A 57671-nucleotide genomic window follows, 5' to 3' on the forward strand; every position below is an offset into this window, starting at 1 on the left:
ATTTCAATTCGGTGTTCGGTGCCGGCGAACAAATCTACCTGCGGGTCAGCGGGCTGCCCAATACCGGGAACGAAGGTCTCCTGGAGGATCATCCGCGCAACCGCTCGCTCGCGGCGGGCATAACCGTTCCTATCGGCAACAATGGCCTGATGCTCACCGGTGAATTCGCCGATGCGCGCACCACACCGCGCCGCATCACCGGCTTTCCGGGCACCGGCAGCCAGTTCAACCGTGTCGCCGCGACGCTTTCCTATCCCTTTGTGCGCACGCGCGCACTTTCGCTGAGCGCCGATCTGGCGTTTGAGGCGACAAAGGAACAGGTGGACATCGTCTATCCGATCGACCTTCCCCTTTCGGAAGACCGATTGCGAATAGTTCGACTGCAGGGCCGCGCGACCTGGTTTCCCTCATCAGGCGGATATGTCGACGGCTCGGTGCGGCTGTCGCAGGGTATAGACGCGCTTGGTGCGCGTTCGGCGGCGGATGCAACGCCGCTGCTACCGCTTTCGCGCGCGGGCGCCGATAGTGATTTCACTACGGTCAATGCCCGTGTCGAGGTGCAAGGTACGCTGGCAGGTCCGCTGCGCGCGGCGATGATGGCGTCGGGGCAGACGAGCTTCGGCAATCCGGTGGTAAATGGCGAGCAGTTCGGCGTCGCACGGGTCGACGCGATTTCGGCGCTGCCGTCCGGGACCATTCAGGGCGATAGCGGCTATGCGGTGCGCGGCGAGCTTCGCCTGTCCCTGCCGCTTCCCGACACGGCCCCGGTTTCTCTGGTCCCCTATGTGTACGGAGCGCGGGCAGGTTTGCGCCTCTACGCCCCCACCTTCTTCGAACAACGCGATACCGCGATCAACGCATGGGGAGCCGGTGTCCGTGCGACGCTGCTGCCCGGTGGCAACCACCCTTATCTGACCGGGCGCGCGGAATATGGTCGCGCCAATGTGGCTGGCCGTGGCGATGACGATCGCCTGACTTTCAGCGTGATGCTGAGTTTCTGAGAGGCACTATGATGATCAAGGCTCCTGTCAAAATGGCGCGCACGCTGCGGATTTCGTTGCTTCTCGGTTCGGCGCTGGTTCCGTTCGCCGTGCAGGCGCAGTCGCTGCCGGCAGGCGGTACTGTTGTACGCGGCTCGGCGGAGATCAGCGCGTCCGGCAACGCGATGACGATTACGCAGAACAGCGATCGCGCGATCATCAACTGGCAGGATTTTTCGATCGCGCGTGACGGCTCGGTCGACGTCCGGGCGCCCGATGCGAATTCGGTGCTGCTCAATCGCGTGACGGGCGACGCCACCAGCGTGATTGCCGGGCGGCTCAGCGCCAATGGCCAGGTCTATCTGGTCAATCCCAACGGCATCTTCATCACCGAAACCGGTTCCGTGAATGTCGGCGGCTTCGTTGCCTCGACCCTCGACATTGGGGACGATGCTTTCATGCAGGGCGGCGCGCTCTCGTTCGCGGGAACGGGCGGCTCTGTGGTCAATGCCGGCGAGATTTCGATCGTGCGCGGCGGCTATGCGGCGCTGATGGGCGGCAAAGTCGATAATCGCGGCCTGATTCTGGCGCCGTTCGGCAAGGTGGCAATGGCCGGTGGCGATCGCGCGACGCTCGATTTCGGAGCCGACGGGTTTCTTCAGGTCGCGCTCAGCGAAGGCGCCAGCGCGTCGCTGACCAATTCGGGCAGCATTTCGGCGCGGGGCGGCGCCGTCATCCTGTCCGGCGGCCAGGCGCGCGCAGCAGCTCGGAATACCGTCAACCTGGACGGTGCCGACGCCGCCACCAGCGTGTCGCGCAGTGGCAGCAGCGTGGTACTGGGCGGCACTATTTCAGCGACTGATGGCGGTCGCGTCACGGTTACGGGCAGCGATATCGTTCTGGAATCGGCGAATATCGATGTCTCGGGCGCCGCAGGGGGCGGCGCAGTGCGCATCGGCGGCGACTGGCATGGCGAGGGTACCCTGTCCCACGCCGCGACCGTTTCCGTCGATGCCACAACCATGATCCGCGCCGATGCGACCGAAAGCGGCAATGGCGGCGACGTGGTATTGTGGTCGGACCAGCGTACCGATTTCGCCGGCACGATCAGCGCGCGCGGCGCGGGCGGCGGCAATGGCGGCGAGGCCGAAGTCTCGTCCAAGGGCGTGCTCGATTATCGCGGCGCGACCGATCTGCGCGGCGCCGCGTTCGGCACGCTGCTGCTGGATCCGCGCAACATCACCATCTCGACTGGTGCGGACAGCGGCGCGGCCGGCTTCACCGCCAGCGCCGACGACAGCGTGATCAACGCCACGACGCTGATGAATGCGCTGAAGACCGCGAACATCACCGTTTCGACGGGCGCGACGGGAACCCAGGCGGGCAACATCACGGTTGCGGCGCCGATCACCTGGTCGACCAATGCGCGGCTTACGCTGCAGGCGGCGGGCAATATCGACATCAACGGTGCGATCACCGCCCATGCCGGGACGCTGGACATCAAGGCGGGCGGCACCAGCGGCGGTAGCGGTGCGATCGATGTCGCGCGTTTCGTCAATTCAACCGGCGACTGGCGCCAGGTCGGCCCGGGCATCGCGAGCTTCCATGCGGCCGATTTCCGTATCAACGGCGGCAGCTTCATGCGCGCGCTGGGTGGAGACGGGAGCGCCGCGACACCATATCGGCTGACCGACATTTACGGATTTCAGGGCATTGCGGGCTTCGCCAGCGGGAATTTCACGCTTGCCAACAATATCGACGCCAGCGGAACTGCGACCTGGAACAGCGGAAGCGGGTTCAAGAGAATCGATTATGGCGAAGATGACAATTACGACGCCATAGCGTTTTCCGGATCGATCGAGGGGGCCGGCCATTCGATCACCGGTCTGCGCCAGACTGGTGGAAATGTCGGTATTTTCTACCTTTTCGGTGGATCGCTCAAGAATCTAGTCATCAGTGGATACGACATCGACGGAACCGACAGTAGCGGTGGCGCTTTCGCAAAGACGGTGCTGGGCGCGGATATCAGCAACGTCCACCTCGACGGATCGCTGCACGTCCAATATTATGCCGGTGGCTTCGCGCGCACGATTCAGAACTCGCGTCTCGACGGCGTGTCGGTCATGGGAGATGTCCGGACCAACAGCAGCTGGGGGGCCGGATTTAGCTTCGACATCATCGATAGCCAGATTTCGAACTTCTATGTGAACACCCATATCACGTCCACCTGGGCCTATGGATTGTCGGCTTCCGTTGATGACGACTATCGCGCCACCGGGACATCGGTACTGAGCAACGGCTATGTCACCGGATCGACGGCGTCGTCGTGGCGGTACGTCATCTCTCGTAATCGTGGCACGGTGGAGCCCACCGTCTATTACAACAAGACGGCGTACGGCTCGGGGCCGGGCACCGGGCTGACCATCGCCCAATTGCGCGATCCCGCGAATCTGGTCGGCTTCGATTTCAACAACACATGGTATCAAGCATATGACATGCTGCCGATCCTGCGCGGCGAAGCGGCGCCGGTTGCGGCCGATGGCGTGTACGAAATTTCGACGCTGAAGCAGCTGCAGCTGATCAATGCTGCCCCGTCGAACGACTATCGACTGATCGCCGATATCGACATGAGCCCCACCGACGGCAGCGACCCGAACAGCATCTGGGGTCCGGGCGGCTGGGTCCCGCTGAGCCATGAAGCAGGTTTCGATGGCGGGCTGCACATGCTTTCGAACCTGACGATCGACCGGGCGACTGCGCCCGATCAGGCCCTGTTCTCGCGTGCAACGGGCGCGATCAGCAACTTGCGGCTCGAAAACGTCAGCGTGACGGGCGAGAATTACAGCTCCGCACTGATTGGAACCCTCGACTCCGGCGGAACCGCATCCAACATCTGGGTTTCCGGTTCGGTGACCAGCGTCGGAGGCGTTGCAGCCGCCGGTTCGGGCGGCATGTTCGCGCGGCTGCGTGGCTCGGCGGACAACGTCCACTTCTCCGGAACGATTACCGCGTCAAAGTTCACCGGCGGAATCGCCGGCGACTTAAGCGGTTCGCTGTCGCATGCGTCGTTCGATGGCACCATCACGCTCACGGATAACAACGCTTATGCCGGCGGCCTCGTCGGCGACGCGCGTGGGACGATCAGCGACAGTTTCGCCACCGGGCGAATCGACGCGCCGGGAACCAACAATATCGGTGGTCTTGTCGCCATCTTGAGTGGAACGCTGAACCGGAACTGGGCAGCGATGACGATCAACGCCGGGTCGATCAACGTCGGCGCGCTGGTCGGCTATTCGGGCGTCGATGTCGGCACCAACTATTGGGATAGCGATGTCGCCGGCGTGGCCAACGGCATCGGCTATCTCCAATCGGGCCGCCGCAACGACACCGTTGCCCTGACGACGGCGCAGGCGCGCAGCGCGTCGAGCTATGCCGGGTTCGATTTCACCGACACCTGGTATCAGTCGGGCGACCTGCGCCCGATCCTGCGCAGCGAATTGGTTACACAGAATGGCGTCGGCCAGATTTTCAACGTTCGCCAGCTCCAGCTGATGGATGCGAACTGGACCGGATCCTACGCCCTGATCGCCGATATCGATGCCTCGGCGACGCAGGGGCTCGACGCGACGGGTGTCTGGTCCGCCGGCGGGTTCATCGGCATCGGCGACAACACGAGCAGCCTCGGCTTCGAGGGCGAGCTGGACGGTCGCGGGCACGCGATCACCGGGTTCAGCCAGGGTGCGACGAACGCACGCACCGGTGACTATCAGGGCATGTTCGCTCTCGTGTCGGGCCTTATCCACGACGTTTCGCTGAGCGGTACGAACAACAGCACGGCGCGCTATACCGGTGGCCTCGTCGCGCTCCTCTTCAAGAACGCCACGACCACCGGCACGGTGCGCAACGTCACGTCGAACATGGATGTGACGGCGACGATCGGCTGGGCGGGCGGCATCGCGGGAATGGCGTCGGGGACGATCGAGAGCAGCAGCTCGGCCGGCGACGTGACAGGCGCAAGCGCCGGTGGCATCGTCGGATATCTCCAGACCGGGATCATCCGTACCAGCGCGGTTTCGGGCACCATCAGTTCAAACGGGAACACCGGCGGTTCGGTGGGCGGTCTCGTCGGCTATTTCAACAATGGCGAAGTCCGCGACGTCTATTTCGAGGGGACGGTGCAGAACACGGCGGGTCGCGGCGGCATGCTGTTCGGAACGCTGTTCGGCAGCTCGGCGCCGATTTCGGGCGTGTTCCTGAACGGCACGATCAACCCCTCTGCGCGCAATGGCATCGTAGCGAACAATACCGTCTTCGCCAGCAGCCCGATCCTGTACAATAGCGACAAGATCGACGCGTCGCTGGTGGCGTCGAACACGACGACGGCGGCGACGGGCTATACGACCGCGCAGCTTCAGGATCTGTCGACCTACCAGACCGTTTTTGCGGGCTTCGATTTCCAGAACGTCTGGGTTGCACCCAATCAGTCGGGACAGGGCGGCGATTCGACCGCGCATTTCGCGCAGCTACGATCGCTGAACGATGTCGTGGTGATCGGCGCGGACGGTCTGTTCCGCACCTATGGCAACAATAACGGCACGTTTGTCACCGATTATTCCGGCCTTGGTGCCGACACCTATGTGCTGAACGCGGGGAGTGTCACGTCCGGCGCGGACACGACGTCGAACGTCGGCAGCTATGGCGCGACGATTTCCGGCACGACAACGACCGGCACGCCGCGCAAGCTGTATGTGGCCGATACCCTCACTGTTACCCCGCGGGTGCTCAACGTCACTGCCGATGCGCTCAGCCGTCTGTACGGCGAAGCCAACCCGGCGCTCACCTATACGGTCGGCGGCGATGGCCTCGTCAATGGCGATACCCTCTCCGGTGCACTCGCCACCTCGGCCACCACCAGCAGCAATGTCGGTGCCTATGCCATCACCCAGGGCAACCTGGCAGCCGGCAGCAACTATACGTTCGCATTCACCGGGGCGAACCTCACCGTCACCCCGCGCGCGCTCAACGTCACTGCCGACGCGCTGAGCCGGCTGTACGGCGACGCCAACCCGGCGCTGACCTATACGGTCGGCGGCGACGGGCTGATCAACGGCGATACGCTGAGCGGATCGCTGGCAACCAGCGCCACCGCGACCAGCAATGTCGGTGCCTATGCCATCACCCAGGGCAACCTGGCAGCCGGCAGCAACTATACGCTGGCGTTCACTGGCGCGAACCTCACTGTTACCCCGCGTGCGCTCAACGTCACCGCCGACGCGCTGAGCCGGCTGTACGGCGAAGCCAACCCGGCACTGACCTATACGGTCGGCGGCGACGGGCTGATCAATGGTGATACGCTGAGCGGCGCGCTGGCGACCAGCGCCACCGCGACCAGCAATGTCGGTGCCTATGCCATCACCCAGGGCAACCTGGCAGCCGGCAGCAACTATACGCTGGCGTTCACTGGCGCGAACCTCACCGTCACGCCGCGTGCGCTCAACGTCACTGCCGATGCACTCAGCCGCCTCTATGGCGAAGCCAACCCGGCGCTGACCTATAGCGTCACCGGCGACGGGCTGGTCAACGGTGATACGCTCAGCGGATCGCTCGCCACCTCGGCGACCACCAGCAGCAATGTCGGTGCCTATGCCATCACCCAGGGCAACCTGGCCGCCGGCAGCAACTATACGCTCGCGTTCACCGGGGCGAACCTCACCGTCACGCCGCGCGCACTCAACGTCACTGCGGACGCGCTCAGCCGGCTCTATGGCGAAGCCAACCCGGCGCTGACCTACACGGTCGGCGGCGACGGGCTGATCAACGGCGATACGCTGAGCGGATCGCTGGCGACCAACGCCACCACCAGCAGCAATGTCGGTGCCTATGCCATCACCCAGGGCGACCTGGCAGCCGGCAGCAACTATACGCTCGCGTTCAATGGCGCGAACCTCACCGTCACGCCGCGTGCCCTCAACGTCACTGCGGACGCGCTGAGCCGCCTCTATGGCGAAGCCAACCCCGCCCTCACCTATAGCGTCACCGGCGACGGGCTGATCAACGGCGATACGCTCAGCGGATCGCTCGCCACCTCGGCCACCACCAGCAGCAATGTCGGCGCCTACGCCATCACCCAGGGCAACCTGGCGGCCGGCAGCAACTATACGCTGGCGTTCACTGGCGCGAACCTCACCGTCACCCCGCGCGCGCTCAACGTCACTGCCGATGCGCTGAGCCGGTTGTACGGCGAAGCCAACCCGGCACTGACCTATACGGTCGGCGGCGATGGGCTGGTCAACGGCGATACGCTCAGCGGATCGCTGGCGACCAACGCCACCACCAGCAGCAATGTCGGTGCCTATGCCATCACCCAGGGCGACCTGGCGGCCGGCAGCAACTATACGCTGGCGTTCACCGGGGCGAACCTCACCGTCACGCCGCGCGCCCTCAACGTCACTGCGGACGCGCTGAGCCGGTTGTACGGCGAGGCCAACCCGGCGCTCACCTATAGCGTCACCGGCGACGGGCTGATCAATAGCGATACGCTCTCCGGTGCGCTCGCCACCAACGCCACCGCGACGAGCAATGTCGGGGCCTATGCCATCACCCAGGGCGACCTGGCAGCTGGCAGCAATTACACGCTGGCGTTCACCGGGGCGAACCTGACCGTCACCCCGCGCGCGCTCAACGTGACTGCCGATGCACTCAGCCGGCTGTACGGCGAAGCCAACCCGGCGCTCACCTACACGGTCGGTGGCGACGGGCTCGTCAACGGCGATACGCTCAGCGGATCGCTGGCGACCAGCGCCACCGCGACCAGCAATGTCGGCGCCTATGCCATCACCCAGGGCGACCTGGCGGCCGGCAGCAACTATACGCTGGCGTTCACCGGGGCGAACCTCACCGTCACGCCGCGCGCCCTCAACGTCACTGCGGACGCGCTTAGCCGGTTGTACGGCGAAGCCAACCCGGCGCTCACCTACAGCGTCACCGGCGACGGGCTGATCAACGGCGATACGCTGAGCGGCGCGCTCGCCACCAACGCCACCGCGACCAGCAATGTCGGTGCCTATGCCATCACCCAGGGCGACCTGGCAGCCGGCAGCAACTATACGCTCACGTTCACCGGGGCGAACCTCACCGTCACGCCGCGCGCCCTCAACGTCACTGCGGACGCGCTGAGCCGGTTGTACGGCGAGGCCAACCCCGCCCTCACCTATAGCGTCACCGGCGACGGGCTGATCAACGGCGATACGCTGAGCGGTGCACTGGCGACCAACGCCACCGCGACCAGCAATGTCGGGGCCTATGCCATCACCCAGGGCAACCTGGCAGCCGGCAGCAACTATACGCTGGCGTTCACCGGGGCCGATCTGACCGTTACCCCACGCGCACTCAACGTCACCGCCGATGCGCTCAGCCGCCTCTATGGCGACGCCAACCCGGCACTGACCTATACGGTCGGTGGCGACGGGCTGGTCAATGGCGATACGCTGAGCGGTGCACTGGCGACCAACGCCACCGCGACCAGCAATGTCGGGGCCTATGCCATCACCCAGGGCAACCTGGCGGCCGGCAGCAACTATACGCTGGCGTTCACCGGGGCGAACCTCACCGTCACGCCGCGCGCGCTCAACGTCACCGCCGATGCGCTCAGCCGGCTGTACGGCGAAGCCAACCCCGCCCTCACCTACAGCGTCAATGGTGACGGGCTGATCAACGGCGATACGCTCAGCGGTGCACTGGCGACCAACGCCACCGCGACCAGCAATGTCGGCGCCTATGCCATCACTCAGGGCAATCTGGCGGCTGGCAGCAACTATACGCTCGCGTTCACTGGCGCGAACCTCACCGTCACGCCGCGTGCGCTCAACGTCACTGCCGATGCGCTCAGCCGCCTCTATGGCGAGGCCAACCCGGCGCTGACCTACAGTGTCGGCGGCGACGGCCTCGTCAACGGCGATACGCTCAGCGGATCGCTGGCGACCAACGCCACCACCAGCAGCAATGTCGGGGCCTACGCCATCACCCAGGGCGACCTGGCAGCTGGCAGCAATTACACGCTGGCGTTCACCGGGGCGAACCTGACCGTCACGCCGCGCGCGCTCAACGTGACTGCCGATGCACTCAGCCGGCTGTACGGCGAAGCCAACCCGGCGCTCACCTATACGGTCGGCGGCGACGGGCTCGTCAATGGCGATACGCTCTCCGGTGCACTCTCGACCGATGCGGAAAGGGGAAGTGCGCCTGGGGACTATCTCATAAATGAGGGGTCGCTCTACGCCGGGCCCAACTATTCAGTAACCTTCGAGCAGGGCATCCTGACGATCCGACCCACGGCTTCGGCATTTCGTCTGTATCCCCCCAGCGCATTGTTCCGGGATTTTCTGCAATATCGACTGGAATATCCGGATATGCCGGAAGCCCGTTCTGCCGACTTCAGGAGCTTGGAAGCCGTGGGCTGCCTCGCCACTTTCAACGACGAATCGCCCGAGAAGGCGTCGGGATGGCGGTGCGAATGAGCTCCGAGAGTTGTTTTAAGACACTCAGGCGCCTGCAGCGGGGCCAGCCGGCAGAAACATCGTCTAGGACATGCGAGAATATCCAACGATTTTAATGGTATCCATGACGGTATAGACGACGTCGACTCCCCTAGGGGCCACCAGCGATTTGGCGGCTTGCCTGTAAATCTGCGGTCGGATCGCCGCTACATCGTTCCGCCATCGCTGGGATCAGTGGAAATCCCGCGATTTTGGCAGAATGCGGACGTTGCGTGGGTGCTGGGGGTGTAGGAATTCGTCGGCGCGGGAGAGGAGCGGGTCGGGATTGTGCGTCTCCGACAGGCGCGTGAGTTCGGCGGTGCGATCATGGATGCGTTGCGCCATCACGTGAATGACGCCCTCGGGGCTTTTTTGCACCTCGCCTTCGACCAGCATCAGCCGGGCGGCCATGACTTCGCGTCGAAACCGCTCGAACAGCCGCGCCCATATGACGATATTGGCGATGCCCCCTTCATCCTCCAGCGTCACGAAGATCGCATTGCCCTTGCCGGGCCGCTGGCGCACCAGAACCACGCCCGCCACTGTCACCCGGCACCCGTTGCGTGCCTGTATCAGCGATGCGTTGGGCAGCGCGCCTTCGCCATCGAACAGCGGTCGCAGGAACGTCATCGGATGCGCCTTCAGCGACAGGCGGATCGTCTGATAATCGGCGGCCACCTGTTCGCTGAGCGTCATGGCCGACAGGTTCGCAGCGGGTTCCGCACCCAGTTCGCAGGCATCGGCAGCCGCGAAGAGCGGCAGGTCCCCCACCGGCATGCGTCGCGCCTCCCACAGCCCCTCGCGCCGGTCGAGCGCGATCGAGCCCAGTGCATCGGCATCGGCAAGCAGGCTGAGCGCTCGTTGCGGCAGATGTGCCTTGCGGCCCAGTTGCTCGACCCCCGCATGCGGACGCGTGCGGGCGATCGCATCGGCCCAGTCCTGCCTGAAACCGGAAATCTGGCGCATGCCCAGCCGAAGCGCGAGCCCGGCGCCCGCCATAGGTTCCAGGCTGTTGTCCCATTCGCTGTGATTGATGTCGACCGGGCGCACCTCAACCCCATGATCGCGTGCATCGCGGACGATTTGCGCGGGCGCGTAAAATCCCATCGGCTGTGCATTGAGCAATGCTGCCGCAAAGATCGCCGGATAGCGGCACTTGATATATGCCGACACCCAGACCAGCCGGGCAAAGGCCAGCGCATGGCTTTCGGGAAAGCCATAGCTGCCGAACCCCTCGATCTGCTTGAAACAGCGTTCGGCGAAATCCCGTTCATATCCGCGACGCACCATGCCGCCGACCATCTTTTCGCGAAACTGATCGATCGTGCCGAGATTGCGGAACGTGGCCATGGCACGCCGCAGCTTGTTCGCTTCGGCAGGCGAGAATTCGGCGGCGACGATCGCGAGTTTCATCGCCTGTTCCTGAAACAGCGGCACGCCGTTGGTCTTGCCCAGCAGGCTGCGTAGTTCGTCGGGGTCGTGCGGTGGTTTGGGCGAAGGATATTCGACCTTTTCGGTCCCTTGTCGCCTGCGCAGATAGGGATGGACCATATCGCCCTGGATCGGCCCAGGTCGCACGATCGCCACCTGGATGACGAGGTCGTAAAATTCGCGGGGCCTGAGCCGCGGCAGCATGTTCATCTGCGCCCTGCTCTCGACCTGGAACACGCCGATGCTGTCGCCGTGCTGAAGCATAGCAAACACGTCCGGCGCATCGCCGGGGACATTGTCGAGCGTATATTGCCTGCCGATATGCGTATCGATCATCGCAAACGCCTTGCGGATGCAGGTCAGCATGCCGAGCGCCAGCACATCGACCTTCATCAGCCCCAGCGCGTCGATATCGTCCTTGTCCCATTCGATGAAGGTCCGGTCCTTCATCGCCGCATTGTGGATCGGCACGGTTTCGTCCAGCCGGTCCTGCGTCAGCACGAACCCGCCGACATGCTGTGACAAATGGCGCGGGAAACGCAGGATTTCCTGCGTAAAGCGATTGACGCGCGCGATCGCCGGATTGTCGGGGTCCAGACCACCCTCGACACAGCGTTGACGGTCATAGGTCGCGGCATGGCTGCCCCATACCGTACTCGCCAGCCGGGCCGTGATATCCTCGCTCAGCCCAAGCGCCTTGCCCACTTCGCGCACGGCGCTGCGCGGGCGATAATGGATGACGGTGGCGGCAATACCGGCACGGTGGCGGCCATAGCGTTTATACACATATTGCATCACTTCCTCGCGCCGCTCATGCTCGAAATCGACGTCGATATCGGGCGGCTCGCGGCGTTCGGGTGAGATGAAGCGCGAAAAGAGCAGATTATGCTCGGCCGGATCGACCGCCGTGATGCCGAGCACGAAACAGACCGCCGAATTGGCCGCGCTGCCGCGTCCCTGACACAATATGCCCTGGCTCTGCGCAAACCGGACGATGTCGTGAACGGTCAGGAAATAGGGCGCGTATCGCGCAGCGGCGATGATCTCCAGTTCCTCGTGCAGCAACGCTTCGAGTTTCGCAGGCACGCCATCGGGCCAGCGTTCCTGTGCGCGCATCCATACCAGATCGGTCAGCCAGCCCTGCGGGGTATAGCCGGGCGGCACCGGTTCGTGCGGATATTCATATTTCAGATCGTCGAGCGTGAAGGCGATGCGACCGAGAAACTCCGGGATTTCCGCCAGCGTTTGCGGCGCGGCGGCGAACAGGCGCGCCATTTCCCCGGGCGATTTCAAGTGACGCTCGGCATTGACGGCAAGCTTGCGCCCGGCGGCCTGCACCGTCGTCTTCAGGCGGATCGCGGTCAGGATGTCGTGCAGCGGGCGCGCTTGCGGCGTTGCATAAAGCGCATCGTTGAGCGCGATCAGCGGTATCCCGGCCCGATCCGCCTGTTCGCGCAGCGCCGCCAGCTTTCGGGCGTCCCGGCCGTTTCGCAACATCGTTGCGCCCAGCCACAACCGTCCGGAAAAAGTTCGGGACAGATCGTGCAGCGACGCGTCCGTCACCGGCGGGATCAGGATCAGCAGCAAATCCTCATGAAAGCGGATCAGATCCGCCACATGCAGGATGCAATCGCCCTTTTTCGCGCGCAGATTGCCGGTGGTGAGCAGCCGCGTCAGCCGCCCCCAGCCGCGCCGCGTCATCGGATAGGCCAGCATGTCCGGCGTGCCATCGGCAAAGGCCAGTCGCGCGCCGACCACCAGCTTGAAATCGGGAACCGCATAGCCTGCTTCGGCTGCGTCCTCGCGCGCCTGGCGAAGCGCGACATGGGCACGGACGACCCCGGCAACGGTGTTGCGATCGGCTATGCCGATACCGCAATGCCCCAGCGCGATCGCAGTCGCCACCATCTCTTCCGCCGCGCTTGCCCCGCGCAGAAAAGAGAAATTGGTCGCCGCCGCCAGTTCCGCATAGCCGCTCATGCGAACAACCCGTGCAGATACCAGCCGGGATCGTCCTTCTCCCGCCCGTACAGGCCATGGCGGAACAGCCAGAAACGATGACCGCTTTCGTCCTCGACACGATAATAATCGCGCGTCGGCCCTTCGCCTTGAGGATGTTTCCACCAGGGATAGGCGATCCGCTCAGGCCCTTCGTGACGGACCACGCGATAGTGGCGCCCCTGCCAGGTGAAACGTCGCGGCGGCCCATCCGGCACTTCGGCAAGCGCAATGATGCGTTGCGGCGGATCGTAGAGGAACAGCGGGCGCAGCGGCGGTTCGCCCGGTTCGGGCTGCGACCAGCTTGCCCCGGTTGATTCCGGGGGCACCAGCGTGGCGGCATATTCCGGAAGATGCGCATCGCGCGGGGCGAACCGGCATATGCTTTCCGCACCGAAACGCACGCTCAGCCGGTCGAGCAGCGGCGCGAGATCGGCGGTACCGGCGCGCGCCGGGACAAGCTCGGCCTGCTGCACCTCCAGCCGCTCCACCTGCGACACGCCCAGCCGCATCATGTCATAGCCGAAGCCGGGATCGAGCGGATCGGCCAGCGATTCGATCCGCTCTTCGAACAGCCGCACGATCGCCGCCGGATCGCGCAACGGACGGCCGCTATTGACCGAAAGGCGCGCGACATGGCCGTCGGTGCGGAACAGCGCAATTTCGAACCGCCGCCCGCCTTCGCCGCGGCGCGCAAGCAGGACTTCGGCTTGCTGCGCCAGTTCCCGAATGACATCGCACAGCGGAGCAAGCGTCGCCAACGGCTCGGCAAAACGCCGGTCGACCAGCACCGGCGGCGGCGCATGGTGCGGCGTGATCCGCCGGTCCTCTTCCTCCAGCAGCCGCGCAAGCCGCACCGGCAACTCCGGTCCGAACCGCGCCGCCAGCGGCGCACGGGGGCGGCTGGCAAGATCGCCGATACTGCGCATCCCCGCCCGATTGAGCGCGCGATGCACCTCCTCGCCCAGATCCAGCGCGGCCACCGGCAAGGCTTCCACTTCGGCAACACTGAATCGGGCAAGCGCCAGCGCGGCATCGGGCGTGGTCGCATTGGCCAGTCTGGCGTGCAGGCGCATGCGGCCCAGTCGCGCGTGAAGATCCCGGGCGACGCGCGTTTCCGTCGCGCCCAGCGCTTCGAAACAACCGGTCAGATCGAGCAGCAGCGCCGATTCCCCGGCTGGCGCGACCATCGGCGTATAGCGTTCGCACCCTTCCACCAGCCGTATCAGCAACGCCTTGTCCGCGCCGGGATCGTGCGGAAAGGCGGCCAGATCGGGGACGCGCGCGCGCGCATCCGCAAGCGCCATGCCCGGCGACAGGCCAAGAGCCGCAGCAGCAGCCGACAACGCCACGATCCGCATGGCGCCGCGCTGCTTTTCCGTAATGGCGAAGGGCGCGTCAGGCGGCGCGAGATGCGCGCCGATCCGCCGATCCGCCGGCAGGAACGGCAGATGCACCGCCAGATAGCGGCGTTCGGAAACAAGCTTGCTCACGGTCCCATTCCAGTTGCACGTGAAGCCCCTCCTGCCCGCCGCGCTGGCGCAACAGAGTCAGGTCGAAAACCGGATGGCCCGGCGCATTGGCGGGCAAGGGCGTGGAAGCTGCGCTGGCCACCTGCCACCGGCTATGGGCGGCGCTGGGCGCTGGCACCGCATCGCCGAAGAGAATCAACACCATCGTGCCGCTGCGTTCGGCCGCCAGGGCAAGGCGGCGCGAGGTTGTAAGGTCGATCCGGGAAAAACGCTTTCCCAGTTCCAGGATCACTGTGCCCAAACCGCCATGGCGAATGCTGTCGACCGCAGCCTTCAACAAATCCGTCCTGTCGCCGAGCCGGGCAAGGATGAAGCGGTCGGGATCGATACCCATATCGATCAGTCCGGGAGGGAATGGATGGTGCTTCTTCGACGAGCGGGCGTCGGGGCGCAGCCACATCACCGGATCACCGCCGCCGGCACATTCGACCAGCAACAGGCTGAAAGCCGCCGCCGATGCGCGGTCCTCTGCCGATGCAGCATAGAATTCATGCACGCCATCGCGGCGCAAACCGCCATGCAGCCAGCGATCCATATGAGGAATGCCAAAGCGCAACACCCCGCCGGCAACAGGCAGGGATGCCGGTTTCAGGGAACCGATCGAAGCAGCCGAATCGAACACGATGTTCCCATTATGTTCCATATTCGGCAATATGCAAGCCATGGCTTGCGCGCCGCCAGGCTATGGCGAAGCACGGCAAACATTTTCGAAGAACGGTTCGCGGCGGCTGCGGGCACCGGTGCTTATGATGTCAGGCGGATCGCGTGCGCTTGCGCCTTATAGGCAGGACGCCGGAACCGACCGGCGCCCTCCCCTTCCTCATTCGAATTCGAGGATCGCAGCGTCCACGGCCAGACTGTCTCCCGGCGCGAAGTTGGCGGACTTCACCACGGCGGTCTTTTCGGCGCGGAGGATGTTTTCCATCTTCATCGCCTCGACCACCGCCAGCGGTTGCCCCGCCTCCACCTTGTCCCCGACGCCGACATGCAGCGCAGTCAGCAAGCCGGGCATCGGGCACAGCAGGAACTTGCTCATGTCCGGCGGGATTTTTTCGATCATGTGCTTGGCCAGTTCGGCGATCCGCGGGCTGAACACCTTGGCGACATGGCTGGCGCCGTGCGCGGTGAGTTTCCAGCCTGCACGAACGGGCTTTACTGCAACGGTGAGCGGTTCGCCGTCGATCGTCGCGGCGAAGAACGGCTCGCCTGGCCGCCAGTCGCCGACAACTTCCATGGCCTGCCCCCCGCCGAAATCGACCAGCAGGCCGCTGTCGCCGCCCGCGACCGAAAGCGCGAATTTCTCGCCGTCCATCGTGACGACCCGCTCGGGCGACAGATTGATCGATCCCGCCGCCAACTGACCCGATATCGTCGCGGCGCGCTGGGCCTGTGCCAGATCGACGACCATTGCCACCGCAGCCAGCTTGCGCAGCATTTCGGGCGACGTCGCCGCGCCGTGGAAACCGTCGGGATATTCCTCGGCAATGAAGCCGGTGGTCAACGCGCCTTCGCGGAAACGCGGATGCTGCATGATCGCGGAGACGAAATCGATATTGTTGCCGACGCCTTCCAACCGGAACCGGTCAAGCGCCGCGATCTGCAGGTCCGCCGCTTCATCGCGCGTCGGCGCCCAGGTCACCAGCTTGGCGATCATCGGGTCATAGAACATCGACACTTCGCCGCCTTCGGCCACGCCATCGTCGACGCGGGTATAGCCGGGTGCGTCGGGCGTCAGCGTGAAAGGCTGGCTGTAATCGGTGCCAGTCGCTTCGGGCGGAGCATAGCGCACCAGACGCCCGGTCGAGGGCAGGAAATTGCGATACGGATCCTCGGCATAGACGCGATTTTCGATCGCCCAGCCGTTCAGCTTCACATCGTCCTGCGCGAACGCCAGCTTCTCGCCCGCCGCGACCCGGATCATCTGTTCGACCAGATCGAGCCCGGTGATGCATTCGGTAACCGGATGCTCGACCTGAAGCCGGGTGTTCATTTCGAGGAAGTAGAAGCTTTCGCCCGTCGTATCGGCGCCCGATACGATCAGTTCGACCGTGCCGGCACTGAAATATCCGACCGCCTTGGACAGCGCGACTGCCTGTTCACCCATGCGCTTGCGCATTTCGGGGCTGACGAAAGGCGACGGCGCTTCCTCGACCACTTTCTGGTGGCGGCGCTGGATCGAGCATTCGCGCTCGCCCAGATACAGGACATTGCCGTGCTGATCGCCGAGCACCTGAATTTCGATATGGCGCGGGCTTTCGATGAACTTTTCGATGAACACGCGATCGTCGCCAAAGCTGGCAAGCCCTTCGCGCTTGGTCGCTTCAAAGCCCTCGCGGACGTCCTGTTCGGACCAGGCGAGCCGCATCCCCTTGCCGCCGCCGCCGGCCGAAGCCTTCATCATCACCGGATAGCCGATATCGTTCGAAATCTCGACGGCATGTTCGGTATCGCGGATTTCGCCGACAAAGCCTGGCACGACATTGACGCCCGCTTCTTTGGCGAGCTTCTTTGACTCAATCTTGTCGCCCATTGCGGCGATGGCCTTGGGCGGCGGTCCGACAAAGGCGATGCCGGCGTCGGCGCACGCCCTGGCAAAGCTCTCACGCTCGGACAGGAAACCATAGCCGGGATGGATGCAGTCGGCACCGGTCGCCTTTGCCGCTTCAAGGATCTTGTCGGCGAGCAGATAGCTTTCGCTGGCGGGCGGCGGGCCGAGATGCACTGCCTCATCGGCCATCAGCACATGCGGGCTGCGCGCATCGGCGTCCGAATAAACGGCGACCGTAGCGATCCCCATCCGCTTGGCGGTCCGCATCACGCGGCATGCGATTTCGCCGCGATTGGCGATCAGGATTTTCTTGAACATCAATCGATTCCGATCATCTTACGTTTTTGTGGCGTCAGCTCTGCGTCGGGCATATTTTTGCGAAACCACGAAAAAAGGCATGACCTTGCCTCGGCGGAGCTATTCGAGGAAATAAGAAGAAGCACCTGCTCGTCGTCGAGCGGATCGGATCGGACAGCCGGAATCGCACAGTCTCTGGCAGCTTTAATAGCGTCATCCATTTGCGCTGCCGTGCCGACTGCAACAGCCTCATCGGCTCGGCGATCTAGATTACAGGCCGTCAGAGCTAACACCAGCGCGGATGATGCCACCCACCAGAAGCGCCCGGAAATCATCAGGACTCCCAGCCGTAGTAAAGTTGCCCGGAAGCCGCTCGAACCGCGCAGCGTGTGGCTATTACAAGGGACGCCGGGAAGATCACTCCGCCGCCTCCATTTGCGGCGCACAACCACAACCCGCGCGCATCGGCTCTTCACCCTTGAGCGGCGTGATGCCCAGCTTGGTGAACAGCGCGCCGTCGGCGTCGTCGCCGGCATTGGCGGCGGTCAGCAGCTTGTCGCCGGTGAAGATCGAATTGGCGCCGGCCAGGAAGCAGAGCGCCTGCGTCGCTTCGCTCATGCTCTCGCGACCGGCGGACAGCCGCACCATCGACATCGGCATGGTGATGCGCGCGACCGCGACGGTGCGGACGAACTCGATATCGTCGATCTTGGCAAGCGGCGTATCGGCGAGCATGTCGCCCAGCACCGTGCCCTTGACCGGCACCAGCGCATTGACCGGCACGCTTTCCGGGTGGCGTTCGAGCGTCGCCAGCGCATGGATGAAGCCGACGCGGTCGCTGCGGCTCTCGCCCATCCCGACAATCCCGCCCGAGCAGATATTGATCCCGGCATTGCGGACATTGCTGAGCGTATCGAGCCGCTCCTCGAATGTCCGCGTGGTAATCACCTCGGCATAACGTTCGGGCGAAGTGTCGATATTGTGGTTGTAATAATCGAGCCCCGCTTCCTTGAGCTGCGCCGCCTGATCGGGCGACAACATGCCCAGCGTCATGCAGGTTTCCATGCCCATCGCGCGGACGCCCTTCACGATCTCGACGATCGCGGGCATGTCGCGCTCCTTGGGATTGCGCCACGCCGCGCCCATGCAGAAACGCTGCGATCCGGCATCCTTCGCCTGCGCCGCCGATTGCAGCACCGCGCGGACGTCCATCAGCTTGGTCGCCTTGACGCCGCTGTCGGCGCTCGCCGATTGCGAGCAATAGCCGCAATCTTCCGGGCAGCCGCCGGTCTTGATCGACAAGAGCGTGCAGAGCTGCACCTGATCGGGCGCATGGTGCGCGCGGTGCACGGTCTGCGCGCGGAACAGCAGCTCGCCGAACGGCAGATCGAACAGGTCGGCGATTTCTTCGCGGGTCCAGTCGGTACGCATAGTGGCAACACCATTCCTAGCTTCGTCATGCTGAACTTGTTTCAGCATCCACTGCTCCATTCACTATTCCCGCGCTCGTTGCACGGTGGACCCTGAAACAAGTTCAGGGTGACGGCCGTAAGAGGCGCCGTCACTCCGCGGCCTCATCCATCGGCGGCATATTGTGGCCGAGCAGGCGGAGGACCTGCTCCGCCGCTTCGACCAGATTGGTGCCGGGACCGAAAATCGCCTGCACGCCCGCGTCGCGGAGATATTGGTAATCCTTGGGCGGAATCACGCCGCCGGCCACTACCTTGATATCGCTGCGGCCCGCATCCTCGAGCAGCTTGATCAGTTCGGGGATCAGCGTCTTGTGCCCCGCCGCAAGGCTCGACGCGCCGATGACGTCGACATCGCGTTCGAGCGCGAGTTCGAGCGCCTCCTGCGGTGTCTGGAACAGCGGCCCGGCAGTGACGTCGAAGCCCAGATCGCCGAACGCCGAGGATACCAGATTGGCGCCGCGATCATGCCCGTCCTGCCCCATTTTGGCGACGAACATGCGCGGCTTGCGGCCCATCCGGCGTTCGGTGGCCGCAACGCCTTCCTGCAGCGCCTCCCATTTGCGATCGTCCTTGTACGCACCGCCATAAATGCCCTTCACCGGCTGCGGCATCGTGTCATAGCGGCCAAACACATCCTCCATCGCCGAGCTGATTTCGCCCAGCGTCGCGCGTTCGCGCGCGGCGTCGACGGCGAGCGCGAGCAGGTTGCCGTCACCCTTCGCCCCCTCGCGCAACGCATCGAGCGCGGCACGACATTTCGCCTCGTCGCGGTTCGCCTTCATCTTCTGAATGCGGGCGATCTGCGACTGGCGGACGGCGTGGTTGTCGACATCGAGAATTTCGATCTCTTCATCCTGCGCCGGGCGGTATTTGTTGACGCCGACGATCGTGTCCTCGCCGCGATCGACGCGCGCGGCGCGGGCTGCGGAGGCTTCCTCGATCATCTTCTTGGGCCAGCCCGCCGCAACGGCCTTGGCCATGCCGCCTTCGGCTTCGACGCGGTCGATGATTTCCTGCGCCTTTTCGACCAGTTCCTGGGTCAGCGCCTCGACATAATAGCTGCCGCCGAGCGGATCGACGACATTGGTCATGCCGGTTTCTTCCTGCAGGATGATCTGCGTGTTGCGGGCGATGCGCGCGGAGAAATCGGTGGGCAGCGCGATCGCTTCGTCGAGCGCGTTGGTGTGGAGCGACTGGGTGCCGCCCAGCATCGCCGCCATCGCCTCGATCGTGGTGCGGATGACGTTGTTGTAGACGTCCTGTTCGGTCAGCGACACGCCCGAAGTCTGGCAATGGGTACGCAGCATCTTCGACCGGTCGCTCTGCGCGCCCAGCTTGGTCATCGCATTGTACCAGAGCGTGCGCGCGGCGCGCAGCTTCGACACTTCCATGAAGAAGTTCATGCCGATCGCGAAAAAGAAGCTCAGCCGCCCGGCGAACTTGTCGATATCCAGCCCCGATGCGACGCCATATTTCACATATTCGATGCCGTCGGCGATGGTGAAGGCAAGCTCCTGAACCTGCGTCGCCCCGGCTTCCTGCATATGATAGCCGGAAATCGAAATACTGTTGAATTTCGGCATGTTATTCGCGGTATATGCGAAAATGTCCGAAATGATCCGCATGCTCGGCTGCGGCGGATAAATGTACGTATTGCGGACCATGAACTCCTTCAGAATGTCGTTCTGAATGGTTCCGGTCAGTTGATCGGGCGATACGCCCTGTTCCTCGGCCGCGACGATGTAGAAAGCGAGGCACGGGATCACCGCGCCGTTCATCGTCATCGACACCGACATCTGGTCGAGCGGGATCTGATCGAAAAGGATCTTCATATCCTCGACGCTGTCGATCGCGACGCCTGCCTTACCCACATCCCCCGTCACGCGCGGGTGATCGCTGTCATAGCCGCGATGGGTGGCGAGATCGAAGGCGACCGAAAGCCCCTTCTGCCCCGCCGCGAGGTTGCGGCGATAGAAGGCGTTCGATTCTTCGGCGGTCGAAAAACCCGCGTACTGACGGATCGTCCAGGGGCGCCCGGCATACATCGACGCCTTCACCCCGCGCGTGAACGGCGCGAAACCCGGCAGGCCGGGGTCCCAGCCCGCATTATCCTGGGCGGTATAGAGCGGCGCGACATCGATCCCCTCCGGCGTGTGCCAGGTCAGGTCACGTCCCTTCACTTCCTTGTCGGCCAGCGCCTTCCAATCGTCGCGCGTGGGTTTGTCGGTCATCCTGCAATCCATCCGTTCGTGTCGAGCGCAGTCGAGACACTTCGCGCTGCGCGTGCCGCACGTCCCTCGACTTCGCTCGGGACGAACGGGCGTCGGTTCAATGCGCTTCTTTGGGCGTTTCCATGATTTCGGTCAGCTGCCCGCCCATATCCTTGGGGTGAACGAAGAAGATCAGCGTGCCGTGCGCGCCGATGCGCGGTTCGCCCAGGACGCGCTTGCCCTTGCTTTCGAACCACGATTTGGCTTCGTGAATGTCGGGCACTTCGTAGCAGATATGATGCTGCCCCCCGAGCGGATTGTTCGCGATCCATTTGCCGACCGCGCTGTCGGGATCGGTGGGTTCGAGCAGCTCGATCTGCGTCCCCGCCGTGCCGTTCTCGCCGGGCGTGTTGACGAAGCAGACGCGCACCTTCTGGCTTTCGAGCACGAACGGCTCGGTAATGTCGCTCGCGCCCATGACATCGCGATAATGCGCGATCGAAGCGTCGAGATCGGGCGTCGCGACGCCGATATGATTGAGACGGCCTAGTTTCATTTCAAACCACTCCCGAAATGCGGAGCACAAAATCTATCCCGAAGAGGAGAAAGCCCGCCGTTCCACCGATCACGCCCGTCCACCACAACCATCGGTATGACGTCTCGCCGATACCGATACCCATGCGTACGGTTCGCTCCTTCCGAAACAGGAGGCTGAGCGCCATCCCGCCACACATCAAGGCGAGATAGAGAGGCGGGAAGAAAGCGGTCATATTCTACAGCGGAATATTGTCATGCTTCTTCCACGGGTTCTCGAGCTGCTTGTTGCGCAGCTTGCGGAGGCCGAGCGCGATGCGGCGGCGCGTGGAGTGCGGCATGATCACTTCGTCGATGAAGCCCTTGCTCGCCGCCACGAAGGGGTTGGCGAAGCGGTCTTCATATTCCTTCGTCTTTTCGGCGATTTCCTCTGGCGTACGCCCACGGAAAATGATCTCGACCGCGCCCTTGGCACCCATCACTGCGATTTCGGCAGTCGGCCAGGCATAGTTCAAGTCACCGCGCAGATGCTTTGAGGCCATCACGTCATAGGCGCCGCCATAGGCCTTGCGCGTGATGACGGTGATCTTGGGCACGGTCGCTTCGGCATAGGCGAAGAGCAACTTCGCGCCATGCTTGATGATGCCGTTATGCTCCTGCCCGACGCCCGGCAGAAAGCCCGGCACGTCGACAAAGGTGACGATCGGAATGTCGAACGCGTCGCAGAAACGCACGAACCGCGCGGCTTTCTTCGACGAATTGATGTCGAGCACGCCCGCCAGCACCATCGGCTGATTGGCGACGATGCCGACCGTGCGTCCCTCGATCCGGCCAAAGCCGATGATGATATTGCCGGCATGGGCGGGCTGAACCTCAAAGAAATCGCCATCGTCCAGCGTCTTCGAAATCAGCTCATGCATGTCGTATGGCTGATTGGCGTTGGGCGGGATCAGCGTGTCGAGGCTCTGTTCGGCGCGATCCCAGGGATCGGTGCATTCCCGCTCGGGCACTTCCTCGCGGTTCGACGCGGGCAGGAAGTCGATGAAATCGCGCGCGGCGAGCAGCGTTTCGATATCATTTTCGAACGCGACATCGGCGACCGAGCTTTTGGTGGTGTGCGTCACCGCGCCGCCCAGCTCTTCCTGCGTCACCACTTCGTTGGTGACCGTCTTCACCACGTCCGGGCCGGTGACGAACATATAACTCGAATCCTTCACCATGAAGATGAAGTCGGTCATGGCGGGTGAATAGACCGCGCCGCCCGCGCAGGGGCCCATGATCAGGCTGAGCTGCGGGATCACGCCGCTGGCGAGGACATTGCGCTGAAACACTTCGGCATAGCCGGCAAGGCTGGCGACGCCTTCCTGAATGCGTGCGCCCCCCGAGTCATTGAGGCCGATCAGCGGCGCGCCGACCTTCATCGCCATGTCCATGATCTTGCAGATCTTCTGCGCATGGCGCTCGGACAACGAGCCGCCGAATACCGTGAAATCCTGGCTGAACACGAAGACGAGACGGCCATTGATCGTCCCCGATCCGGTCACCACCCCGTCGCCGGGCACCACCTGATCGGGCATGCCGAAATCGACGCAATTATGCTCGACATACATGTCGAGCTCCTCGAACGAACCGGGGTCGAGCAGCACGTCGAGCCGCTCGCGCGCCGTCAGCTTGCCCCTGCCATGCTGGCCCGCGACGCGCTTTTCGCCGCCGCCTGCCCGCGCTGCCTCGCGCCGTGCTTCGAGCTTTTCGAGGATTTCCAGCATCTCGCCTCCTGAATTGGAACGCCTTCCCTTTCAATCCTCTGCCTGCGATGCAACTGCAATGTTGCAAACTTGCTGTTAGCAGGTTTGCAAATATACTCCGTGCCCATGAAACCTGCCCGCCAGCGGCTGTTTGCCGGATATAAGCTGCGCGACCTGCGCACGCGCCACAGCATCGGCCAGGCGGTGCTGGCCGAACGGCTGGGCATTTCGGTCAGCTACCTCTCGCAGATCGAGAATAACGACCGTCCGATCACGCCGCCGGTGCTGCTGGCGATCGCGCGCGAATTTCCGTTCGAGAATATCGAAAGCGACGACCAGCTGCCGGTGCTCCGCGCCGCAGTCGAGGCCGCGACCGATGTCAGCGTGCCGCGCGACCGGATCGATGAAGATGCGATGCAGCGCGCGATGGAGCAGCAACCCCTGCTCGCCCGACGGCTGATCGCAGTGCATGAAGCCTATCGCCGCAGCCAGGAACAGCTACGCGTGCTCGACGACCGCGTCGAAAGCGGCGCCGCCGAAGGGTCGCAGCTACCCTGGGAAGAAGTGCGCGACTGGTTTCAGGCCGAGGGCAATTATATCGACGCGCTCGACCGTTCGGCCGAAGTGCTGCGCGAAACGCTCGCCGACAATGAACCGATCGACCGTGCGATCGAGGACCGGTTGCGGCTGTGGCACGCCGTAGGGATCGAGCGCGACGATAGCGACGGCACCGGCCTCAGCCGGTTCGACAAGGACAAGCGCGTCTTTCACCTCAACAACGGCCTGCCGCCCGAAAGCCGCGCATTTCAGCTCGCCAATCTGCTCGTGCGGCTCGAATTGCCCAACGAAATGCAGCTGGTGGCGAAGGATGCCGAACTGGCGACCGATGCCGCGCGCGAGTTGCTGAGCGTCGGGCTGGCAAATTACGCCGCCGGCGCGCTGCTGATGCCCTATGGCGCGTTCCGCAATCAGGCACAGGCGGTGCGGCACGATATCGACCGGTTGCGCCAGCGTTTCGGCGTCAGTTTCGAACAGGCGTGCCACCGTCTCTCGACTCTGCAGCGGCCGGGCGATGTCGGCTTGCCGGTGTTCTTCTGCCGCGTCGACATGGCGGGCAACATCACCAAGCGCCATTCGGCGACGCGGCTGCAATTTGCGCGCTTCGGCGGCGCCTGCCCGCTCTGGGTCGTGCACGAAGCGGTGGCGATCCCCGACCGCGTCCTGGTTCAACGCGCCGAAATGCCCGACGGCACGCGCTATGTGGTGATGGCCAAAGGGCTGGTGAAGCCGTCGGGCCGTTTCGCCCGCGCACCGCGCCGCTATGCGGTCGCGCTGGGGTGCGAGGAAATCCACGCCGACGATTTCGTCTATTCCGATGCGCTCAGCGCCAGCGGTGCGGCGACGCCGATCGGCACCTCCTGCCGCATCTGTCCGCGCACCGATTGCGACCAGCGCGCCTTCCCGCCCGCTGCATCGATCATCGAAATCGACCCGGACGTGCGCGACGTCGTCCCCTATGTTTTTCGCTAGACCCGGGCCTTTGCGAGAGACAAAATAAGGGCCGGTAATCGCACCGGGGACTTTCCATGCCGTTCGTCAGCATCACGCGCCTGCGCGTCCGTTCCTGGCGGTTCATGCCGGGCTTCTATCTGCATGCCATGGCCACCACGCGCCAGGCCGCGACGGCCTTGGGTTTTCGCGCGGGGCGGCTGCTTCCCGATCGCCACCGGACTTTCTGGACCGCGACCCTGTGGGACGATCGCGAGGCGATGAGGGCTTATATCGCATCCGGGTCGCATCTGAAGGTGATGCCCAAGCTGATGCACTGGTGCGACGAAGCAAGCATTGCCCATTGGGAACAGGAGCATACGGCGCTGCCCGGCTGGCAAGAGGCCGACACGCGGATGCGTCGCGAGGGGCGTCCGTCCAAGCTATCGTGCCCCACCGCCGCGCACGCCGACATGACCTATGCCCCGCCCCGGTCGGGCGACGGCGTTCCGATCAACCCAAAGGGCTGAGCGACCCAGACCATAGCCGATTGCGGCGCCCCCGATCTGCGTGGCATATTGCAACCAATAAACGCAGGAGAAATGCCATGGCCACCGCAGCGATTGCCCGCCCGCAAGTCAGCGACGCCGAATGGGAAGCGCGGCAGCAACTCGCCGCCTGTTATCGCGTGTTCGCGATGCTCGGCTGGGACGAAATGATCTACAACCACATCACCGTAAAGGTGCCGGGTGAGGATAATGCGTTCCTGATCAATCCCTATGGCCTGCATTTCAGCGAAGTCTGCGCGTCGAATCTGGTCAAGATCGACATTGACGGCAACAAGCTGACCGACAATCCCTATCCGGTGAACCCGGCGGGCTTTACGCAGCACAGCGTCTTTCACCGCCATTTGCCCGACGCGCATTGCGTGATGCACACGCACACCACCGCGGGCATGGCAGTCAGCGCGCTGGAGGGCGGGCTTCAACCGATCAATTTCTATGCCTGCAATTTCATAGGTCAGGTCGCCTATCACGATTTCGAGGGCGTGACCGTGCGCGCGGAGGAAGGCCAGCGGCTGATCGAAAATCTGGGCGACAAGCGCGCGATGTTCCTGCGCAACCACGGCATCCTGGTGATGGGCAAGACGCTGCCCGCCGCGTTCCTGATGCACTGGGGGCTGCAGCGTGCGTGCGAGATCCAGATGGCGACGCTGTCGATGGGCCAGCCGGTGCATGTGCCCGACGAAGTGCTCGCCGTGCATCAGCGCGACATTTCGAAGGTTCAGATTCCCGGCGGCCCCGGCAAGGCCGATTTCGACGCGATGGTGCGGCTGGTCGACCGGATCGACACCAGCTGGCGCAACTGAGGCGCCGGCTGGAGCAGGCTATCCGAAGCGATAGCCCGAAACGATCCAGCCGAGCACCTCGCCACGATAATCGACCGCAGCGGGCGAATCGCCCCCTGCCCCGAGCGCGATCATCAGCGGCAGCAGATGTTCCTCGCGCGGATGCGAGAAATGCGCGTGCGGCAGCATATCCCATGCGGTCACCCGATCGGCGCGGCGCGCGGGATCGGGATCGGTGACCGCATCGGTCAGGGCGCGATCCCATTCGTCGGCAATCGCCGTCACCTGCGGACCGCGCGCGCGCAGATTGTGAAAGCTCATGCCCGAACCGACGATCAGCACGCCTTCATCGCGCAACGGTGCAAGCGCGCGGCCGATCGCGATATGATCGGCAGGGTCAAGATCCTTGCGCAGCGACATTTGCGCGAGCGGAATATCGGCGTCGGGCACGGCGACCTTCATTGGAACGAAGACGCCATGATCCCAGCCGCGCTCGCTTTCCTGACCAACCGCGAATCCGGCTGCCTCGACAAGCGACTTTGCGCGCAAGGCGACATCGGGAGCACCCGGCGCGTCCCAGCGCAGACGATAGGTGTGCTCGGGGAAACCGTAATAATCATAGAGGAGCGGCTGACCGTTGCCGGTGTGGACAGTGACCAGATTCTCTTCCCAATGTCCGGATATAAGCAGGATCGCCCTTGGCCTTTCGGCAAGGCTGGCAATCAGGCCGGCCAGATAATCCTGCATCGGGCGCCACATCGGGTCGGGCGGGCCGCCATCGGGATCCATGAAAAAGCAGGGACCGCCGCCATGCGGCACGAAAAGCGTGGGCATCTTCATCGCTTATAATTCAGGTGCGCGGCCCCACTGCGCAATCCCGGTTTCGAAAAGCAAAGCTTTGCGGCTAGAAACACCCGCATGACTCGCTTCACGGTCAATTCCAAGCCCATCGAATATAAGATGGACCCCGAAACGCCGCTGCTCTGGGCGCTGCGCGACGCATCGAACCTGACCGGCACCAAATATGGATGCGGCACCGGCGAATGCGGCGCGTGCACGGTGATCGTCGATGGTGCCGCGCGACCGGCCTGTCAGATGTCGATCGCTTCGCTGGAAGGCACGTTCGTCACGACGATCGAAGGCCTTTCGGAGGATCGCAGCCATCCGGTCCAGCAGGCGCTGATCGCGGCGAACGTTCCGCAATGCGGCTATTGCATACCCGGCATCGTCATGGCCGCTGCGGCGCTGCTGGCGGGCAATCGATCGCCGTCCGAGGATGACATCCGCAGCGCCGTTCCCAATATCTGCCGTTGTGGAATTTATCCCCGGCTGGTCGAGGCGATCAACGAAGCCGGGCGAATCGCGCGCGGGGAATCCAGCGGCATAAGCGGACGGAGCGATGGTCCGCCCGCACCCGGCTTTGACTCTGGTGGTTAGCTTTCGGCTTGATTGCCGAGTAATTCAGGCTCTGCTCATCTGGCAATTGGTACCAAAGCCTTACTTGAGCCGGCGATGTGTGCCGGATCGGCGGAGGAACTCATGAAAAAGACTTTAGTGGCGGCATTGATTGCCGCAACGGCACTGGTTCCGGTCTCGGCCTATGCACAGCGCGGCGATCGCGATCACAGCGCCCGACAGGAACGCCATGACAGCCAGCGATCGCAACGCGCTCAGCGTGCGCCTCAGCGGCCGGACCGCGTCCAGCGGCAGCGCCTGCCGGAAAACCGTCCGCAGCCGCAGCAGACCGCGCCGCAGCGTCAGCAATATCGCCAGCAGGCGAACGACAACCGCCAGGATCGTCGCCAGCGCCAGCAGGACAATCGCGAACGCTATACGCGTCAGGCGCAGCAGGACCGCAGCGGCGACCGTCGGGATTATCGCCGCGATCGCCAGGACAACCGCCAGGAATATCGTCGCGACCGCCAGGATAACCGTCAGGACTATCGCCGCGACCGACAGGATGATCGCACACGCTATACCCGCGAGGCACAGCGTCGCGACAATCAGCGCCGCTATAACGACTGGCGGGACGATGCGCGGTATCGCCATGGCTGGGACGACCGTCGCAACTGGTCGCGCGACTGGCGTCGGAACCATCAGTATAACTGGCGCAACTATCGCAATTCGCACCGCAACGTCTATCGCCTGCCGCGATATTACGCGCCGCGCAATTATAATTACGGCTATCGGCGCTTCTCGATCGGCCTGACCATCGGTTCGATGCTGTTCGCGCCGAACTATTGGATCAACGACCCGATCTATTATCGCCTGCCGCCAGCCTATGGCCCCTATCGCTGGGTGCGCTATTATAATGATGCGCTGCTGATCGACATTCGCAACGGCATGATCGTCGACGTCGAATACGACATCTTCTGGTAAGCGGCTTTCAACCCCGGGCGCAGCGATGTGCCCGGGGTTATCGCTTGCATTCGACGCCCGACGAGGCAATTTGCACCGCGTGGTTCAAGCTTTCCGAAAGACCGGCCGACCAGCATCGGCCCGCGCCCGTATCAGCCGCGACGTCACCAAGCGGCTCGATTCCACGCCCGGCCTGCGCCGCGCGAAAACGGATCAGGCGCAGCTTTATTTCTACCCCGACTATCTGACCGACGACGAATGCGCGATGCTGATCGATCGGATCGACGCCAACCGCCGCCCGTCGACACTGCTTTCGCGGCATGAGGATCCCGAATTCCGGACAAGCGAAAGCTGCGATCTGGACCGTTGGGATCCCCAGGTACGCATGATCGACGAACGGCTCGCCCATCTGCTCGGCATCCCGCCCGAAAATGGCGAGACGATGCAAGGACAGCGTTATGCGCCCGGCCAGCAATTCCGCGCGCATTGCGATTATTTCCATGAAGGCGAGCCATATTGGCCCGCGATGCAGAAACAGGGCGGGCAGCGCACCTGGACGGCGATGATCTTCCTCAACAATGTCGAGGAAGGCGGCGCGACATGGTTCCCGCGCGCGGGCCTGCGCATCGCGCCGAAAAAGGGCATGCTCGTCACCTGGAACAACATGCTGCGCGACGGATCGCCGAATTACGATACGCTGCACGAAGGCATGGCGGTGATCGAAGGCACCAAATATATCATCACCAAATGGTTTCGCGAATCCGCCTGGATCCGCACCGACTTCAAGACATATTGATCGGCGCGCCGTTCCCCTGATCGCGATGGGGCGCTAGACCGGCGGCGATGTCTCCCGTTCTCAATATCCAGCGTTCGATTCTGGGCCAGCCATGGCATTGGCGCGGTCTGGCCACCGATGCCCGCGATCCCGGCTTCGCGCCCGACGATCTCGTCACCCAGTTGCTGCTGACTCGCGGATGCCCGCGCGAGGATATCGAGCGGCATCGTACGCCCAGCATCCGCGCGTTCATGCCCGACCCTTCGATCTTTCGCGATATGGATCGTGCCGCAACGCGGCTTGCCGATGCAGTGGAAGCCGCCGAATCGGTAGCCGTTTTCGGGGATTATGACGTCGATGGCGCCACCTCTGCCGCGCTGCTGATCCGCCTGCTGCGCGATCTGGGGCTCACCGCCCGCCCCTATATCCCCGACCGGCTGATGGAAGGCTATGGCCCGTCGGGCGAAGCGCTCGTGCGGCTGCACGGCGAAGGCGCGAGCCTGATCGTTACGGTCGATTGCGGGGCACAGGCATTCGAAGCGCTGCAAATGGCGCGTGACGCCGGTGTCGACGTGATCGTGGTCGATCATCACAAATGCGCCTCGCAACTCCCCCTCGCGCTTGCGCTGGTCAATCCCAACCGGCTGGACGAAGACGAAGGCGCGGCGCACGGCCATCTTGCCGCGGTCGGCATGGCGTGGCTGCTCGGCGCGGCGCTGGTCCGCGAATTGCGCACGCGCGGCTGGTTCAAGAGCCGGCCCGAGCCGCGCCTGCTCGACCTGCTCGATATCGTCGCGCTCGGCACCGTCGCCGATGTCGCGTCGCTGCGCGGCCTGAACCGCGCCTTTGTCGCCCAGGGACTCAAGGTGATGGCGCAGCGGCGCAATATCGGCCTCAACGCGCTGATCGAGGCATCGCGGCTCACGCGCGCGCCCCTGTGCAGCGATCTGGGTTTCGCGCTGGGCCCGCGCATCAATGCGGGCGGGCGCGTCGGCAAATCCGATCTCGGCGTCCGGCTGCTCACCACCGAAGATCCCGAGGAAGCCCGCACCATCGCGCGCGAGCTTGATGAACTCAACGAGGCGCGCCGCGCGATCGAAGCCGAAGTACAGGCCGCGGCGGAGGCGCTGTCGGAAACCAAGGGCAATCGCGCCGTCGCCGTCGTCGCCGCGCGCGGATGGCACCCCGGCGTGATCGGCATCGTCGCCGGGCGCATCAAGGAAAAGCTTGGCCGCCCCGCCATCGTCATCGCCATCGACGAACATGGCCTGGGCAAGGGATCGGGCCGTTCCATTGCGGGGGTCGATCTGGGCGCGGCCATTTTGTCGGCAAAGGAAAGCGGCTTGCTGATGGCGGGCGGCGGCCATGCGATGGCGGCTGGCGTCACACTGGCCGAATCATCGATCGACGCATTCGAGGCGTTTCTCGAGGAGCAGCTTGCCGATCGCGTGGCAAAGGCGCGCGGCGAGCGTGCCTTGCTGCTCGACGCCGTCCTCGCCCCCGGTGGGATCAATCCCGATCTGGTCAACGCGATGGAGGAAGGCGGTCCCTATGGCATGGGCTGGCCCGCCCCGCGCATCGCCGCCGGCCCGGTGAGGATCGTCAAGGCCGATATCGTCGGCAATGGTCATGTTCGTGCAATCGTTTCGGGCGATGATGGGCGCTCGATCAAGTGCGTCGCCTTTCGTCAGGCCGACAGCGAACTGGGTCAGGCGCTGCTGTCGGCGCCGCCCTATCGCAAGCTGTGGGTGGCGGGGCGCGCGAAGATCGACGACTGGGGTGCCCGCCCCGCCGCCGAACTACATGTGGAGGACGCCGCATGGGCCGATTGAGAATGCCGTTGTCGCTCGCCGAAATCGCCAATGTCACTTTCTATCGCCGCGACGACCCCGAAGCCGAACTCGTCTGTTGCGAGGTCGAGATTCGCGGGCGGCGCTATTTCTTTCACGAACGCTCGCAAATCTGGTCGCGGCTGATTCGCCAGCTCGAAACCCTGCCCGGTTTTCGCCGGGACTGGCGTGCGCTGGTAGAAAAAGCGCGCGGAGCGGGCCGCCGGATGGTCGCATTTGAACGCAGCGCTTGACCGGAGCGAATCTATTCCCTAACCGGCCGGTCCACGCTTCGGCATGGCCCCTTCGTCTAGCGGTTAGGACGCGGCCCTTTCACGGCTGAAACACGGGTTCGATTCCCGTAGGGGTCACCAACCTTTCAAAATGGTTCGGTGAAGCGAAGCGCAATCCGCCAGCTATTGTCTCGCGTCCGTTGGCGCGCTTGCCCGCCCTCCGCGCGCGCATCCGCGGCGCAGCGGGATCGATGCCGCCGCACCGCTCATCCCGCAATTATGCGGTTTCTACCTGCGTGTTTGGCGGCATAGAGGCAGATATCGGCGCGTTTGAACAAACTTTCCCAGGTCTCGCCCGGCCTGCGCTCGGCCACGCCGAAGCTGGCGGTAACGCTTTCGGATTCGGATAGCAGCGGGAAATCATGGCTGGCCACGGCCAGTCGCAATCGTTCGGCGCATTGCGTCGCCTTTTTCAGATCGGCATCGGATAACAGGATAAGGAATTCCTCGCCGCCGAACCGGCCGATCAGATCCTTTTGTCTGGCGGCGTCACGCAGGATCGATCCGATCGCCTTCAACACCGCATCGCCGACGTCATGGCCATGGCTATCGTTGATGCGCTTGAAATGGTCGACATCGCACAGCACCACCGATGTCGGTCCCTCGGGCTTCTTCATCCGGGCAGCGACAGCCTCTTCCAGCCCGTGCCGATTCAAGGTCCCGGTCAGCGCATCGATCGTTCGGTCGTGGCGCGCATCGTCGAGAAGGTCGGAAAAGGCGGCGGCAAAGATCGCCAGGGCGAGACTGACGCCAAGCACCGCCAGCGAAAGCTGCAACGTCTGCCAGAAGATCGAATTGGCGAAAGCCCTTTCTCCGACGGGGGCCGAAAAGCCGATCGTCAGGAGCGTTCTGGGGAAAAAGTGCAACGCGAAGACCAGCAACACCCAGAACAGGATGCGATCCACCGGCCGGGTGCGCGGGACAGTCCACAGCCGCAGCGCAGCGGCGAGCAGGACAAGGCCATAGCCGAAATTCTGAATGTACACGCGGGCCAGAAGATTGCGGTCCACGTAAAAGAAATAGGCCGTCAGCATCAGGAATATGGCGAGCATGACCGGGAACAGCGCCCAGGGATATGCCCGGTCCGAGCGCAACAGGATGCCCTGCGCGGCGAGCAGCACTGCCGCCGTATACAGCGCGCCGGACAACATGGCGTTCAAACCGGTCGAATTCGGCCAGTACAGGATCTGGCAAACCGCACCGAGCGTGAACAGCAGGCATGTCAGCGCCATGAGCAGGAGATAGGGCCGCCGCCGGTCGATGGCCCATGCTCCCGCGAACGCCGCACCGAATACCAGCATGATGCCGGGTCCGATCAACGACAATGTCAGCCTGACGACCACGCCTTCCATTTTTGCGTCATCCTGTTCTGAAGCGATCTTTCCGGGCATCCGTCGGGCACATGCCGGTCCGCAGGTGCCGTCTGTCAGCGATCGCGTACAACCGCCTCACCGAAGGTCAAATTCAATCGTTGAACCAAGCCTTTCGCGCGATCGGTTTGTCCCTCTATGGCCTCCAAAAGCTAAGCGTTTCCTGCAGCGCTGCCGCACGGAGCCGGCGATATCCCGGATCGAATTTCGAACGCGCGGCGTTCGTTTCCCGAATACGCTCTATCGCGACCAACTAGTATCATTTGACACTAGTTTTGCAGTGGCGATATGATGCGGCCATGCAGGAGAGTGTCATGACCCGCCCCGAAAATCCCCTTGGCCTGAACGGCTTCGAATTTGTCGAATTCACGTCGCCCGATCCCGAGGCGATGGCGCGCCAGTTCGAACAGATGGGCTTCGTCCCCAGCCACCGCCATCCGACCAAGGACGTCACCCGCTATAAGCAGGGTCGCATCAACCTGATGCTCAATCGCGACAGCGAAGGCCGCGTCGCCGAATTCCGCAAGGCGCATGGCGCATCGGCAAGCGCGATGGCGTTCCGCGTCAACGACCCGCAACAGGCACTGAAATGGGCGCTGGAACATGGCGCCGAAGCGACCGAGGAAGACGATACCGTCATCCAGGGGATCGGTGGTTCCTATCTTTATTTCATCCAGGACGGCAGCGACCTTTATGCCGATTGGGAAGAGATCCCCGGCTGGCAGCAGGCGGAAAAGGAAAACAATGTCGGGCTCGATCTGCTCGACCACCTGACGCACAATGTCCGTCGCGGCCAGATGCGGGTGTGGAGCGAATTCTACCGCACGCTGTTCGGGTTCGAGGAACAGAAATATTTCGACATCAAGGGCAAGGCGACCGGCCTGTTCAGCCAGGCGATGATCGCCCCGGACAATGCGATCCGCATTCCCCTGAACGAAAGTCAGGACGAAAATTCCCAGATCGAGGAATTCCTCCGCGAATATCAGGGCGAAGGCATTCAGCACCTCGCGCTGACCACCGACAATATCTATGACACGGTTGAGAAGCTGCGCGAGCGCGGCGTCAATCTGCAGGATACGATCGAGACCTATTATGAGCTGGTCGACAAGCGCGTCGGTCCGCATGACGAGGATCTCGCCCGACTGCGCAAGAACCGTATCCTGATCGACGGCAACAAGGAGGAAGGCATCCTCCTGCAGATTTTCACCGAAAACATGTTCGGCCCGATTTTCTTTGAGATCATTCAGCGCAAGGGCAATGAAGGGTTCGGAAACGGGAACTTTCAGGCGCTTTTCGAGTCGATTGAGCTCGACCAGATTCGCCGCGGCGTGATCAAGGTGGACTCCTGATCGACGAGTTGGAGAGGAAGGCCGGGGGAGCACGCCAGTTGCGTTCGCGTCGCTCACCCCGGCCGCAATATCGTCGAGACAGCGGAGGCGGCCGTGACTGACTATTTCCCCGGATTCGGCAATCATGTGGCAACGGAGGCGGTTGCCGGCGCCCTGCCCCATGGTCGCAATTCACCACAGCGCCCGGCATTCGGCCTCTATGCCGAACAGCTGTCGGGCACGGCGTTCACGGCGCCGCGTGCGGAAAATCGCCGCAGCTGGCTCTATCGCATGCGGCCCAGCGCCGAACATCCGCCGTTCACGCGCTACAGCGGCGCGCCGCTGTTCGGCGCGGATATTCCGGATACGCCGCTGACACCCAATCGCCTGCGCTGGTCGCCGATATCGGCGTCTGAAGGTGCGACGGACCTGATCGATTCGATGGTGACGATGCTCGCCAATTGCGATCCGGCGACGCTCGAAGGGGTGACGGTGCATCTATATGCCGCGAACCGCGACATGGATCGCCGCGCGTTCGTCAATGCCGATGGCGAGCTGTTGTTCATCCCGCAACAGGGCCGAGTGACATTGCTGACCGAGCTTGGCCGGATCGACGTGGCGCCGGGCCAGATCGCGCTGGTCCCTCGCGGCGTACGCTTTCGCGCGCTGCTGCCCGACGGATCGGCGCGCGGTTATGTCACCGAAAATCACGGCAGCCTCTTCCGCCTGCCCGACCTCGGCCCGATCGGTGCCAATGGCCTGGCCAATCCGCGCGATTTCGAAACGCCCGCCGCCTGGTTCGAGGATCGCGACGAACCCTTCGAACTCATCCAGAAATATCTGGGTACGCTGTGGACGACGACGCTCGACCACAGCCCGCTCGACGTGGTCGCCTGGCACGGCAATCTGGCGCCGTGGCGCTACGATCTTGCGCGCTTCAATACGATCGGCACGGTCAGTTACGACCATCCCGATCCGTCGATTTTCACTGTGCTGACCTCGCCCAGCGACGTGCCCGGGCGCGCCAATGCCGATTTCGTGATCTTTCCGCCGCGATGGATGGTCGCCGAAGACACATTCCGTCCCCCCTGGTTCCACCGCAACGTGATGTCGGAAGCGATGGGCCTGATCCACGGCGCCTATGATGCCAAGGCGGACGGGTTCGTGCCGGGCGGCCTCAGCCTCCACAATCTGATGGCGGGACACGGGCCGGACAAGCCGAGCTGGGAAGCGGCGAGCAATGCCGAACTCGCCCCGCACAAGATCGAAGACACCATGGCGTTCATGGTCGAAACCTGCTGGCCCTATCGACCGACCCGCCATGCCCTCGACACCGCGCAACCCGATTATGACAAGGCATGGGCGGATTTCCCCAAGGCGCAATTGCCTTGAGCACCCGCATCGCCGCCCCGCCATTGCGAACGATCGCCGGTCCCGCGTGAGCGAGCGCCTGACCGCCACGCCGTCGGGCGTCGATCTGGGCCCGCTGGAAATCGTTCCCGACGGTGGCGCGCGCAATTACGTGCTCGAAATGAAGGCTGGCCGCTTTCACGGCTTCGTTGTCCGCAAGGGCGATACGGTGCACGGCTATGTCGACCGGTGCCCGCATATGGGCCTGCCGCTGGCGCAGGAGCTGGACCACTATCTGACGCAGGACCGCAAATTGATCGCCTGTTCCTGGCATGGCGCGCTGTTTCGCATCGCCGATGGCCAATGCGTCGGCGGGCCGTGCAGCGGCACCCACCTCCAGCCATGGCCGGTAACGGTGCGCGACGGCAATATCGTCACTGCCTGAACCGTTCAGGCGACTTTGCCGCGCTTTTCGACAGGATTGGAAAACACCATTTCGCGGTCGATCCGGCCATAGCGCAGCGTCAGCAGATCGCGGACATAGTTCTGATTGACGCGCCATGGATCGCGATGCCCCTGGCGCGGAAACTGCCCCAGCCCGCGCTTGATATAGCCCGACGAAAAATCGAGCAGCGGCGTTTCCTCGACAGGCGCATCGACGCGGGGCGTCACTTGCCGCATGCCCCGCGCCTTCATCGCGTTGAGCAGCCGGCAGACATAGGCGCAGCTGAGATCGACCTTCAGCGTCCAGGACGCATTGGTATAGCCGAACGATGAGGCGAGGTTCGGCACATCCGAATACATCAGCCCCTTATAGGCAACCGATTGCGACAGATCGATCGGTTCGCCGTCGCGGCTGAGCGCCATCCCGCTCGCCAGCTGCATTTCCAGCCCCGTCGCCGTGACCACCAGATCGGCCGGCAGTTCCTCGCCCGATGTCAGGCGTATTCCCTCGCGCGTAAAGCAGTCGATCGTGCCGGTGGCGACGCTCGCCCTGCCCTGTCGGATCGCCGTAAACAGATCGGCGTCGGATACCAGACACAACCGCTCGTCCCAGGGATTGTAGCGCGGCGTGAAATGCGTGGCGGTGTCGTATTCGGGGCCGAGTTCGTCCTGCACCATGGCGATCAGCCGCTGCTTGACCTTTTCCGGCCGCCGCCGCGCGAGATTGAAGAAGAATTGCTGGAGCAGCACATTTTTCCAGCGAACCAGCCCGGAAGCGGCGCTGGCGGGTAGCAGCCGATGGAGCCGGTTCGAAACCGCGTCGCGTGACGGTCGCGCGACCATATAGCTGGGCGAACGCTGGAGCATCGTCACATGCGCGGCCTTTTCGGCCAGCGCCGGGACAAGCGTGACTGCCGTCGCGCCGCTGCCGATCACGATGACACGCTTGCCGGTCCAGTCGATATCTTCGGTCCAGAATTGCGGATGGACGATGCGCCCGGCGAAATCCTCACGCCCCGCAAAGTCCGGCATATAGCCCCGGTCGTATCGATAATAGCCGGTGCACAGGAACAGGAAGCGGCAGCAATATTGGCGCTCCCCGCCATCGCTGCGCGTCACCGTCACGCGCCACACCGCCTCCTGCGTCGACCAGTCGGCGCGCGTCACGCGCTCGCCCGTGCGGATATGTTTATCGATCCCGAATTTGCGCGCGGTATCGTTCAGATATTGCAGGATCGATTCGCCATCCGCGATCGCCTTTTCCCCGCGCCATGGATGGAACGCATAGCCCAGCGTGTGCATGTCGCTGTCCGAACGCACGCCGGGATAGCGGAACAAGTCCCAGGTACCGCCAGGTGAATCGCGCGCTTCGAGGATCGCATAGCTGCGGTCCGGGCATTTATCCTGAAGGTGATAGCCGGCACCGATCCCGGAGATACCCGCTCCCACCACCAGAACGTCGAAAAATTCGCCCATCGGCCACCCTCCGGCGGCCTGTATCTCATTCCGGCCAGGTTGCCGCAACGCGCTTAGTAATCCTTCGAATAGCGCAGGCTGACGCTCGACCCGCCGAACGATCCGGTCTGCGAAAGGACGCTCAGCGCCCGCGTCAGAGCGATTTCCAGCTGCGTGGCGGTAAAGCCGCGCGCATCGGTGATGATTTCGACATAGATGTCGTTGGTGATGTACTGGCCCGCAGCGAGCGCCGTTCCGCGCCCGCTTGCCTCATCGCTGCTCAGGATGCGCAGCCGGTCGATCCCCGCCGCCTGGCGCAGTTCGCCCAGCGGGTTGAGCCCGCCGCCGGTCGAGCGCAGCGAATTGAGCGCAGCCGCAAGCTGGATCGCTTCGGTTGCCGACAGGTCGGTCACGGAACTGCCGAACAACAGTCGCGAGAGCACTTCGTCCTGCGGCAGCGCTGGCGAGGAGCTGAAACTGATATCGGGCTTCTGCGCATTGCCGGAGATGAGAATCGACGCAGTCACATCCTCGGCAGTCGTGCTTGCCGTAATATTGAGGCTGGGATTGGCGAGCTCTGCCCCTTCGAAGCTCACCGTGCTGCGACGGCTGAGCTCGAACCGGCGCCCTGCGAAGGAATATTGGCCTTCGACGACCTGCGCCGACCCACCGATCCGGGGATTGGCTGCAGTGCCGCCGATCGTGATCCGGGCGGACCATTCCGAATCCAGCCCCATGCCGGAAACATAGAGCTGATTGTCCGCGCTGATCACGAGATCGAGCCGAATGGGGTGCGCCGTTCCGGAGCGATCGGGCCGACGATAGCCACTGTCATCGCTGCCCGGCTGCAACCGCCGCACGCCGCGAAGCTCCGCCACTTGGGCCGAGCCCTGGCGAATGATCTCATAGCGCGCTTCGGGAATCGTAAGCCGCCCACGGACAAGCGCCGAGCGCGCATCGTTGGTGACTTCGATCCAGCCATTCGCGACGCCCTCCAGCGCATCGCTGCGCGCCAGCTGGGCATTGTCGAATTCCGCACGCAACTGAACCGGGAAACCCGCATCGGCGGACAGGCCGATCTGGCCCTTTGCCTTGACCGTGCCCGATCCCGCACGGGCGGACACATCGCTGAGGATGAGCTGATCGTTCGAGAATCGGCCCTCGACTTTCATATTGGTCAGCCGCGTGCCGTAATTCTCATTCTCATAGGTCAGGTTGCTGGCCCGGACGATGCCGTTGAGTTGCGGCGAGCGGACGCGGCCGGAGAAATCGGCGGCGATCCCGATCGGGCCGCTCAATGTCTGGCCGGGTTGCCCGGCAAGCGAGAAAAGCACCGTCGAGGGACCGTTATAGCGCAGTCCCCCCGAAAGCGGCGCGGCCAGCAGTCGTTCGCGCCAGCTGCCCGATCCCGGCGGAAGCGGGCGGAGCGTCACGATCGCGCGGCCGATCGTCGTCGTGCCCCGCTTGATCAGCGCGCGCCCGTCGCCGCCATCGGGCAACAGCTTGCCCACGAAACTGATATTCACCGGTGTCGAAACCGTCGCGATGCTCGACCGCGTGAAGTTGGAGATTTCGAGCCGCGCATCGGCCAGCGGGAATGCCGCCGGATTCGCCTGCTGGAAATCGAGGCTGCCCGAAGCGGTGCCGCCGATGCCCAGCCCCGGGACAAAGCCATTCGCCACCGAAAGATCGAGTTCGTCGAGACGCAATTGCGCCGTCAATCCATCGCCATAGGTGCCTGCGATCCGCGCCGAACCCTTGTCGAATTCGATCCGCGTCGGCTGAAGCCGATATTTCCCGTCGGATAGTGCGATCCGCGCCGGGCTGGGGGTCTTAAACGAAATTCCGTTCCCCTGCCCCTGCAGCGCGACCAGCCATTGTTGTGGCGACAGCCGTGCATTGGCGGCGACTTCAAAAGCGACTCCGGTCGATCCGTTGGCGACCAGCTGCGCCGTCCCGTTACCGCCGCGATAATCGATCTTTGCACGCGCACGGGTGATGACGAAGCTGCCATTTTCGAAATTGGCAAGCTGGGCGTCGGCCACGATGTGCGGCGTATCGGCAAGCAGGATCGTGGCATCGACGATGGCGCGACCGATCCGCATATCCTGAGCGCCCGGGATACGCGCATTGGACGCGCGCGCCGAAATCACTGCCTGCTGATCGCCGCCGACCGCTGCCAGCTGCGCATTGCCCGAAACCCCGGAACCGGCGAAATCGAGCTGCCCGGCAAAGGGTCCGGCCGGCGTCTGGTTGAGCCGCCCGCGAATTTCGACGCCGGCGAACAGCGCCTTTCGTACATCCACCGTCAGCGCATTGCCGGTGGCGACCAGGACGTCGGCGCTGAACGGACCGTAATCGGTGCCTCCGGTCGCCTGAACGGCATATCGGCCATTGTCGCCGCGCACCCGCGCGACCAGATCGGTCAGCCCGACACCCAGCCCCGGACGCGGCGCCCGCAACAGCATTTCGGGATTGGTGAGCGACCCCGTCACGCGCGCCTGCAACGGCCCATATTGCTCGGAATAGGCATCGGCATTGACCAGCAACGCACCTTTGGGATCATAGCGGCCCGAACCCGATGTCACGCGGAATTGCGGCGCGCGGACCTTCAGATTACTGAAGGTGATGACGCCTTCGGGATCATAGCCCAGCCGAACCGACGCCACGGCGTTGCCACCCAGGAAATTGCGCGCGCCATCGTTGAAAATCCGCTTCGTCGTGCCGGCGATATGGCCGCGAATGCCCCAACCGCCATTGGGCCCGGGATAGAGTTCGGCATCGGTCGAAACGCTGACGATGCCGACGCCGTCAATCTCATAATCATTGACGCGCCCCTTGAGCCCGCCGGTATAGCGGCCATCGCCCAGATCGGCGGCAATGATCGCGGTCGCGTCGATGCGATCGGATTTCAGGCGCAGATTGTCCGACAAAAGCTGATCGCCATTGATCGCAATGTCGCCGACCATGGTCAGATTGGTGACCAGCCCGCCGACTGCAGCATTCAGCCCGGTCACGCGCGCCGCCCGTGCGTTCACCGGGATCAGGATCCGGTCGGCATCAACCTTGGCGCGCCCTTCGGCATAGACTTGCTCGGCATAGGTTTCGCCGAAACCCAACGCACCGGCGCTCAGCTTGTAATCGACGGTCGGCGTCGCGAACGCGCCATCGAGCGCCACCGCAGCACGCACCGAACGCCCGACCAGATTGGGCGCAATCGCGCCGGGTTTCAGCAACAGGGCCTCGGCCCGGAAACCGTCGAACAGATTGCGGCGAAGGTCGAGCTTGCCCTGGGCCAGGAACGCCAGCACGTCGGATTTCAGCTGGATCCGCGTATCGGCGATACGGTCGGCAAAGCTTGCATCGATTGCAACGGCAAGCTGTGGCGAGGTCAGCCGTTCGACCGGGCCTTTCAGATAAAGGCCCGGCTGGGTCATGCCGCGAATATGAAAACTGCCGTCGCGCGCCTGCAGGTTGAGATTGGCCAACTGCCCCTCGCCCAGCGTGCCGACAGCCCGGCCATCCCAGCGCTTCCAGTCGCCATCGCCTTCGATCGCGAGTGTCAGCGGCGCTTCGAGCTTGGCCAGCTCCGCGATCAATCCGCCCATCGGCGCGTTGACGCGCATGTCCAGATCGAGCTTGTTGTCTTCGGGTACCGCGTCGAGCCGCACCGTCACCCGATCGCCGCCCGCCATCCCCGGCGCCGCGAGCGTTCCGCCATTGGCGACCAGCTTTGCCTGCCCGTCGGAAAGATGCAGCGATCCTTCGACCCGGGCGACATGGCGCCTGCCGGTCACTGCCGGATCGATATCCAGCCGGCCGATCGCGAGCCGCCCCACATCGATATCGATCTGTGGCAACAGCGGCGCGTTGGGATCGGACTTGCCGGGTATCAGCTCCGGGCTTCGCATCAGATGGATCGACGGGCTGGTCAGCTCGCGGATATCGACATGATTGGAAAACAGGTCGAACGGCCGCCAGTCGAGCGCAATCTGGGGCGACGTCGCGAACGTCCCCTTCTGGTCGTTGACGCGCACGTCATGCAGGATCATCGCGCCATAGATCGACCCGTCGATCCGCCCCACCTGAACATTGAGGCCCGACGACAAGGTATAGTTGCTCAACTGCTCGGCGACGATGTTCCGCCCGAACTGGGTATTGAGGACCAGCAGCAGCGCGCCGATCAGCGCAACCACGCACCCCAGCGCGATACCCGCCCATTTTGCAATGCGCAGCCCCAGCGGCGGACGTTCGATAATCCGTTCGGCCTGCGTTTCCCCCGTCGTCGCGATGTCGTCGGCCGGAGTTTCGGGCGTGCGTTCGTCGCTCATCAAAATGCCTGCCCGATCGAGATATAGAGCGAGATCAGCGATTCCCCGGGCTGGCGATTGATCGGCGTCGCCACATCGAGGCGCAACGGACCGAAATTGGTGTAGAAACGCCCGCCGATGCCGGCGCCGAAGCGGATATTGCTGAAGCCGGGATAGCTGCTTTCATACACCTGACCGGCATCGACGAATGGCACGATTCCGAAATTGCCGAAGCGATACCGCGCCTCGATCGCGAATTCGTTGAAGCTGCGTCCGCCGATCGGCTTGCCGTCCGGCGCGCGCGGGCCGAGCTCCTGATAGCCAAAGCCGCGCACCGATCCGCCGCCGCCGGCATAATAGCGCCGCGACGGAGGCAGGTCGTTGCGTGCGATACCGGCGATGCTGCCGACACGCGCACGCCCGGCGATCACCAGACTGTCGGAGACCGGATAATAGGCCGTCCCCTCGACCATGCCGCGGACATAGGGGCTCACGGCGCCACGAACCGATGTTTCGGGGCTCAGGTTGAGCTTGATGCGAAATCCGCGTGTCGGGTTGAGCAAATCGTCGGACGTGTCGAAGCCGAGAAACGCAGGCAGCGCACCGATCAGCCAGGTCCCGCGATCGCGCGAATTGGTGTTGAAATTATATCGGTCCTCGTTCGATCCGACGAGCTCGGCGCCGTAATAATAGGTCCAGCGCTTTTGCCAGATCGGCGTCGATTCGACCGAAATGCGCCCCGACAGAGTGCCGGTGAAGCTTTCATACGCCTGATAGTCGCTGTGATCGATCGAGGCCTTCAGCATTACCGTGCGATCGCGACGCCCCGCATTGGAGCGCCGGAACGTGCCCGACAATCCCTGTTCCTGGGTGCCGCCGACGCCTGCAATGATCAGCGCGCCTTCGGGGGGAAAGAGATTGCGATGCGTCCAGCTGCCCTCGACGCGAATGCCCTGTCCGGTGGCATAGCCGCCTTCGACGGCCAGCGTGCGCGGCGGCCCGGCATCCTGGCGTACCAGCAGATCGACCTTCTCGGTGCCGTCGGGCGCCACTTCGCCAGTGCGTACCGGCTCCACCGACACCGTCGCGAACAGCCCGGTGGAAATCAGCGCCTGGCGAAGATCGTCGACCTTGCGGCTGTCATAGAGCTGCCCTTCCTCGAAACGCGAAAGGATGGCGATATGATCGGTGTCGAACGCCAGTTCGGAATCGTCGGACGCTGGCTCGGTCCGATATCCGCCGAACGACACGCGCGGGCCAAGATCGATCGGCAGCGTGTAGGCGCCGGTATGATCGGTTGAATCGAGCAGGATGTCGCGCTCGAGCAACGTGATGAAGGGATAGCCCTGTTGCGGCAGGCGCAGGCTGACATTGGCCTCCGCCGCCTGCACCCGCACCGCGTCGATCGGGTCGCCGACCTTGAGCGGCAATGCCTTGTCGATCAGCCCGGCGGGATCGGTCGGGTCGCTGTCGATCCTGACCGATCCGAGCGTGTAGAGCTCGCCCGGTTCGATATTGAGGACGACCGTCAGCCTGCCCGAATTGGGCGGCGTCTGTTCGATCGTGGCGACCGCCGTACCGTCATAATAGCCGACCGATTGCAGCAGCCGGACCGCCAGCTTTTCATCCTCATCGGCCCGCGCGGCGACCATTGCCGCATTGGCGGCCTTGCCGTCGCCATCCTCGAGTGCCGACAGGTCGCGGAACGTGCCTTCCAGTCCTGTCTTGCCGAATCCTTCGATACGGGTGTCGTATTGGATCGTCACATTCTCGTTGCTCGACGCGGTTTCGACTGCGGATTCGGGATCGACCTGAAACTCGGCCAGCGGCGTGAGCGGCTCGACGAATTCCGGATTTTCCGCCGCCGCTTCGGGCAGCGTATCGTCATCCTCGACCACCGGCTCGCCCGGCGGCGCAATGGGATCGGTACGTTCGATCGGCGTCAGCGGCGCATCCATGTCGTCGCTGATGGTCGGCAGCGATTCCTCGAACTGCGTTTCATCGATGATCGGGGTCTGATCCTGCTGTCCGGCATCCTGACCGGATGCGTCCTGACGCGACGGCACCTGCAACGGCGGCGCATCGTCCGGACGGTCCTGCGCCATCGCAGCCTGCGGCAGAAAGGCCGCTCCAGCCATGGCTGCGGCCCAGACCGATCCAACCCTGATCCCCAATGCGTCTCCTCCGGAGCCGCATTTCTGTCTCGGCCCTCACCAAATCCGTAACGACTGAAATGTCGATTCGCTCCACCTAGCGAAGAAACAACGTAAAATCTGCATCGGCGGTATCGCGGCGACTATTCCTTCTGCTCTTCGAGCGCTGCCGCCGCCGCTTCGATCCGCGCGAGCATGTCCATCAGCAACGCGCGTTCGCCGGGGTCAATATCGGCAAAGATACGCTGTTCCAGTTCCAGCGCCTTGGGCGCCACCTGATCATATAGCGCACGTCCGGCCGGCGAGAGGCTCAGCAGATGCGAACGCTGGTCGTGCGGATTGGGTGCGCGTTCCACCAGCCCCCGGTCGACCAGCGCGATCGCCGCCCGGCTGACCATCACCTTGTCCATCTGCGTCGCCCGACCGAGCGCCAGCTGGCTCATCGCGCCGCCTTCGGCCAGCACCGCAACCAGCCGCCATTCGGGAATACGAAGCCCGAACAGCGCCTGATAGGCAGTGGAAATCGCATTCGATGCGCGGTTCGAAGCGATCGACAGCCGATAGGGCAGGAAATCATCGAGTTTGAGCGTCGCGACCATCTGTCCTTCCGAAACTACGCCAGTCAGGTTCGTGGTTCCCACTGTGCGGATTGCACTTGACTGTTGCAATATTTGCAACTGAGGCGCTGCTTTTCGCAATTGCAAAAAACTCTGCTGCGCTGCACAAAGAACCTGCCTTTCAGGCATCCTCTCCTAAGACTTTCATGGCCGCCTTCGGGCGGCCTTTTTTTTGACCTCGCCGCGTGGCTCAGCCGATATTGAGCGGTTCCACCGTCACCTGGGGCAGCGGCAGCGCCGCATGCGCCGTCCACACGGTGAAGGCACCGGCGGCGAGCAACACGCCGAACGGCAGTTTCGCTTCCATCGCGACCCGCTTGCCATCAAGCCACATCGCCAGCACCACCGCGAGGCCGATCAGCGTCGCCGCGAGCAGCGTGAGCGGAAGCTGTTGCCATCCGAGCCACAGGCCGATCGCGCCGAACATCTTGGGATCGCCCCCGCCCAGCCCCTCGCGCCCGCGCAGCCACCGATAGCCGGTGCGGACCAGCCACAGCACAGCAAATCCGACGATCCCGCCGATAACCCGGTCGGCAAGCGGCGGTTCGGGAAGGATAGCCGCTGCGACGATACCCGCTCCGGCCAGAGTCAGCGTCATCAGGTCGGGCAACCAGAATGCAACCAGATCGAGCGCCGCAAGCATGAGCAGCAGCCATCCGAAAACCGCGCCCAGCGCGCCGCTCAGCCCCGGCGCCACAAGCCCTGCAATCACTCCGACCGCGCAACCGGCAATCTCTATCGCCAGATGGATCGGCGCGATCGGCTTGCGGCAACTGCCACAGCGCCCCCTGCCGATCGCAAAGCTCAGCACCGGCACCAGTTCGGCGGCACGCAGCGTGCGTCCACAGCCGTCGCAGCGCGATCGCCCCCGCAGCGGCGAAAGCCCGCGCGGCCAGCGAATCGCGACGGTGGCGATGAAACTGCCGAACACCAGCCCCAGCACACCCAGCACCAACGGCCATGCCCAGTCAGCCATTCGGCTTTTTCCGGATCAGATAGCGATAGACGCCGAAGATGTTGATCGCGAACAGCACCAGATTCTGCGACAATAAAGGCTCATCGTCGGAAAGCAGCGCACCGGTGATCCACGCGATGCTCGACGCCACGAACAGCACGAACCCCCAGCCGGTCACGCGCCTTCCGAAATCGAGCGAGACCATGAAGGCTGCGATGATTCCGCTGCCGGCAGCAAACCATTTCAGTATTTCGGTAAATTCCATCGGTCTCGCTCCCTGACGCTCTCATGCACGCCTCGGCGCGCCGCCACCACTCCCAAATGCGCGCCGGTTATTTGCATCGCCGCCGCCGCCGCCCTAGATCGAGCGCGCCATTCACAAAGGAGCCGTCATGTCCGCCGATCCCGTAGTCATTGCCAGCTTTGCCCGTACTCCAATGGGTGGCATGCTGGGCGCACTTGCTGACGCGACGGCGACCGAACTCGGCGCAGCGGCGGTGGCTGCGGCAGTGGAACGTGCGGGGCTGAACGCCGACGCGATCGAGAAAATCTATATGGGCTGCGTCCTGCCGGCCGGCCTGGGTCAGGCGCCCGCGCGTCAGGCTGCGATCCGCGCCGGCCTTGGCGAACATATCGAAGCGACTACGGTCAACAAGATGTGCGGATCGGGGATGCAGGCCGCGATCATGGCGGCCGACGCGCTCGCCGCCGGTTCCGCCGACGTCGTGATCGCGGGCGGCATGGAAAGCATGACCAACGCCCCCTATCTGTCGCAGCGCCATCGCGCCGGCGCCCGTATGGGGCATGACGTGCTGAAGGATCACATGTTCCTCGATGGCCTTGAGGATGCGTATGAGCCCGGCAAGGCGATGGGCGTCTTTGCCGAAGAAACCGCACGGCAATATCAGTTCACCCGCGAGGCGCAGGACGAATTTGCGATCGCCTCGCTCGATCGCGCGCAAAAGGCGCAGCAAAGCGGCGCATTCGACCGCGAAATCGTTCCGGTCGAAGTCAAGGGCCGCAAGGGGTCGACGACAGTCTCCACCGACGAACAGCCGCCCAAGGGCCGCCCGGACAAGATTCCCACGCTGAAGCCTGCCTTTGCAAAGGACGGCACGATCACCGCCGCCAATGCGTCGTCGATTTCGGACGGCGCGGCGGCCTTGGTGATGACGCGGCTCAGCGTCGCGGAAAAGCTGGGCATGACCCCGGTCGCGAAGGTGGTGGCGCATGCCGCGCACGCGCATGCCCCTGCCCTGTTCACCACCGCGCCGGTGTTCGCGATGCGCAAGGCGCTCGAAAAGGCCGGATGGGAAGTCGGCGATGTCGACCTGTTCGAAGTCAACGAAGCCTTTGCCTGCGTGGCAATGATCGCGATGCGCGATCTGGGCATCCCGCACGACATTCTGAATGTGAATGGCGGCGCCTGTGCGCTGGGCCACCCGATCGGGGCGAGCGGCGCGCGTATCATGGCGACTTTGCTTTCGGCGATGCAGGCCAAGGATCAGAAGCGCGGAATGGCATCGCTCTGCATCGGCGGCGGCGAAGCAACGGCAGTGGCGGTGGAATTGCTAGCCTGAATCACTCCGATTTGTATACCGGCGTTTCCAAAGGAGACAAAAGAGACGCCCCGCCCCACAGCAATTTCCAACACGCGCGGTTCGAAAATATCGAACTGCGCGTGTTTCGGTTTCTGGCGCTGCCCTTGCTGCAGCGGAGCAAGCGAAATCCTACATTTCAAGCGAGCGCTTCAGTTCAGGCAAACCTCAACCTCCTATTCATATTCTACCTGCTTAGCCTATTTACGTCTCTATGAGCCGTCCTGAGGACCTTCTGCCCTACAAGGGAAGCATCATCCACGAGATGTTTCTCCATACTGCGGACGAAAACTACATCACCGCTCGGTGGTGTTTCGAAAACTCTCTTATAACTGACTTTTTTTGGAATTCGGTTCACGCTCTCGAAAAATACATGAAGGCTATACTGCTCTTCAATGGTCAATCAGTAAAGAATTATGGGCACAATCTTCGCGAACTATACAATTCTGTTGAATTGATTGCTTATGATCTATTACCAAAAGATTTGCAACAGCCGAGAAATCTGAGAATTTCTGACTGGAACGATATGTCTCCCAGCAATTTTTTTGAAAATGCTAGACAGGAACGGCAATGCGGATAATCGCTATTTGACATATGGATATGTACAACATCCATGGTATCTGCACATGGTAGATTCGATGGTGTGGACGGTGCGGCGGCTCGCGTTACCGTTAGACTCACCGATAAGTCACAATAGTCGTGATGCTGATGTACCTAGCATTCGTGAAGTTCTATGCAGGCAACCTGAATTTTCTTTTCATTTCTCTTTGCCGATAGAAAAGCTGATCCGAAAAACTGACTCTCCGAGTCGAAGGGCGCTGTTGAATAACAACTGCGCCTTTGCCCCCGATGACTATCCCCACGAACCTGGACGTAGCGGGTTCTCGGCACGGAATCCCGTTCTCTTACGGGAGATCCTCAAACCACTTCAAAGCGAAGACCCGCAACAGGCTCAGCGCGGCTATAGCATAGCTAAATGGCTTCTCGAAAACACCCAACAGTCGAAAGCAGTTAGGAATGAAATTCAAGCTGCAATGGATGCCGTTCAGAGAGCTCAAAACAAAACTCAGTAGAACATTTTTCCAAACTATTGCACCTGCTCGCCCGGATCGGTGCCCCAGAGCTTGCTTTGTTCGACATAACCGGCACGGCCACGGACATCGAACCAGCACCATCCGCGCGCGCATCTGCTGATCCGGCCGACAACGCCGGGTTCGGCGCGGTAATTCACATGCGCATTGAAATCCGGGCGTGCGCGCATTTCGGCGATCGCGCCCACCACCATGCCGGTCCTGGTGTCGCTGAGCAGCCCGACCTGCATCCATCCCTGGGTGCCGTCCGGATCCTCGATCTTTCGCCAGTCCTGATACCGGGCGATCACGCGGATCGGCAGGTCCGCACGCCGATAGAACCAGCTTGCCGGATAGTTGCGGCCCGGCCCGGTGCGCATCCGCGCTTCGGATGCGGAGATCGACGCATAATAAGGCGGCTGCCGCTGCGCCTCGGCCTTGCCGAGACCGAGCATGAACAGTCCGAGCACCGAAACGCACGCCGCCAACCAGCCGAAATTTCGCATATTGTCCCCTGAGAGCCCTGTCGGCTCTTATCGTGACGACTCGCCGCGCTTCAACCCGATATGATGCGCATATCGGGACAATGGCCGGTTTGCAGCCCGGATCAGCCGAGCGCCGTCAACCACTCCGCGATCGCCGCCGATCCGGCGGCGACGGCGCCCGCTCCCAGCCGTGCCATGTCGGCGCGCACGCCATCGGGATCGACACCGGCACCAGCGACATAGTCCCGTCCGCGATCGAGCCAGATTTCGACCTGCGCCAGCTCGCCGATCTCGCCATGAAATTGCAGGCCGAGCAGATTGCCGCGCGAAAACGCCTGATTGGCGCAGCCTTGCGATGCGGCGAGATGCGTGGCTCCGGGCGGAATGGCAAAGGTCTCGCCATGCCAGTGCAACACCGACGTATCGGCAAAATGGCGCAACGCGCTGGCCTGTCCCGCCGGCGTCAGCGTCAGCGGCGCAAATCCGATCTCACGCACCGGGCTCGCAGTCACCTCTGCTCCCATCGCCCGCGCCATCACCTGCCCGCCCAGACAAATGCCGAGCGTCGGCAGATCGGCAGCGCAGCGCCGGGCGACTCCTTCGATTTCGGGCGGCATCCATGGGCAGGAATCGCCGTCATGCACGCTCATCGGACCGCCCATCAGCACCAGCAGATCGGGCGCCGACCAGTCGAAACCGGTCAGCGCCGCGGCGGCGACGCTTTCGATCGCATATCCCGCCTGATCGATCGGCGCGCGATAGGCAGCGAGCGGCTCGAAATCGATATGCTCGACGACCACACACCGCTTCATGGCGATCAGTCGCCGGTCAGGATGCGATCGACGAGCTGTTTCACCGACGGAACGAAGCCGTTCGAGTAGAACGGGTCCTTCTTGAAATTGAACGCCGAATGGCCCGCGAACATCAGATTCTGATCGACTTCGCCGCCATGGGCGATTTCCTGAAGCGTCTTTTGAATGCAGAAGCTGCGCGGATCGGCCAGGCGGCCGGTCGAATTGGTTTCGGTGTCCGCCCAGGACGAGAACTGGCACTGGCTGAGGCAGCCCATGCAATCGGCCTGATCCTTACGGATCACTGCCTTTTCCTGTTCCCCGACGAACACCAGCGTGTTGTCGGGCGTCTTGAGCGCACTGGTATAGCCGCGGCCGAACCATTCGCGGGCGCGCAACAGGTCATTGCGCGTCACCCAGAAATTCTTGCCCTTCACCCCCACGTCGAGCTGGAAGGTGTGGTCGCCCGCTTCCTCGGTCGAATAGGGGATCTGGCGTTCCGAACGCGCTTCGAGTTCGCGCAGGAACGGATTGCGCACCGCCGAGGAATAAAAGCCGGTCGGCGAGAAACGATGGAGCAGGACGTCGCCCTCCTCCAGCGTCATCAGCTTCGCCTTCCACTGTTCGGGAATCGGGCTTTCCTTGGTCAGCAGCGGACGCGTGCCGAACTGGAATGCGATCGTGCCCAGTTCGGGATTGTCGATCCAGTTGTTCCAGTCGCGCAGATACCAGACGCCACCGGCCATCACGATCGGCACGCTGTCGGGCAATCCGCCCTCGCGCATCGTTTCGCGCAGCGCCTTTACCCGCGGATAGGGGTCTTGCGGCTCCAGCGGATTTTCCGCGTTGGAAAGGCCGTTATGTCCCCCCGCGAGCCAGGGGTCTTCATAGACCACTGCCGCCAGCAGCTCCTGCGCCTTGCTATAGGCGCGTTTCCACAGCGCGCGAAACGCACGCGCCGAGCTGACGATCGGCAGATAGGAAACGCCGTAATGCGATGCGATCTCGCTCAGCTTGTACGGCATGCCCGCGCCGCAGGTGACGCCCGAAACCAGCCCCTTGGTCCGTTCGAGAACGCCGTGCAGCACGCGTTGCGCGCCGCCCATTTCCCACAGCACATTGATGTTGATCGCGCCCTTGCCGCTGGCGATTTCCCAGGCGCGCTGCACCTGCTGGACCGCGCCTTCAATGGCATAGGCGATCAGCTCCTCATGCCGTTCGCGGCGCGTGAGTGCCTTGTAAACCTGCGGCACGATCTTGCCATCGGCATCATAGCTGTCGGCATTGACTGCGGAAACCGTCCCGATGCCGCCTGCAGCGGCCCATGCGCCCGCGCTGGCATGATTGGTGGCGGCGACGCCCTTGCCGCCCTCGATCAACGGCCAGACTTCGCGGCCGTGATACTGAATGGGCGATAGACCCTTGAACAAACAAACCTCCAAAAATTTCGCGGCGATACTAGACGCTCCGTCGCCACGACGCGAGCAAATTTCCGGCCCCGCACTGCACCCGAATGACGCACGCGGCAGAACAGCTTCTGCGCGCCGCGTCAATTGCGGCTGATGACGTACGCGAAAACTGTGCTAATCGCGCCCGCGCCATGACCCAATATAAGTCCGATCTGCTCCGGCTCCTCAGCGAGCGCGGTTACATCCATCAGCTCACCGACGCCGATGCGCTCGACGCGCTCGCGGGCAAACAGGTCGTGCCCGGCTATATCGGGTTCGACGCTACGGCATCGTCGCTCCATGTCGGCAACCTCGTTTCGATCATGCTGCTGCGTCGCCTGCAACAGGCGGGGCACAAGCCGATCGTGGTGATGGGCGGCGGCACGACCAAGGTCGGCGATCCTTCGGGCAAGGACGAAGTGCGCAAGCTGCTCGACGAAGACGGGATTGCGTCCAACATCGCCTCGATCCGCAACGCGTTCGAACGGTTTCTGACCTTTGGCGACGGCCCGACCGATGCCGTGATGGTCAATAATGCCGACTGGCTCGACCGTCTGGAATATATCCCGTTCCTGCGCGATGTGGGTCGGCATTTCACGATCAACCGGATGCTGACCTTCGATTCGGTCAAGCTGCGGCTCGATCGCGAACAGCCGCTGACCTTCCTCGAATTCAATTACATGATCCTCCAGGCATATGATTTTCTGGAGCTTTCGCGCCGCGTCGGCTGCCGGCTCCAGATGGGCGGATCGGATCAGTGGGGCAATATCGTCAACGGTATCGAACTGACCCGCCGCATCGACGGGACCGAGCTCTATGGCATCACCACGCCGCTGATCACCAAAGCCGACGGGTCGAAGATGGGCAAGTCGGTCAACGGCGCGATCTGGCTCAACGAAGCACAATTGTCGCATTATGATTATTGGCAGTTCTGGCGGAACACCGACGATCGCGATGTCGGCAAGTTTCTGCGCCTGTTCACCGATCTGCCGCTCGAGGAAATCGCCCGGCTTGAAGCGCTGGAAGGCGCCGAGATCAACGAGGCCAAGAAAGTGCTGGCCGACGAAGCCACGGCGCTGTGCCGTGGCCGCGACGCCGCGCAGGCGGCTGCGGAAACCGCGCGCAAGACCTTTGAAGAAGGCGCAGCCGGCGAATCCCTGCCCAGCATGGCAGTCACCGGCGCGATCGGCATCGTCGATGCGCTGGTCGGCCTGGGCCTGAGTGCTTCGAAAGGCGAAGCGCGTCGGCTGATCAAGCAGGGTGGCGCCCGCATCGACGGCGAAAAGGTTGCTGATGAAAACGTCTCGGTCGCCATATCGGATCAACCCGTCCGCGTTTCGGCCGGGAAGAAACATCATGGGCTCCTGATCCCCCAGCAATAAACCACTGTTAATCAGCTTTATTCTATACCCATTCACACCCGTGCTCTAATCGAGCAGATGTCACAGGTGAGTTTGGCGTAGTATGCCGATGGCGAAACGGAACCTGGCGTTTTCCGACGTCAGAAAAGAAGATCGGGACGAGGTTCATTTTCGCGTGAAGGGCTATGGCCCGGATGCCCGGGAACTGCCGTTGCTCATCGTCAACCTTTCGCCGCACGGCATGATGGCGCGTTGCGACGAGGTGTTCGAAACAGGCGCGCGGATCCGGGTGACTTTTCCGATCGTCGGCGTCGTCGTCAGCGAAGTACGCTGGTCGCTTGGCGGACGCATCGGCTGCCAGTTCGATTCGGCGATCGATCTGGCAAGCTATTATGAATTGCTGGCGATGATGGTCCGCCGCTGACCCCGCGTCATCCCGAACGCAACAGGCTGACCGCCGATTCGCGTTCGAAAAGATAGAGCGCCAGCCGAGCAGCCGCGCCGCGTTCGCCCTGCAACCCGCCATCGCGATCGACCAATAACCGCGCATCGCCATTCGCGGCGGGAAGCAGTTCGGTAAGCGCTTCGGGCGTCGCCAGCCGGAACTGCATCTCCCCCGATTGCCGCGTGCCCAGCAATTCGCCCGCGCCGCGCAGCCGCAGATCCTCTTCGGCGATCCGGAACCCGTCATTGGTCTCGCGCATCAGCGCCAGCCGCGCGCGCGATGTTTCGCTGAGCTGACCACCGCGCAGCAACAGGCAGATCGACTGCCCCCCGCCCCGCCCCACGCGTCCGCGCAGCTGGTGTAGCTGGGCCAGGCCGAAGCGATCGGCATGTTCGATCACGATCAGCCGGGCATTTGGGACGTCCACACCAACTTCGATCACCGTGGTCGCCACCAGTACGCCCAGCTCGCCGCTGGAAAAGCGCGCCATCACTGCGTCCTTTTCGGGTCCCTTCATCCGGCCATGGACCAGCCCGACGCGATCGCCGAAGCGGCTGCGCAAAGCCTCTGCGCGGGCTTCGGCGGCGGCCATGTCGCTTTTCTCGCTTTCCTCCACCAGCGGGCACACCCAATAGGCCTGACCTCCGCCATCGAGATGCCGCCCCAGCGCGTCGACCACTTCAACCAGCCGGTCCTCCGACACCACGCGGGTTTCGATCGGTTCGCGTCCCGGCGGCATTTCGTCGAGGCGGCTGACGTCCATTTCGCCATATTGTGCAAGCGTCAGCGTGCGTGGGATCGGCGTGGCGGTCATCACCAGAAGATGCGGCGGCCGCTCGGCCTTGGCCTGAAGCAGCATCCGCTGCGCGACGCCGAACCGATGCTGTTCGTCGACGACGACCAGCCCGAGGTCGCGATAGGTGACGCCGTCCTGAAAAATCGCGTGCGTGCCGATCAACAGGTCGATCTCGCCCGACGCCAGCCCCATCAACGTCGCTTCGCGCGCCTTGCCCTTGTCGCGCCCGGTCAGGATCGCGATCCGGATGTCGAGCCCCGCGAGCATGCGGCTCAGCGTCTCATAATGCTGGCGTGCGAGGATTTCGGTGGGTGCCAGAAACGCCCCCTGCGTCCCCGCTTCCGCCGCGATCAGCAGCGCCATCGCGGCAACCAGAGTCTTGCCCGATCCGACATCGCCCTGCAGCAGGCGCAGCATCGGCCGCGCCTGCTGCATATCGCCTTCGATTTCGGCGATGCTGCGCGCCTGTGCGCCGGTGGGGGCATAGGGCAGCTTCAGCGCGTCGCGCAGCCTCCCGTCGCCTTTCAGCGCCCTCCCCCGCTTCGACCGCGCTTCGCCGCGCACCAGCAACAATGCGAGCTGGGTCGCGAAAATCTCGTCATAGGCGAGCCGCCCGCGCGCCTTTTCATCGGCGGGATCGGCATGGATGCGCGCGAGCGCCTCGTGCCAGCGCGGCCATTGCTGTTTGGCGAGCAACCCCGGCTCGATCCATTCGGGAAGCTCCGGCGCGCGTTCCAGCGCCTGTTCGACCAGCCCCGCAATCCGCTTGGACGTCATTCCCTCGGTAAGCGGATAGATCGCCTCGCGCCCCGGCAATTCCCCGGCTTCCTGAGGCGGGCAGACGATGTCGGGATGAATGATCTGAAGTTCCTGGCCATAGGTTTCGAGCTTGCCCGACACGAACCGGGGTTCGTTCAGGGGAAAGAGCTTCTTCACCCATCCGGAATTGGCGCGAAAATAGACGAGGCTGACATGATTTCCCGCGCCGTCCACTGCCTGCACCCGTGCCGGCGCGCGTGCACTCGTACCGATGCGATAACTGACCGGCGTCAGCGTGATCGCGACTACGCGACCGGCATCGGCAATATCGAGCTCCTCGCGCGGGATTCGGTCGATCCAGCCGGTGGGAAGGTGGAACAGAATATCGACGACGCGCGAAAGCCCAAGCCGTTCGAGCGGCTTGGCAAGCTGGTTCCCCACGCCCTTCAGGACGGTGATTTCGGCAAATAACGGATTGAGACGTTCGGGACGCATGCCCCCGGATTAGACACTCGATGCGCGTCCGCCAATCGCGCAGACGCATCGCGCGAAGGATCAGCGCCGCGTCTGCGCCTCGATCGCTTCCAGAACCTCGGGCACTTTCGATCCCAGAACGATTTCGTGGGTTTCGGTAAAGGAAATGACGCTCACTTCGTCTTCCGCCATCGCAATGGTGGAAACGGCGCGCACTGCAGAGATGTTGACGAGCAACGGCTCTCCGTTGATCGATTTCAGCATCACGAAGGTCGGCGTGTTGGTCATTCCCTGGCTACCCAATGGTTGCAGCGATCGGCTTTTGCCTCCCCTCTTCATAGGCGCATTTTTCCCGAAGCGACCGAAACGGCGTCATTTTCCTGCGCCCGCCCCCTGGTCCGCAGGGGGCTAGCGCAGTGCGGCATCGCGGCCTATCTAGCCCCACAACCGCTTTTTCACCCGGCCGCGACAGCGCGTTCGGGCATATCGCTATTGGAGGCTTATGGACCGCGAAACCCGCCTGAAGCGCCTGCGCTTTCGCGCCTGGCATCGCGGAACCAAGGAAGCCGACCTGATGATCGGCGGCTTTTTCGACCGGCGCCATGCCGAATGGAACGATGAAGACATCGCCTGGTTCGAAACCTTCCTTGAGGAACAGGATGTCGACATCATGGCATGGGCGCTGGGCGTACAGCCGGTGCCGATCCGCTATGCCGGACCGATGATGGCGAGCCTGAAAAACGTCAACTACGTCCCGATCGCGGAATAGCCCTTTCGCCCCGTATGAAACGACATTGCTTCGCCGGCCTCGGCATCAAAGGCTGACGAAGCGGAGCCACGATGCCCGACCTTCAGAAGATCCTTTCCGCGACCAGGCCGCTGACGCTCAGCGGCGTGCCGACCGGCTTTCTTCCCTGGCTGCTCGCCGATCTGGCGCGCGCCGGGCAGACCGCCGTTTATGTCGCCCCCGACGAGGCGGCAATGCGGGCGGTTGCGGGCACCGCCCCCTATTTCGCGCCCGATCTGGAGATCATCGGCTATCCCGCCTGGGACTGTCTTCCCTATGACCGGGCCTCGCCCACATTGCGGGTCATGTCCGAACGCCTGGCGGCGCTCCATGCTTTGCAACAGCCGGGCAGCAAGCCGCGGCTGATCGTCACGACGGTCAATGCCGCCAGCCAGCGGACGCTGACCCGGTTTCGCGTGCGCCAATTGGTGGCGAAGCTGGCGCCCGATGAACGCATCTCGCTCGATCGGCTTTCGTCGCTGCTGCAGGCCAATGGCTATGTCCGCGTCGATACCGTCAACGACGCGGGCGAATTTGCCGTGCGCGGCGGCCTGGTCGATCTGTTCCCCAGCGGATCGGAACAGGCGCTGCGGCTCGATTTCTTCGGCGACGAGATCGAAAGCGTCCGTACCTTCGACCCGGCGGATCAGCGTACCACCGGCCGGATCGACGGCTTCACTCTGCTCCCGGCCTCCGAAGCGCTGCTCGACGAAGAGAGCATCAAGCGGTTCCGCAGCCGCTATCGCGAATTGTTCGGCGCAACCGCGACCGGCGACCCCGTCTATCAGGCGGTATCCGAAGGGCGTCGTCTGGCCGGGATGGAACATTGGCTGCCGCTGTTCGAGGAACGGCTGGAGACGCTGTTCGACCATCTGCCCGACAATGCGACCATCGTCCGCGATGCCAACGCCGCCGGCGCGGCCGAAGCGCGGTTCGAGGCAGTCGCCGATTACCACGCCAATCGCCTGCGCGCGCAATCGAACGATCCCGGCAGCTATCGCCCGCTCAAACAGGAAGCGCTCTACATGCTGCCCGATCAATGGGCGGCGGCGCTGGAGGAATCGGCTGCGCATCTGATCAGCCCCTTCCACGAACCCGAAAGCGACACCGTGCTCGATTTCGGCGTCGACGGCCCGCGCGATTTCGCGCCCGAGCGCGGATCGGGTGCCAATGTCTATGAAGCGGTAGTCACGCATCTGGCCGCGCTGCGCAAACAGGGGCGCAAGCCGGTGCTGGCCAGCTATTCGGCGGGCGCACGCGAACGACTGGCCGGACTGCTCGCGGATCACGGCCTGACCGGTGCGATCCCGGCCGATGGCTGGCAGGAAGCGCTCGGCGCCGCCGCCAGGGGTGTGGCGCTGACCGTGCTGCCGCTCGACCATGGCTTTACCAGCGCCGATATCGCGGTGCTGACCGAACAGGACATGCTCGGCGACCGGCTCATCCGCCGACGCAAGCGGCGCAAATCGACCGATGCGTTCCTGAGCGAACTGGCGACGCTGTCTCCCGGCGATCTGGTGGTCCATGCCGATCACGGCATCGGCCGTTATGAGGGGCTGACTTCGATTCCCGTCGGCCAGAGCCCGCATGACTGCGTCGCGCTGAGCTATGCCGGCGGCGACAAGCTCTACGTCCCGGTCGAAAATCTCGAAGTGCTTTCGCGCTATGGCGCGTCCGAGGAGAATACGCCGCTCGACAAGCTGGGCGGCGAAGCATGGCAGCGCCGCAAGAGCCGGATGAAGGAGCGCATCCGCGAAATCGCGGGTGAGCTGATCGCCACCGCGGCGCAGCGCGCGCTGCGCCAGGCCGACATCGCCGAACCCGACCATTCGGGCTATCCCGCCTTTGTCGACCGTTTTCCCTATGAGGAAACCGACGATCAGGACCGCGCGATCGAAGATGTCCTCAAGGATCTGGGCGAAGGCAAGCCGATGGACCGGCTGATCGTCGGCGATGTCGGTTTCGGCAAGACCGAAGTGGCGCTGCGCGCCGCGTTCGTCGCGGCGATGGCGGGGATGCAGGTGGCGGTCGTCTGTCCGACCACATTGCTCGCGCGCCAGCACCATATGAACTTCACGCAGCGATTCGAAGGGTTCCCGATCCAGGTCGGGCGGCTGTCGCGCCTCGTCCCGGCTGCCGAGGCCAAGGCGACCAAGGACGGGCTTGCCGACGGGACAGTCGACATCGTCATCGGTACGCATGCGATCCTGGCCAAGGGGATCGATTTCAAACGGCTGGGGCTGGTCATCGTCGACGAGGAGCAACGGTTCGGCGTCACCCACAAGGAACGGCTGAAGGGCATG

The 57671-nt window shown here is 63.4% G+C and carries 41 protein-coding genes and 1 tRNA gene (2 of these 42 only partly in view); 20 read left to right on the top strand and 22 right to left on the bottom strand.

Going from position 1 to position 57671, the window contains the following annotated elements; translation table 11 throughout:
* On the top strand, positions 1-1001 hold the 3' portion of the coding sequence (locus DKB74_RS05105; protein WP_161956799.1) for a ShlB/FhaC/HecB family hemolysin secretion/activation protein. Its footprint begins 685 nt before the window's first position; 1001 of the gene's 1686 nt are visible here — the last part of the coding sequence; the start codon falls outside the window, past its left edge; it ends in the stop codon at positions 999-1001.
* Between the two features lie 11 nt (positions 1002-1012).
* Entirely contained in the window at positions 1013-9496 is an 8484-nt protein-coding gene (locus DKB74_RS05110; protein WP_161956800.1) for a beta strand repeat-containing protein, read from the top strand.
* Between the two features lie 210 nt (positions 9497-9706).
* On the opposite strand, the gene DKB74_RS05115 is transcribed toward DKB74_RS05110, so the two are convergent.
* The 9 genes from DKB74_RS05115 to DKB74_RS05155 form a co-directional block, all read right to left on the bottom strand.
* Entirely contained in the window at positions 9707-12925 is a 3219-nt protein-coding gene (locus DKB74_RS05115; protein WP_109806957.1) for an error-prone DNA polymerase, read from the bottom strand.
* On the bottom strand, positions 12922-14436 hold the full coding sequence (locus DKB74_RS05120; protein ID WP_109806958.1) for a DUF6504 family protein: 1515 nt from the start codon (positions 14434-14436) through the stop codon (positions 12922-12924). The genes DKB74_RS05115 and DKB74_RS05120 overlap by 4 nt, the downstream gene beginning before the upstream one ends.
* Entirely contained in the window at positions 14342-15010 is a 669-nt protein-coding gene (locus DKB74_RS05125; RefSeq protein ID WP_145960902.1) for an ImuA family protein, read from the bottom strand. The genes DKB74_RS05120 and DKB74_RS05125 overlap by 95 nt, the downstream gene beginning before the upstream one ends.
* A gap of 285 nt (positions 15011-15295) precedes the next feature.
* Positions 15296-17341 (bottom strand): acetyl-CoA carboxylase biotin carboxylase subunit, encoded by a 2046-nt coding sequence (locus DKB74_RS05130; RefSeq protein WP_109806960.1) that lies wholly within the window; start codon positions 17339-17341, stop codon positions 15296-15298.
* Positions 17341-17655, bottom strand: coding sequence for a hypothetical protein (locus tag DKB74_RS18520; protein ID WP_145960903.1), 315 nt, complete (start codon positions 17653-17655; stop codon positions 17341-17343). The genes DKB74_RS05130 and DKB74_RS18520 overlap by 1 nt, the downstream gene beginning before the upstream one ends.
* 82 nt (positions 17656-17737) lie before the next feature.
* Positions 17738-18799, bottom strand: coding sequence for a biotin synthase BioB (gene bioB, locus DKB74_RS05135; RefSeq protein ID WP_109807141.1), 1062 nt, complete (start codon positions 18797-18799; stop codon positions 17738-17740).
* 82 nt (positions 18800-18881) lie between these two features.
* Positions 18882-21023, bottom strand: a complete 2142-nt coding sequence (gene scpA, locus DKB74_RS05140) for a methylmalonyl-CoA mutase (protein WP_109806961.1) — start codon at positions 21021-21023, stop codon at positions 18882-18884.
* Positions 21024-21120: 97 nt separating this feature from the next.
* Complete coding sequence (gene mce, locus DKB74_RS05145; protein ID WP_109806962.1) at positions 21121-21558, bottom strand: methylmalonyl-CoA epimerase; 438 nt, start codon at positions 21556-21558, stop codon at positions 21121-21123.
* A 217-nt stretch (positions 21559-21775) separates the two neighbouring features.
* Positions 21776-23302 carry an acyl-CoA carboxylase subunit beta gene (locus tag DKB74_RS05155; protein WP_109806964.1) on the bottom strand — a complete coding sequence of 509 codons (1527 nt, stop codon included), beginning with the start codon at positions 23300-23302 and terminating at the stop codon, positions 21776-21778.
* 105 nt (positions 23303-23407) lie between these two features.
* Between DKB74_RS05155 and DKB74_RS05160 the strand changes: the two genes are divergently transcribed.
* The 3 genes from DKB74_RS05160 (at position 23408) to DKB74_RS05170 (ending at position 26138) form a co-directional block, all read left to right on the top strand.
* Positions 23408-24811 (top strand): helix-turn-helix domain-containing protein, encoded by a 1404-nt coding sequence (locus tag DKB74_RS05160; protein WP_109806965.1) that lies wholly within the window; start codon positions 23408-23410, stop codon positions 24809-24811.
* A gap of 56 nt (positions 24812-24867) precedes the next feature.
* On the top strand, positions 24868-25299 hold the full coding sequence (locus DKB74_RS05165) for a DUF3291 domain-containing protein (protein ID WP_109806966.1): 432 nt from the start codon (positions 24868-24870) through the stop codon (positions 25297-25299).
* A gap of 77 nt (positions 25300-25376) precedes the next feature.
* On the top strand, positions 25377-26138 hold the full coding sequence (locus DKB74_RS05170; RefSeq protein WP_109806967.1) for a class II aldolase/adducin family protein: 762 nt from the start codon (positions 25377-25379) through the stop codon (positions 26136-26138).
* Between the two features lie 18 nt (positions 26139-26156).
* Here the strand turns inward: DKB74_RS05170 and DKB74_RS05175 are convergent, their stop codons facing one another.
* Complete coding sequence (locus tag DKB74_RS05175; protein ID WP_109806968.1) at positions 26157-26957, bottom strand: DODA-type extradiol aromatic ring-opening family dioxygenase; 801 nt, start codon at positions 26955-26957, stop codon at positions 26157-26159.
* A 78-nt stretch (positions 26958-27035) separates the two neighbouring features.
* Here DKB74_RS05175 and DKB74_RS05180 point away from each other — a divergent pair, with 78 nt between their 5' ends.
* From DKB74_RS05180 to DKB74_RS05205, 6 genes are all read left to right on the top strand, one after another.
* Entirely contained in the window at positions 27036-27554 is a 519-nt protein-coding gene (locus DKB74_RS05180) for a (2Fe-2S)-binding protein (protein ID WP_109806969.1), read from the top strand.
* Between the two features lie 102 nt (positions 27555-27656).
* Positions 27657-28496 (top strand): RcnB family protein, encoded by an 840-nt coding sequence (locus DKB74_RS05185; protein WP_161956801.1) that lies wholly within the window; start codon positions 27657-27659, stop codon positions 28494-28496.
* A gap of 79 nt (positions 28497-28575) precedes the next feature.
* Positions 28576-29271 (top strand): 2OG-Fe(II) oxygenase, encoded by a 696-nt coding sequence (locus DKB74_RS05190; RefSeq protein ID WP_239987377.1) that lies wholly within the window; start codon positions 28576-28578, stop codon positions 29269-29271.
* Between the two features lie 47 nt (positions 29272-29318).
* Complete coding sequence (recJ, locus tag DKB74_RS05195; protein ID WP_109806972.1) at positions 29319-31082, top strand: single-stranded-DNA-specific exonuclease RecJ; 1764 nt, start codon at positions 29319-29321, stop codon at positions 31080-31082.
* Positions 31070-31333: a hypothetical protein gene (locus tag DKB74_RS05200; RefSeq protein WP_145960904.1), complete on the top strand. Its 264-nt coding sequence runs from the start codon at positions 31070-31072 to the stop codon at positions 31331-31333. The genes recJ and DKB74_RS05200 overlap by 13 nt, the downstream gene beginning before the upstream one ends.
* 45 nt (positions 31334-31378) lie before the next feature.
* Positions 31379-31453: transfer RNA gene (locus DKB74_RS05205), tRNA-Glu, on the top strand.
* A gap of 125 nt (positions 31454-31578) precedes the next feature.
* On the opposite strand, the gene DKB74_RS05210 is transcribed toward DKB74_RS05205, so the two are convergent.
* Positions 31579-32724: a GGDEF domain-containing protein gene (locus DKB74_RS05210; RefSeq protein ID WP_109806974.1), complete on the bottom strand. Its 1146-nt coding sequence runs from the start codon at positions 32722-32724 to the stop codon at positions 31579-31581.
* Positions 32725-33056: 332 nt separating this feature from the next.
* Between DKB74_RS05210 and hppD the strand changes: the two genes are divergently transcribed.
* The 3 genes from hppD (at position 33057) to DKB74_RS05225 (ending at position 35865) form a co-directional block, all read left to right on the top strand.
* On the top strand, positions 33057-34091 hold the full coding sequence (gene hppD / locus DKB74_RS05215) for a 4-hydroxyphenylpyruvate dioxygenase (protein WP_109806975.1): 1035 nt from the start codon (positions 33057-33059) through the stop codon (positions 34089-34091).
* A 93-nt stretch (positions 34092-34184) separates the two neighbouring features.
* Positions 34185-35462 (top strand): homogentisate 1,2-dioxygenase, encoded by a 1278-nt coding sequence (hmgA, locus tag DKB74_RS05220; RefSeq protein ID WP_109806976.1) that lies wholly within the window; start codon positions 34185-34187, stop codon positions 35460-35462.
* Positions 35463-35508: 46 nt separating this feature from the next.
* Positions 35509-35865, top strand: a complete 357-nt coding sequence (locus tag DKB74_RS05225) for a Rieske (2Fe-2S) protein (protein WP_239987378.1) — start codon at positions 35509-35511, stop codon at positions 35863-35865.
* Between the two features lie 5 nt (positions 35866-35870).
* On the opposite strand, the gene DKB74_RS05230 is transcribed toward DKB74_RS05225, so the two are convergent.
* The 6 genes from DKB74_RS05230 to DKB74_RS05255 form a co-directional block, all read right to left on the bottom strand.
* Positions 35871-37340 carry a flavin-containing monooxygenase gene (locus DKB74_RS05230; protein ID WP_109806978.1) on the bottom strand — a complete coding sequence of 490 codons (1470 nt, stop codon included), beginning with the start codon at positions 37338-37340 and terminating at the stop codon, positions 35871-35873.
* 53 nt (positions 37341-37393) lie between these two features.
* Positions 37394-41650 carry a translocation/assembly module TamB domain-containing protein gene (locus tag DKB74_RS05235; protein ID WP_109806979.1) on the bottom strand — a complete coding sequence of 1419 codons (4257 nt, stop codon included), beginning with the start codon at positions 41648-41650 and terminating at the stop codon, positions 37394-37396.
* A complete protein-coding gene (locus tag DKB74_RS05240) occupies positions 41650-43767 on the bottom strand; it encodes an autotransporter assembly complex protein TamA (RefSeq protein ID WP_109806980.1) in 2118 nt (705 codons plus the stop codon). Before DKB74_RS05240 ends, DKB74_RS05235 begins: the two co-directional genes overlap by 1 nt.
* Before the next feature lie 158 nt (positions 43768-43925).
* Positions 43926-44381 carry a MarR family winged helix-turn-helix transcriptional regulator gene (locus tag DKB74_RS05245; protein WP_109807142.1) on the bottom strand — a complete coding sequence of 152 codons (456 nt, stop codon included), beginning with the start codon at positions 44379-44381 and terminating at the stop codon, positions 43926-43928.
* Between the two features lie 208 nt (positions 44382-44589).
* Positions 44590-45375, bottom strand: coding sequence for a prepilin peptidase (locus DKB74_RS05250; protein ID WP_109806981.1), 786 nt, complete (start codon positions 45373-45375; stop codon positions 44590-44592).
* Complete coding sequence (locus DKB74_RS05255; RefSeq protein WP_193504362.1) at positions 45368-45619, bottom strand: hypothetical protein; 252 nt, start codon at positions 45617-45619, stop codon at positions 45368-45370. The genes DKB74_RS05250 and DKB74_RS05255 overlap by 8 nt, the downstream gene beginning before the upstream one ends.
* Before the next feature lie 127 nt (positions 45620-45746).
* Between DKB74_RS05255 and DKB74_RS05260 the strand changes: the two genes are divergently transcribed.
* Both DKB74_RS05260 and DKB74_RS19120 read left to right on the top strand, forming a co-directional pair.
* The gene (locus DKB74_RS05260) at positions 45747-46934 is read left to right on the top strand and encodes an acetyl-CoA C-acyltransferase (protein ID WP_109806982.1); all 1188 of its coding nucleotides are present in this window, start codon (positions 45747-45749) and stop codon (positions 46932-46934) included.
* A 283-nt stretch (positions 46935-47217) separates the two neighbouring features.
* On the top strand, positions 47218-47532 hold the full coding sequence (locus DKB74_RS19120; protein WP_420822398.1) for a HEPN domain-containing protein: 315 nt from the start codon (positions 47218-47220) through the stop codon (positions 47530-47532).
* 507 nt (positions 47533-48039) lie between these two features.
* Here the strand turns inward: DKB74_RS19120 and DKB74_RS05270 are convergent.
* The 3 genes from DKB74_RS05270 to DKB74_RS05280 form a co-directional block, all read right to left on the bottom strand.
* On the bottom strand, positions 48040-48528 hold the full coding sequence (locus tag DKB74_RS05270) for an SH3 domain-containing protein (protein WP_109806984.1): 489 nt from the start codon (positions 48526-48528) through the stop codon (positions 48040-48042).
* A 101-nt stretch (positions 48529-48629) separates the two neighbouring features.
* Positions 48630-49319: a glutamine amidotransferase-related protein gene (locus DKB74_RS05275; protein WP_109806985.1), complete on the bottom strand. Its 690-nt coding sequence runs from the start codon at positions 49317-49319 to the stop codon at positions 48630-48632.
* Positions 49320-49324: 5 nt separating this feature from the next.
* Positions 49325-50728 carry an NAD(P)H-dependent flavin oxidoreductase gene (locus DKB74_RS05280; RefSeq protein WP_109806986.1) on the bottom strand — a complete coding sequence of 468 codons (1404 nt, stop codon included), beginning with the start codon at positions 50726-50728 and terminating at the stop codon, positions 49325-49327.
* 170 nt (positions 50729-50898) lie between these two features.
* Between DKB74_RS05280 and tyrS the strand changes: the two genes are divergently transcribed.
* Positions 50899-52128 (top strand): tyrosine--tRNA ligase, encoded by a 1230-nt coding sequence (gene tyrS / locus DKB74_RS05285; RefSeq protein ID WP_109807144.1) that lies wholly within the window; start codon positions 50899-50901, stop codon positions 52126-52128.
* An 88-nt stretch (positions 52129-52216) separates the two neighbouring features.
* Complete coding sequence (locus DKB74_RS05290) at positions 52217-52531, top strand: PilZ domain-containing protein (RefSeq protein ID WP_109807145.1); 315 nt, start codon at positions 52217-52219, stop codon at positions 52529-52531.
* Positions 52532-52538: 7 nt separating this feature from the next.
* Here DKB74_RS05290 and recG read toward each other — a convergent pair whose 3' ends face one another.
* Positions 52539-54602 carry an ATP-dependent DNA helicase RecG gene (recG, locus tag DKB74_RS05295; protein ID WP_109806987.1) on the bottom strand — a complete coding sequence of 688 codons (2064 nt, stop codon included), beginning with the start codon at positions 54600-54602 and terminating at the stop codon, positions 52539-52541.
* A gap of 60 nt (positions 54603-54662) precedes the next feature.
* On the bottom strand, positions 54663-54869 hold the full coding sequence (locus DKB74_RS05300) for a hypothetical protein (RefSeq protein WP_239987379.1): 207 nt from the start codon (positions 54867-54869) through the stop codon (positions 54663-54665).
* Between the two features lie 214 nt (positions 54870-55083).
* Here DKB74_RS05300 and DKB74_RS05305 point away from each other — a divergent pair, with 214 nt between their 5' ends.
* Together DKB74_RS05305 and mfd are read left to right on the top strand one after the other, a co-directional pair.
* Entirely contained in the window at positions 55084-55350 is a 267-nt protein-coding gene (locus DKB74_RS05305; RefSeq protein ID WP_109806989.1) for an FAD assembly factor SdhE, read from the top strand.
* A gap of 71 nt (positions 55351-55421) precedes the next feature.
* Positions 55422-57671 carry the 5' portion of a transcription-repair coupling factor gene (gene mfd / locus DKB74_RS05310; protein WP_109806990.1) on the top strand. The gene runs 1206 nt beyond the window's last position, so only the first 2250 of its 3456 coding nucleotides appear in the window; the start codon lies at positions 55422-55424; the stop codon falls past the right edge of the window.

Source organism: Stakelama portus, from assembly GCF_003171655.1.
In the GTDB taxonomy this organism is placed as follows: Bacteria; Pseudomonadota; Alphaproteobacteria; order Sphingomonadales; family Sphingomonadaceae; genus Sphingomonas; species Sphingomonas portus.

Coding starts and splice junctions, on each gene's coding strand:
- DKB74_RS05155 (WP_109806964.1), bottom strand. CDS start 23,302: ATGCTGGAAATCCTCGAAAAGCTCGAAGCACGGCGCGAGGCAGCGCGG.
- DKB74_RS05235 (WP_109806979.1), bottom strand. CDS start 41,650: ATGAGCGACGAACGCACGCCCGAAACTCCGGCCGACGACATCGCGACG.
- DKB74_RS05250 (WP_109806981.1), bottom strand. CDS start 45,375: ATGGCTGACTGGGCATGGCCGTTGGTGCTGGGTGTGCTGGGGCTGGTG.
- DKB74_RS05275 (WP_109806985.1), bottom strand. CDS start 49,319: ATGAAGCGGTGTGTGGTCGTCGAGCATATCGATTTCGAGCCGCTCGCT.
- scpA (WP_109806961.1), bottom strand. CDS start 21,023: ATGACCGACAAACCCACGCGCGACGATTGGAAGGCGCTGGCCGACAAG.
- DKB74_RS05260 (WP_109806982.1), top strand. CDS start 45,747: ATGTCCGCCGATCCCGTAGTCATTGCCAGCTTTGCCCGTACTCCAATG.
- DKB74_RS05305 (WP_109806989.1), top strand. CDS start 55,084: ATGGACCGCGAAACCCGCCTGAAGCGCCTGCGCTTTCGCGCCTGGCAT.
- DKB74_RS05175 (WP_109806968.1), bottom strand. CDS start 26,957: ATGAAGATGCCCACGCTTTTCGTGCCGCATGGCGGCGGTCCCTGCTTT.
- DKB74_RS19120 (WP_420822398.1), top strand. CDS start 47,218: ATGTTTCTCCATACTGCGGACGAAAACTACATCACCGCTCGGTGGTGT.
- DKB74_RS05160 (WP_109806965.1), top strand. CDS start 23,408: ATGAAACCTGCCCGCCAGCGGCTGTTTGCCGGATATAAGCTGCGCGAC.
- DKB74_RS05240 (WP_109806980.1), bottom strand. CDS start 43,767: ATGGCTGGAGCGGCCTTTCTGCCGCAGGCTGCGATGGCGCAGGACCGT.
- recG (WP_109806987.1), bottom strand. CDS start 54,602: ATGCGTCCCGAACGTCTCAATCCGTTATTTGCCGAAATCACCGTCCTG.
- DKB74_RS05185 (WP_161956801.1), top strand. CDS start 27,657: ATGAAAAAGACTTTAGTGGCGGCATTGATTGCCGCAACGGCACTGGTT.
- DKB74_RS05110 (WP_161956800.1), top strand. CDS start 1,013: ATGATCAAGGCTCCTGTCAAAATGGCGCGCACGCTGCGGATTTCGTTG.
- DKB74_RS05230 (WP_109806978.1), bottom strand. CDS start 37,340: ATGGGCGAATTTTTCGACGTTCTGGTGGTGGGAGCGGGTATCTCCGGG.
- DKB74_RS05165 (WP_109806966.1), top strand. CDS start 24,868: ATGCCGTTCGTCAGCATCACGCGCCTGCGCGTCCGTTCCTGGCGGTTC.
- DKB74_RS05200 (WP_145960904.1), top strand. CDS start 31,070: ATGGGCCGATTGAGAATGCCGTTGTCGCTCGCCGAAATCGCCAATGTC.
- DKB74_RS05170 (WP_109806967.1), top strand. CDS start 25,377: ATGGCCACCGCAGCGATTGCCCGCCCGCAAGTCAGCGACGCCGAATGG.
- DKB74_RS05255 (WP_193504362.1), bottom strand. CDS start 45,619: ATGGAATTTACCGAAATACTGAAATGGTTTGCTGCCGGCAGCGGAATC.
- mce (WP_109806962.1), bottom strand. CDS start 21,558: ATGAAACTAGGCCGTCTCAATCATATCGGCGTCGCGACGCCCGATCTC.
- DKB74_RS05290 (WP_109807145.1), top strand. CDS start 52,217: ATGGCGAAACGGAACCTGGCGTTTTCCGACGTCAGAAAAGAAGATCGG.
- DKB74_RS05115 (WP_109806957.1), bottom strand. CDS start 12,925: ATGAGCGGCTATGCGGAACTGGCGGCGGCGACCAATTTCTCTTTTCTG.
- DKB74_RS05300 (WP_239987379.1), bottom strand. CDS start 54,869: ATGACCAACACGCCGACCTTCGTGATGCTGAAATCGATCAACGGAGAG.
- DKB74_RS05210 (WP_109806974.1), bottom strand. CDS start 32,724: ATGGAAGGCGTGGTCGTCAGGCTGACATTGTCGTTGATCGGACCCGGC.
- hppD (WP_109806975.1), top strand. CDS start 33,057: ATGACCCGCCCCGAAAATCCCCTTGGCCTGAACGGCTTCGAATTTGTC.
- recJ (WP_109806972.1), top strand. CDS start 29,319: ATGTCTCCCGTTCTCAATATCCAGCGTTCGATTCTGGGCCAGCCATGG.
- DKB74_RS18520 (WP_145960903.1), bottom strand. CDS start 17,655: ATGATTTCCGGGCGCTTCTGGTGGGTGGCATCATCCGCGCTGGTGTTA.
- tyrS (WP_109807144.1), top strand. CDS start 50,899: ATGACCCAATATAAGTCCGATCTGCTCCGGCTCCTCAGCGAGCGCGGT.
- DKB74_RS05180 (WP_109806969.1), top strand. CDS start 27,036: ATGACTCGCTTCACGGTCAATTCCAAGCCCATCGAATATAAGATGGAC.
- DKB74_RS05245 (WP_109807142.1), bottom strand. CDS start 44,381: ATGGTCGCGACGCTCAAACTCGATGATTTCCTGCCCTATCGGCTGTCG.
- DKB74_RS05130 (WP_109806960.1), bottom strand. CDS start 17,341: ATGTTCAAGAAAATCCTGATCGCCAATCGCGGCGAAATCGCATGCCGC.
- DKB74_RS05270 (WP_109806984.1), bottom strand. CDS start 48,528: ATGCGAAATTTCGGCTGGTTGGCGGCGTGCGTTTCGGTGCTCGGACTG.
- DKB74_RS05125 (WP_145960902.1), bottom strand. CDS start 15,010: ATGGATCGCTGGCTGCATGGCGGTTTGCGCCGCGATGGCGTGCATGAA.
- bioB (WP_109807141.1), bottom strand. CDS start 18,799: ATGCTGAAACAAGTTCAGCATGACGAAGCTAGGAATGGTGTTGCCACT.